Source organism: Acidovorax sp. (assembly GCF_022763525.1).
In the GTDB taxonomy this organism is placed as follows: Bacteria; Pseudomonadota; Gammaproteobacteria; order Burkholderiales; family Burkholderiaceae_C; genus Acidovorax.
The window spans coordinates 1-41,746 of sequence record NZ_JALEGG010000075.1 but is presented as its reverse complement, the minus strand read 5'-3'; the positions used below and the strand labels follow the sequence as shown (position 1 = coordinate 41,746).

At 64.0% G+C, this 41,746-nt stretch carries 36 protein-coding genes; 8 read left to right on the top strand and 28 right to left on the bottom strand.

The annotated features are described in order from the left end of the window. Together MRY84_RS05670 and MRY84_RS05665 are read right to left on the bottom strand one after the other, a co-directional pair. Positions 1-416, bottom strand: a 416-nt coding sequence (locus tag MRY84_RS05670) for a metallophosphoesterase (protein WP_291504772.1), incomplete at its 3' end; no start/stop codon positions are given. Beyond that, the gene (locus MRY84_RS05665) at positions 416-1,153 is read right to left on the bottom strand and encodes a GNAT family N-acyltransferase (RefSeq protein ID WP_291504775.1); all 738 of its coding nucleotides are present in this window, start codon (positions 1,151-1,153) and stop codon (positions 416-418) included. The genes MRY84_RS05670 and MRY84_RS05665, both read right to left, overlap by 1 nt. A gap of 315 nt (positions 1,154-1,468) precedes the next feature. On the opposite strand from MRY84_RS05665, the gene MRY84_RS05660 reads away from it, so the two are divergent. Both MRY84_RS05660 and MRY84_RS05655 read left to right on the top strand, forming a co-directional pair. Further along, positions 1,469-4,393, top strand: coding sequence for an EAL domain-containing protein (locus MRY84_RS05660; RefSeq protein WP_291504771.1), 2,925 nt, complete (start codon positions 1,469-1,471; stop codon positions 4,391-4,393). Between the two features lie 129 nt (positions 4,394-4,522). Beyond that, the gene (locus tag MRY84_RS05655; RefSeq protein WP_291504770.1) at positions 4,523-6,748 is read left to right on the top strand and encodes a bifunctional diguanylate cyclase/phosphodiesterase; all 2,226 of its coding nucleotides are present in this window, start codon (positions 4,523-4,525) and stop codon (positions 6,746-6,748) included. 93 nt (positions 6,749-6,841) lie between these two features. Here the strand turns inward: MRY84_RS05655 and MRY84_RS05650 are convergent, their stop codons facing one another. The 5 genes from MRY84_RS05650 to MRY84_RS05630 all read right to left on the bottom strand — a co-directional run bounded on the left by MRY84_RS05650 (position 6,842) and on the right by MRY84_RS05630 (position 13,192). Then, a complete protein-coding gene (locus MRY84_RS05650; RefSeq protein ID WP_291504774.1) occupies positions 6,842-7,861 on the bottom strand; it encodes an amino acid ABC transporter substrate-binding protein in 1,020 nt (339 codons plus the stop codon). A gap of 152 nt (positions 7,862-8,013) precedes the next feature. Further along, entirely contained in the window at positions 8,014-9,348 is a 1,335-nt protein-coding gene (gene glmM / locus MRY84_RS05645) for a phosphoglucosamine mutase (protein ID WP_291504769.1), read from the bottom strand. A 113-nt stretch (positions 9,349-9,461) separates the two neighbouring features. Then, a complete protein-coding gene (gene folP, locus MRY84_RS05640) occupies positions 9,462-10,301 on the bottom strand; it encodes a dihydropteroate synthase (protein ID WP_291504768.1) in 840 nt (279 codons plus the stop codon). Positions 10,302-10,437: 136 nt separating this feature from the next. Further along, positions 10,438-12,357 carry an ATP-dependent zinc metalloprotease FtsH gene (gene ftsH / locus MRY84_RS05635; RefSeq protein ID WP_291504767.1) on the bottom strand — a complete coding sequence of 640 codons (1,920 nt, stop codon included), beginning with the start codon at positions 12,355-12,357 and terminating at the stop codon, positions 10,438-10,440. Between the two features lie 172 nt (positions 12,358-12,529). After that, positions 12,530-13,192, bottom strand: coding sequence for an RlmE family RNA methyltransferase (locus MRY84_RS05630; RefSeq protein WP_291504766.1), 663 nt, complete (start codon positions 13,190-13,192; stop codon positions 12,530-12,532). Positions 13,193-13,294: 102 nt separating this feature from the next. On the opposite strand from MRY84_RS05630, the gene MRY84_RS05625 reads away from it, so the two are divergent. Next, complete coding sequence (locus tag MRY84_RS05625) at positions 13,295-13,768, top strand: YhbY family RNA-binding protein (protein ID WP_291504765.1); 474 nt, start codon at positions 13,295-13,297, stop codon at positions 13,766-13,768. Further along, on the top strand, positions 13,768-14,544 hold the full coding sequence (locus MRY84_RS05620) for a glycosyltransferase (protein WP_291504764.1): 777 nt from the start codon (positions 13,768-13,770) through the stop codon (positions 14,542-14,544). The genes MRY84_RS05625 and MRY84_RS05620 overlap by 1 nt, the downstream gene beginning before the upstream one ends. Positions 14,545-14,568: 24 nt before the next feature. Here MRY84_RS05620 and MRY84_RS05615 read toward each other — a convergent pair whose 3' ends face one another. From MRY84_RS05615 to carA, 5 genes are all read right to left on the bottom strand, one after another. Then, the gene (locus MRY84_RS05615) at positions 14,569-15,018 is read right to left on the bottom strand and encodes a DUF4149 domain-containing protein (protein WP_291504763.1); all 450 of its coding nucleotides are present in this window, start codon (positions 15,016-15,018) and stop codon (positions 14,569-14,571) included. A gap of 14 nt (positions 15,019-15,032) precedes the next feature. Continuing rightward, positions 15,033-15,509, bottom strand: a complete 477-nt coding sequence (gene greA / locus MRY84_RS05610) for a transcription elongation factor GreA (RefSeq protein ID WP_291504762.1) — start codon at positions 15,507-15,509, stop codon at positions 15,033-15,035. Positions 15,510-15,688: 179 nt separating this feature from the next. Beyond that, the gene (gene carB, locus MRY84_RS05605; protein ID WP_291504761.1) at positions 15,689-18,934 is read right to left on the bottom strand and encodes a carbamoyl-phosphate synthase large subunit; all 3,246 of its coding nucleotides are present in this window, start codon (positions 18,932-18,934) and stop codon (positions 15,689-15,691) included. Positions 18,935-18,944: 10 nt separating this feature from the next. Continuing rightward, a complete protein-coding gene (locus MRY84_RS05600) occupies positions 18,945-19,370 on the bottom strand; it encodes a hypothetical protein (RefSeq protein ID WP_291504760.1) in 426 nt (141 codons plus the stop codon). 21 nt (positions 19,371-19,391) lie between these two features. After that, positions 19,392-20,564 (bottom strand): glutamine-hydrolyzing carbamoyl-phosphate synthase small subunit, encoded by a 1,173-nt coding sequence (carA, locus tag MRY84_RS05595; protein ID WP_291504759.1) that lies wholly within the window; start codon positions 20,562-20,564, stop codon positions 19,392-19,394. 304 nt (positions 20,565-20,868) lie between these two features. Between carA and MRY84_RS05590 the strand changes: the two genes are divergently transcribed. Beyond that, positions 20,869-21,684, top strand: a complete 816-nt coding sequence (locus tag MRY84_RS05590; RefSeq protein ID WP_291504758.1) for a hypothetical protein — start codon at positions 20,869-20,871, stop codon at positions 21,682-21,684. Positions 21,685-21,733: 49 nt separating this feature from the next. Here MRY84_RS05590 and MRY84_RS05585 read toward each other — a convergent pair whose 3' ends face one another. From MRY84_RS05585 to rpsB, 16 genes are all read right to left on the bottom strand, one after another. Then, positions 21,734-22,507 (bottom strand): RNA methyltransferase, encoded by a 774-nt coding sequence (locus tag MRY84_RS05585; RefSeq protein ID WP_291504757.1) that lies wholly within the window; start codon positions 22,505-22,507, stop codon positions 21,734-21,736. A 6-nt stretch (positions 22,508-22,513) separates the two neighbouring features. Then, a complete protein-coding gene (gene rnhB / locus MRY84_RS05580; protein WP_291504756.1) occupies positions 22,514-23,146 on the bottom strand; it encodes a ribonuclease HII in 633 nt (210 codons plus the stop codon). After that, a complete protein-coding gene (gene lpxB, locus MRY84_RS05575) occupies positions 23,112-24,251 on the bottom strand; it encodes a lipid-A-disaccharide synthase (RefSeq protein WP_291504773.1) in 1,140 nt (379 codons plus the stop codon). Before lpxB ends, rnhB begins: the two co-directional genes overlap by 35 nt. 34 nt (positions 24,252-24,285) lie before the next feature. Next, on the bottom strand, positions 24,286-25,074 hold the full coding sequence (lpxA, locus tag MRY84_RS05570; RefSeq protein WP_291504755.1) for an acyl-ACP--UDP-N-acetylglucosamine O-acyltransferase: 789 nt from the start codon (positions 25,072-25,074) through the stop codon (positions 24,286-24,288). A 17-nt stretch (positions 25,075-25,091) separates the two neighbouring features. Then, positions 25,092-25,532, bottom strand: coding sequence for a 3-hydroxyacyl-ACP dehydratase FabZ (fabZ, locus tag MRY84_RS05565; protein ID WP_291504754.1), 441 nt, complete (start codon positions 25,530-25,532; stop codon positions 25,092-25,094). Between the two features lie 16 nt (positions 25,533-25,548). Continuing rightward, complete coding sequence (gene lpxD / locus MRY84_RS05560; protein WP_291504753.1) at positions 25,549-26,532, bottom strand: UDP-3-O-(3-hydroxymyristoyl)glucosamine N-acyltransferase; 984 nt, start codon at positions 26,530-26,532, stop codon at positions 25,549-25,551. Between the two features lie 24 nt (positions 26,533-26,556). Next, on the bottom strand, positions 26,557-27,075 hold the full coding sequence (locus tag MRY84_RS05555) for an OmpH family outer membrane protein (protein WP_142146992.1): 519 nt from the start codon (positions 27,073-27,075) through the stop codon (positions 26,557-26,559). Further along, a complete protein-coding gene (gene bamA / locus MRY84_RS05550; protein WP_291504752.1) occupies positions 27,075-29,372 on the bottom strand; it encodes an outer membrane protein assembly factor BamA in 2,298 nt (765 codons plus the stop codon). Before bamA ends, MRY84_RS05555 begins: the two co-directional genes overlap by 1 nt. 45 nt (positions 29,373-29,417) lie before the next feature. Further along, positions 29,418-30,782 (bottom strand): RIP metalloprotease RseP, encoded by a 1,365-nt coding sequence (gene rseP / locus MRY84_RS05545; protein WP_291504751.1) that lies wholly within the window; start codon positions 30,780-30,782, stop codon positions 29,418-29,420. Positions 30,783-30,966: 184 nt separating this feature from the next. Beyond that, complete coding sequence (ispC, locus tag MRY84_RS05540; protein ID WP_291504750.1) at positions 30,967-32,148, bottom strand: 1-deoxy-D-xylulose-5-phosphate reductoisomerase; 1,182 nt, start codon at positions 32,146-32,148, stop codon at positions 30,967-30,969. Beyond that, positions 32,148-33,002: a phosphatidate cytidylyltransferase gene (locus tag MRY84_RS05535; RefSeq protein ID WP_291504749.1), complete on the bottom strand. Its 855-nt coding sequence runs from the start codon at positions 33,000-33,002 to the stop codon at positions 32,148-32,150. Before MRY84_RS05535 ends, ispC begins: the two co-directional genes overlap by 1 nt. 29 nt (positions 33,003-33,031) lie before the next feature. Further along, a complete protein-coding gene (gene uppS, locus MRY84_RS05530) occupies positions 33,032-33,763 on the bottom strand; it encodes a polyprenyl diphosphate synthase (protein WP_291504748.1) in 732 nt (243 codons plus the stop codon). A 28-nt stretch (positions 33,764-33,791) separates the two neighbouring features. Further along, complete coding sequence (gene frr / locus MRY84_RS05525) at positions 33,792-34,352, bottom strand: ribosome recycling factor (protein ID WP_291504747.1); 561 nt, start codon at positions 34,350-34,352, stop codon at positions 33,792-33,794. Between the two features lie 49 nt (positions 34,353-34,401). Next, complete coding sequence (gene pyrH, locus MRY84_RS05520) at positions 34,402-35,124, bottom strand: UMP kinase (RefSeq protein WP_291504746.1); 723 nt, start codon at positions 35,122-35,124, stop codon at positions 34,402-34,404. 49 nt (positions 35,125-35,173) lie between these two features. Then, positions 35,174-36,100: a translation elongation factor Ts gene (gene tsf / locus MRY84_RS05515; protein ID WP_291504745.1), complete on the bottom strand. Its 927-nt coding sequence runs from the start codon at positions 36,098-36,100 to the stop codon at positions 35,174-35,176. A gap of 106 nt (positions 36,101-36,206) precedes the next feature. Then, positions 36,207-36,959 carry a 30S ribosomal protein S2 gene (rpsB, locus tag MRY84_RS05510; protein WP_291504744.1) on the bottom strand — a complete coding sequence of 251 codons (753 nt, stop codon included), beginning with the start codon at positions 36,957-36,959 and terminating at the stop codon, positions 36,207-36,209. A 185-nt stretch (positions 36,960-37,144) separates the two neighbouring features. Between rpsB and MRY84_RS05505 the strand changes: the two genes are divergently transcribed. The 3 genes from MRY84_RS05505 (at position 37,145) to MRY84_RS05495 (ending at position 41,437) form a co-directional block, all read left to right on the top strand. Beyond that, the gene (locus MRY84_RS05505) at positions 37,145-38,503 is read left to right on the top strand and encodes an amidase (protein WP_291504743.1); all 1,359 of its coding nucleotides are present in this window, start codon (positions 37,145-37,147) and stop codon (positions 38,501-38,503) included. A gap of 50 nt (positions 38,504-38,553) precedes the next feature. Next, complete coding sequence (locus tag MRY84_RS05500) at positions 38,554-39,804, top strand: FAD-dependent oxidoreductase (RefSeq protein WP_291504742.1); 1,251 nt, start codon at positions 38,554-38,556, stop codon at positions 39,802-39,804. A gap of 103 nt (positions 39,805-39,907) precedes the next feature. Further along, on the top strand, positions 39,908-41,437 hold the full coding sequence (locus MRY84_RS05495) for an NAD(P)H-hydrate dehydratase (protein ID WP_291504741.1): 1,530 nt from the start codon (positions 39,908-39,910) through the stop codon (positions 41,435-41,437). The last annotated feature ends 309 nt before the right edge of the window (positions 41,438-41,746 follow it).

Genomic DNA, 41,746 nt, shown 5'->3' with positions numbered 1-41,746 from the left:
GTGTGCACCGCGTCGGCTCGAACCTCGATGCCGCCAAAGGAATGCCCGACAAACGCCCGCGCAAACTCATCGTGGTTGCCGGGCACGAACACCACCCGGCATCCCTTGCGTGCCCGGCGCAGGAGTTTTTGCACCACATCGTTGTGGGCCTGGGGCCAAAACCACCTGCGCCGCAGTTGCCAGCCATCGACGATGTCGCCCACCAGATACAGGTGCTCGCTCGGGTGGTGCTTGAGAAAATCCAGCAACGCATGCGCTTGGCAACCGGGCGTTCCCAAGTGCACATCGGAAATGAAGACTGCGCGAAAACGCTGAGGCTCCCAGGGCGCTTGCGTATCCTGGGGATATTCCGCCGCGCTGCCCGGCTGCTGGGAAGTGCCCGCCCAGGGCCCCAGAGCGTCGAACGCGGCGCGCATCAGACCCCCAGGAAATGCTTGCGGTAGCGCGGGTGCAAGTCCGCCAGCCGCATGAGCATCGGCAGGTCGGCGGTATTGAAATCAGGGTCCCACGCGGGGGCTCCCAGCACGCGGGCCCCCAATCGCAAGTACCCTTTGATGAGTGCGGGGGGATCCACGTGGATGGAACTGTCCAGTTGCTCCACGGGCAAGGGCAGACGGGGCAGCACGCGATATTCGATCGGCGCCAAATGCGTTTCACGGACCTGGCGCCAGATGCTGGCAGCCGCATCGCCGCTGACCACGCCATTGCACAGCATGGGAATGCTCGCGCAGCCAATCATGGTGTCCAGCTCGTTGCGCACCATGAAGTCCGCCAGCGCACTCCACAGCACCATGATGACGCCGCCGTGGCGATGGTCGGGGTGAACGCAACTGCGCCCCAGCTCCACCATGCGCGGGCGCAGGGATCGAAGGCGCGTCAGGTCGAACTCGGTATCGCTGTACGTGCTGCCGACCCGCCGTGCCTGGGCTGGCGTGAGCACACGGTAAGTCCCAATGACTTGCCGCGTCTGCGCGTCGCGCACCAGCAAATGTTCGCAATAGTCGTCAAACAGGTCGATATCGTGGCCAGGAATGGGGGTCGTCAATCGAGCGCCCATTTCCGCCGCAAACACTTCAAACCGCAGACGCTGAGCCTCCCGCACTTCGTCCTCGTGCCGCGCCCACGCCACTTCGATCGCGCCACCGGCCGCCATCGGCAGCCTGGCGGACGGCAGACCCGAGCCTCCCATCGCCCGGGGCGTGGCGGCGTTCGAGGACAGCGGTGGAGGCGAGGTAGTCAGCTCATTCATGGTGCAACATCTCCGTTTGTCTGGCGCGGCCGGGAGGGCTGGCGTGCAGGCAGTGTGAAAGCGCCGCGTGACGCAGGCGTGTCGCGGCGATGTCAATTCCGTGACGCCGCGCAGCACTCAACTCGCGCCTGTTGAGATACCTCACGCGGCCTGCATAATGGAACGAGGAACTGCAACGTGCTCCCCGCCTCGCCCACCCCACGTGCTCAAGGCCCTGCCATGGGAGCCTTGCTTGTCTTCGTGCTGGCGGCAATCTGCGCGGGGACCGTGGTCTGGGTACTGGAGCGCCAGGAGCTTTCTCAGCAACGCACCCAGGTGGCCGACATGGCCGGCGACCACGTGCAGGCGCTGCAGCGCGCCATCGAACTGGCCCTTTCGGCCAACAATGCGCTCGTCGCGCTGGTACGGCAAGGCCATGGCAAAGTGACGCAGTTCGAAGAGATCGGCAATGAGATGCTGCCGTTCTACCCAGGCATCGCTGCCATGGGCTTGTCACCCAATGGCGTGGTGCGGCACGTCGTGCCACGGCAGGGAAACGAAAACTCCATCGGTTTCGACCAGCTCAACGACCCTCGCCAAGGGGCGGAGTCCGTCAGGGCGCGCGAAACGGGCCGACTGACGCTGGCCGGCCCCGTGGAGCTGGTCCAAGGCGGCCTGGGCGTGGTGGGCCGCCAACCCGTCTATCTGGAAAACAACCACGGGCACCGCGTATTCTGGGGATTCACCTATGTCACCATCCGCTTGCCCCAGGTGCTGGAAGCAGCCCGGCTCCCGCAGCTGACCACCCGGGGATACCACTACCGACTCTGGCGCATCCACCCGGAAACGGGGCAGGAACAAACGATCTCAGCCTCGGAGCCTCCCCCGAGTGCAGACGCCGTTAGCAGGTCAATGAACCTGCCCAACGGACAGTGGACACTGAGCCTGGAGCCGGCCAAAGGCTGGGGCGATCCAGGCACGCTGGGCCTGCGCATTGCCATTGCCCTGTTGTTTTCCGTGATGATGGGCTACCTGGCGCGCCTGGTCTTTGAATTGAAAGCGCACGACCAGGCACTGGCGTTCCAGGTGGCGCAGCGCACGTCCGAAATCCAGGCCACGCAGCAACAACTGCGCGCCACCATCGACGCGATTCCAGACCCCCTCTTTGAGCTGGACCAGGATGGCGTCTATTGCAATGTGCACAGCCCGCGGGCCGAACTGCTGGTCGGGCCCGCCGAGGAGTTGCTGGGCCGCAAGGTCTCGGAGGTACTGCCCGCGACTGCCGCCAGTGCGGTGATGGGCGTCCTGCAGGAAGCACTGGTGCAGGGCTGGTCCACGGGCCGCCAGATCATGGTGGAACTCCCGCACCTGGGCACCACGTGGTTTGAGCTGTCCGCAGCCCTCAAGGCCACGTCGCGCCCGGAGGCGCCCCGCTTCATCGTGCTTTCGCGGGATGTCACCGAGCGAAAGCGCGCCGAGGAGCAACTGCAACTGACGGCCCAGGTGTTCGACCAGAGCAGTGAAGCCATCGTGATTGCGGACGCAGCGCACACCATCGTGCGGGTGAACCGCGCATTCACACGGATCACGGGCTATACCCAGCCAGAGGCCGTGGGGCATCCCTTGAATCTCATTGCCGTCACCAAACCCAACCCTGGCTTTGAGCCGAACGGCATTTACGCACAGCTGGCCAGTGGCGGAAGCTGGGAAGGCGAAGCCTGGGGGGGCCGCAAGGACGGTTCGCAGTACCCGCAGTGGCTGTCTATCAGCGGAGTGCGGGACATCGACGGCACTGTGACCCATTCCATCACGCTGTTCCGCGATATCACCACCCAGCGGGAGGCACAGGACCGCATTCAGAGGCTGGCGCATTTCGACCCCTTGACCGGCCTGCCCAATCGCACACTGCTTGCGGAACGGGCTCGCATCCACATTGCACAGCAGCACGCGCTGGGCGCAAGCCTGGCAATGCTCTTCCTGGATCTCGATCACTTCAAGAACGTCAACGATTCGCTGGGCCACCGGACTGGAGATACCCTGCTCGTTGCAGTGGCGAAAAGGCTGGAATCGCTGATCACAGAGCAGGACACCATCGCGCGCCTGGGCGGGGACGAATTTCTGCTGCTGCTGCCCTCGGCTTCGGCATCGGCCGCCGCCGACATGGCCGCCCGGTTGCTGGCAGCAGTGGCCGAGCCCTTCCAGATTGACGCCTACGAACTCACCACCACGCTGTCCATCGGCATTGCGATGTATCCGGCCGACGGGGCTTCCTTTGACACGCTGTACCAGCGAGCAGACGCAGCCATGTACCGCGCCAAGCAAAGCGGGCGGAACCGCTACGGCTTCTACACGGCCGACCTGCAAGAGCGCACGGCCCGCGCCTTGCTGGTCGAAAACGCCATGCGGCGTGCGCTGGAGCGCGACCAGTTCGAATTGCACTACCAGCCGCAGGTTTCGCTCGCCACGGGCCGCACGGTAGGCGCGGAAGCACTTTTGCGCTGGCGCCACCCGGACCTCGGATGGATATCGCCCGCGGAGTTCATTCCAGTGGCAGAAACCAGCGGCATGATCGTCGCCATTGGAGAATGGGTCATCCGGACTGCGGTACACGATGCCAAGCGCTGGCTCGATATGCAGCTCCCCTTGCTGGCCGTTTCGGTCAATGTGTCGGCCGTTCAATTCAGACACGCCCAATTGCCCGAAATGGTTACCCGCTGCCTGGAGGAAGCTGGTTTGCCCGCGCGCCGGCTTGAGCTGGAGTTGACCGAAGGAGCGGCCGTGGACGACCCGGCAGCCGCTTTGGCCATGATGGACGAACTCCATGACCGAGGCGTGCGGCTTTCGATGGACGACTTCGGCACGGGCTACTCGTCACTGAGCTACCTCAAGCGTTTTCAGATCTACAAACTCAAGATCGACCAATCCTTTGTACGCGACCTGGAGGACGACGCGAACGATCGGGCCATCGTCAGCGCCATCATCCGCATGGCGCAAGCGCTGGGCATGCTCACGACGGCGGAGGGGGTGGAGACAGAGGGGCAACTGGAGTTCCTGCGGGAGCATGGGTGCCAAGAGGGCCAGGGCTACTACTTCAGCCGTCCACTACCAGCAAGCGCGTTCGAAGCGTATCTCCGCGAACATCAGATCCCGCCACCGCCGAATTGACGCCTAACGCCCTCCTGTAAGCCGCCCAAAATGCACGGCTATTGGTTAAAAATTGAGCAATCAGGTCAGCACTGATACACTTTGGTACAAATGAGCTTGGCCGTTGGGGCCACTGCCCGACCGGTCTTCATGCTAGCGCCACACAGCCTCCTGGAATCTCAGCTTCCCGGACCTCCCTTTCATGCATCCTTGCAGCGCGCCCTGCGCGAGCAGCAGACGCTGCTCGACAGCGCGGGGGTGGGCATTGTTTTTCTGCGCCAGCGTTGTGTGGTGCGCTGCAACCAGCGGTACGCCGAGATCTTTGGGTACGACCACCCGGAAGAGCTCAACGAACTCACCACGGAAACGTTTTACCCCTCACGCGAGGCGTTTCGTGATCTCGGACGTGCCGCCTATCCCGTACTGGCGCAGGGTGAAACCTACCGCGTGGAACGCCCATTGCGGCGACGCGACGGCACTCTGTTCTGGGGCAGCCTGACCGGCCGGCTGATCAACCCCCAGGACACCTCCGAAGGCTCGATCTGGATCGTTGACGATATCGACGCACAACGCCGCGCCCAGGCTGCGCTGGACGCGGCCGTGCGGGAAAAGCAACTGCTCTTTGACAGCGCGATGGTGGGGATCGTCTTCATCCGCGACAGGCGCCTGACCCGCTGCAATCACCACTTTGAGCAAATGCTGGGATACCAGCCGGGAGAGCTGGCAGGCTGCTCGTCCCGCCAGTGGTATGCCAGCGATGCCGCTTGGCATGAGGCCGGAGCGCGTTGCTACCCACAACTCGCTGCCGGGCACTCCTACGAGGGCGAACTGGAACTGTGCCGCAAGGACGGCACGCCCGTGATCTGCGAGGTCCGCAGCAAGGCGATCGACCCCGCCAATCCTTCGCAAGGTTCCATCTGGATCACCATGGATATCACGGAGCGCAAAGCGGCGCAGGCCGTGCTGGCCAGGACGCACGAGGAACTGGAACGTCAGGTGCAGGACCGGACCCGGGAATTGCGCGAGACCGTAGACAACCTGCACCGCGAAATCAACGAACGCAAGGCCGACCAGGACCGCATCTACTGGCTGGCCCACTACGACGCCTTGACGGGACTGCCCAACCGCACTCTCCTGGCCGAGCGGGCACAGCAGGCCATCCGTGTCGCCCAGGAATCCGGCACGCCTCTGGCTGTGATTTTCCTGGACCTGGATCACTTCAAGCATGTGAACGATTCGCTGGGCCATCGCGTGGGTGACGCGCTGCTGGTGGAGATTGCCAAACGGCTGCGTGCAGTGGTGCGCGACAAGGACACGGTGTCGCGCCTGGGCGGTGACGAATTCATCTTGTTGCTGCCCGGCGCAAATGCGCACGGTGCGGCGCGCGTGGCTGGCAAGCTGCAGGACGCATCGCGCCAGCACTACCAGATCGCCCACCACGAACTCACCATGGCACCCTCCATGGGGATTGCCCTGTTTCCGCAAGACGGCGCCGACTTCGACACGCTGACCCAGTCTGCTGACGTGGCCATGTACCGCGCCAAGCTCGATGGGCGCAACACCTTCAAGTTCTTTACGCCCGAGATGCAGGCCCAGTCCGTGCGCGCGCTGCAGCTGGAGAACGCCCTGCGCCGAGCGCTGGAACGCGGTCAGCTGCACCTGCACTACCAGCCGCAGATGAGCCTGGCCACGGGCGCAGTGCACAGTGTGGAGGCCTTGCTGCGCTGGCAGCACCCTCAGCTGGGCGATGTGTCCCCGGCGGAGTTCATCCCCATTGCAGAGGACAGCGGACAAATCTTGCAGATCGGAGAATGGGTGCTGCGCACCGCACTGTCTCAACTCAAGATCTGGCGTGCAACGGCGTTTCCCGGTCTCACGATGGCGGTCAATCTGTCGGCCATCCAGTTCCGCCAGCCCCAGCTACCTGAACTGGTCAGCCGCATGCTGAGCGAGTTCCAGCTTCCGCCGGATTGCCTGGAACTGGAGCTGACGGAAGGTGTCGCCGTGGACGACCCCCACGCCGCAGTGTCGACCATGGACCAGTTGCATGCCCGCGGCGTGCGCATGTCGATGGACGATTTTGGAACGGGCTATTCATCGCTAAGCCAGCTCAAGCGGTTCCAGATCTTCAAGCTCAAGATCGACCAGTCCTTTGTCCGCGATCTGGGCAATGACACCAACGATCGCGCCATTGTCAGCGCCATCATCCGCATGGCACAGGCCCTGGGCATGCGCACCACGGCCGAAGGCGTGGAAACGGCTGGCCAGCTGAGCTTTCTGCGCGAGCAAGGATGTGATGAAGCGCAGGGCTACCATTTCAGCAAGCCGCTATCGGCGCCGGAGCTCGAAGCCTTCATGCGCCGGCAGCTCACTTGAACCGCTTGGGGCCTGTCGACCCGGCAGAACTGAACGAGAAAGCGGGAAACGGACGTCTTCGCTGCCGCGGCGGGTGGTGGCGACGCGGTGCGGTCACCGGACCGGAAACGCATACATCAGCCCACCCTTGTTCCACTGATTGTTCAGCCCACGCGGGATGCCCAGTGCGGACTTCGAGCCCACGTTCCGCTCATAGATCTCGCCATAGTTGCCCGTCGCCCGGACAGCACGTGCCAACCATTCGCGGTCCAGGCCCAGCAACCTGCCGGTGTCTTCCGACATTCCCAGAATCCGCTGCACCGCAGGATCGGTGCTGGATTTGAGCTGATCCAGGTTGTTCTGTCCCACTCCGTATTCTTCGGCCTCGATGAGGCCATGGATGACCCAACGTACGATGGCGAACCATTCGTCGTCGCCGCGGCGCACCATCGGGCCCAGGGGTTCCTTGGAAATCAGTTCCGGCAGAATGACGTGGGCCGACGCCACTTTGCCAGGCTCCGCGCGGCGCGCAGAGGCGAGGCCCGACGCGTCGGTGCTGTAAGCGGCGCAACGCCCCGCGAAATACGCCCGCGTTGCGGCGTCCACCCGCTCGAACACCACCGGCTTGAGATCCAACTGATGGGTGCGCGAGTACTCCACAAGGTTCTTCTCCGTCGTGGTCCCGGACTGGATGCACACGGTCTGGCCCTTGAGCTGCTTGACGCTTCTTACTTTGCTCTTGACTGGGACCAGAAAGCCCTGCCCATCGTAGTAAGTAACAGCTGTCTGATGCAAACCCATTGACGCATCGCGTGTGAGCGAGAAGGTGGTGTTGCGTGAAAGGACATCGATCTCCCCCGACTGAAGCGCGGTGAATCGCTGGTGCGGCCCGAGGGGGACATAGGCGACTTTCCGCCCGTCGCCCAGCACGGCGGCGGCCACAGCGCGGCAGATGTCCACATCGAGCCCGGCCCACTGACCGTTTTCATCCGCCGCCGAGAAACCGGGCAAACCGGTGTTCACGCCACAAACCACCGTCCCACGGGACCGCACGGCGTCGAGTGTCTTGCCCGCATGGGCTGGCATCGCCCAGCCCAAGGTAGCGAGCAAAACGCAGGCCGCGGCTCCAGCCATTTGGGGACGAATAGCTTTCACATTGGCTTTCCAGAAGGATGCAAGATCCACAACAAAGTCTCCTGCGCTGTCACTGCACAAGGCTTGCGCCCCGCATTTTCAGAACCTGCCGCTTGCAATGATGAGGGCCAGGCGCCGGTTGCAAGGAAAAATCAACCGGCCCGGGCCGCGTCTGCCAGCCTTTGTGCACAGGAGCTTGCCAGCTGGGCACTGCGCGCTTCCACCATGACGCGCAGCAAGGGTTCGGTGCCGCTCGCCCGGATGAGCACGCGCCCAGAGCTACCGAGCTCCTGCTCTACCGCCCGCGTGGTATCCGCCAGGACCTGGTTGGCTTTCCAGTCCTGGCCTGGCTGCAGGCGCACATTGAGCAGCACCTGGGGATACAGCGAAACGCCCGCCAGAAGTTGCGCCAACGTCTGCCCGCTGCGCACGCAAGCCTGCAGGATTTGCAGCGCACTCACGAGCCCGTCACCGGTGGTGTGCCGGTCCAGGGCCAGCAGGTGACCCGAGCCTTCTCCGCCCAAAACCCAATGGTGCCGCGCCAGTTCTTCAAGCACATAGCGGTCGCCCACTTTGGCGCGCACGAATTTCACGCCCCGCTCCCGCAGTGCCACCTCGACCGCCATGTTGGTCATCAAGGTGCCGACGACGCCGGGCACGTGCTCATCCCGGCCCATCCGGTCTGACGCCATCAGGTAGAGGAGCTCGTCGCCGTTGTACAGGCGGCCCGAAGCATCCACCATTTGCAAGCGATCCGCGTCGCCATCCAGCGCAATGCCATAGTGGGCGCGGTTCGCACGCACAGCGCGCACCAGGGCGTCCGGGTGCGTGGCACCTACCTCGTGGTTGATGTTGAGTCCATCGGGAGCGCAGCCAATCGACAGGACCTCCGCACCCAGTTCGTGGAACACTTTGGGCGCCACCTGGTAGGCCGCCCCATGGGCACCGTCGACCACGATCTTGAGCCCCTTGAGCGTCAGATCCTGCGGGAAGGTGCTCTTGCAGAACTCGATGTACCGGCCCGCCGCGTCATCGAGGCGCCGCGTCTTCCCAAGGCTTGCGGAGTCAGCCCATACAGGCGGCTCGTTCAGCGCAGCCTCCACGGCAAGTTCCCATTCATCCGACAGTTTGGTGCCCTGGGCGCTGAAAAACTTGATGCCGTTGTCAGGGTACGGATTGTGGCTGGCGCTGATGACCACCCCCAGACTGGCACGCTGCGCACGCGTCAGGTAGGCCACCCCTGGCGTGGGCAGAGGGCCGAGCAACATCACATCAACACCTGCCGAGTTGAAACCGGACTCCAGCGCACTCTCCAGCATGTAGCCGGAGATGCGCGTGTCCTTGCCGATCAGCACCATGGGACGCTCTTCCGTGCGGCGCAATACACGCCCCACCGCATGGGCCAGGCGCAAGACAAAGTCCGGGGTGATCGGGGGCTGCCCGACCGTGCCGCGAATACCGTCGGTTCCAAAATACTGGCGCGTCATGTCCTAACGTCTCCTCGTGCAGGTTGTCTGCTGTTTGTGTTGTGTTTGATGCGTTGGGTGCTTTGTGCTGGCGGCACGTGATGACGGAACGTGCTTGTTGGGCGCTCGGCCCATCAGCCCTCGCCACCAGCTTGCCGCATCGCATTCCAGACCGCCAGCGCGGCCACCGTCTCCCGGACATCGTGCACCCGCAGGATCGAGGCACCCCGTTCGGCCGCCAGCACCGCTGCAGCAACGCTGGGCACCATGCGGTCATGGACATCCAGCCCCGTCACAGCACCCAGGGACGACTTGCGCGACCAGCCGGCCAACAGCGGATAGCCCACAGCGCGCAGTACCGGCTGGTGGGCCAGCAGGGAAAAGTTCTGCTCCACCGTTTTACCGAAACCGATGCCCGGATCCACCACAATGCGAGCCTTTTCGACCCCGAGCGCTTGTAGATCAAGCGCACACCGCTCCAAAAAAGATAGCACCGATGGCAGCACATCGCCCATCATTGGCGACGCCTGCATGGTCTGCGGGTCGCGGTGCATGTGCATCAGGCACACACCGCACCCCGGGTGCGCGGCAACCGCTGCAGCGGCGCCCGGCTGCCGCAGCGCCCAGATGTCGTTGATGATGTCCACCCCGACGTCCAGCACGGCCCGCATGACCTCGGCCTTGTAGGTGTCCACCGAAATCGGTACACCCAGCGACACCGCCTCCCTCGCCAACGGCAGCACACGCGCCAGTTCCTCTTCCAGAGGTACCGCCGGGCTACCCGGGCGCGTCGATTCGCCGCCGATGTCCAGAATATGCGCACCATCCTTGAGCAATTGCTCGCAGTGGCGAAGCGCTTCCATGGTGGAGGCATGATGCCCCCCGTCAGAGAACGAATCCGGCGTCACGTTGACGATGCCCATCACGCGCGGCTGGCGGAGGTCTATGGAAAAGCGGGAGGTCTGCCAGATCATGGAGCCATCGAAAAAACCACAAGTGCGCGGGCCAGCGTGAAAACGGAATTAGCCACCGATCGCAGACGGAAACTGCCGTCGCAAAAAAACGGGGCGCAAGGCCCCGCTGAGTCGGATCGTGGTGCGGCGAGCCCTCTCAGGCCGCCGATGGTGCGGTATCAGCCGCCACCGCAGGCGTTCCACCGCTGGAATTGTCGCCGCCGGAGGGGGGCGTGCGTGGTGTCCAGTCCTTGGGAGGACGAGGTTCCTTGCCAGCCATGATGTCGTCCAGTTGCTCGGTATCGATGGTCTCCCATTCGAGCAGGGCCTTGGCCATGGCGTGCATCTTGTCGCTGTTCTCTTCGATCAGACGGCGAGCCAGGTTGTACTGCTCGTCGATGATGCGGCGGACTTCGCTGTCCACCTTCTGCATGGTCTGCTCGCTCATGTTGGTGGTCTTGGTCACCGAACGGCCGAGGAACACTTCGCCCTCGTTCTCGGAATACACCATCGGCCCCAGGGCTTCGGTCATGCCGTAGCGCATCACCATGTCGCGGGCAATGTGCGTGGCACGCTCGAAGTCGTTGCTGGCGCCCGTGGTCATCTGGTTCATGAACACTTCTTCGGCAATCCGGCCGCCAAACAGCATGCTGATCTGGTTGAGCATGTACTCGCGGTCGTAGCTGTAGCGGTCTTGCGCTGGCAGGCTCATGGTCACGCCCAGGGCACGGCCACGGGGAATGATGGTGACCTTGTGGACCGGATCGCACTTGGGCAACAACTTGCCGATGAGCGCATGACCAGCCTCGTGGTACGCCGTGTTGCGACGCTCTTCCTCCGGCATGACCATGCTCTTGCGCTCGGGGCCCATCAGGATCTTGTCCTTGGCCTTTTCGAAGTCCTGCATCTCGACGGTGCGCGCGTTTCGGCGTGCGGCCATCAGTGCGGCTTCGTTGCACAGGTTGGCCAGATCGGCACCGCTCATGCCGGGCGTGCCGCGGGCGATGATGCCGGGGTTCACGTCCTGGCCGATCGGGATCTTGCGCATGTGCACGTTCAGGATCTGCTCACGGCCCCGGATGTCGGGCAGCGTCACGTACACCTGGCGGTCGAAGCGGCCGGGGCGCAGCAGAGCCGCATCCAGGATATCCGGGCGGTTGGTGGCAGCCACCACGATGACGCCCAGGTTGGTTTCGAAGCCGTCCATCTCGACGAGCATCTGGTTCAGGGTCTGCTCGCGCTCATCGTTGCCACCACCCAAGCCCGCACCACGCTGGCGGCCCACGGCGTCGATTTCATCGATGAAGATGATGCAGGGGGCGTTCTTCTTGGCGTTGTCGAACATGTCGCGCACGCGGGCAGCGCCCACGCCGACGAACATTTCCACAAAGTCGGAGCCCGAGATGCTGAAAAACGGCACCTTGGCTTCACCCGCGATGGACTTGGCCAGCAGCGTCTTGCCGGTACCGGGAGGCCCCACCAGCAGCAGGCCGCGCGGAATGCGGCCGCCGAGCTTCTGGAACTTCTGCGGGTCCTTCAGGAAGTCCACGACTTCCTTGACTTCTTCCTTGGCTTCGTCGCATCCGGCCACATCCGCGAACGTGACCTGGTTGTTGTTCTCGTCGAGCATGCGCGCCTTGCTCTTGCCGAAGCTGAAGGCGCCGCCCTTGCCGCCGCCCTGCATCTGGCGCATGAAATACACCCACACGCCGATCAGCAGCAGCATCGGCCCCCAACTGACCAGCAGGGTCATGAGAAGGGAGCCTTCTTCGCGGGGCTTGACGTCGAACTTGACGTTGTTGTTGATCAGGTCGCCCACGAGGCCGCGGTCAAGGTAGGTGGCCGTCGTGCGGATCTTGCGGTCATCGTTGGTGACCGCCACGATCTCAGTGCCGCCCTGCCCTTCCTGGATGGTCGCGCTCTTGATGCGGTTGCTGCGGACTTCCTCCAGGAATTCCGAGTAGCCGATGTGGCCTGCGCTGGCGCCAGCACGGGTGTCAAACTGTTTGAACACCGTGAACAGCACCATGGCGATCACCAGCCACACGGCAATTTTTGAAAACCACTGATTATTCAAGCGGGGCTCCAGTTGCAGGGAACAGAAAACGGACATACGCCCGTCATGGGACGCATGTGCGGCCCATTTTAGGTCTTTCAAGCAGGCAAGCCATGGTTATTCCCCCTAGCGGCCATGGAAACAGCGCGGACTTAGGAGCGTTTATCAGCTGGCTAACCCTGCAGGAGGCCGCTCAGCCCGACTTTTTGAGCCCCAGGCCGACCAGGAACGTCTCGGAAGATTTATCCCGGGAGGCTTTCGGCTTGAAGGGCTTGACGACCTTGAAAGTTTGTTTGAAAAGTGTCACCAAATCACTGTAGCCACTGCCATGGAAGAGTTTGACGACCAGGGCACCGTCAGGCTTGAGATGGTGTGTCGCAAAATCCACCGCCAGCTCCACCAGATGAGCAATCCGTGCGGCGTCCGCCGACTCGATGCCCGAAAGATTGGGCGCCATGTCGGAAACCACCACATCCACTTGGCGCCCGTCCAGGGTTTTCTCCAGGGTCTCCAAGACAGATGCCTCCCGGAAATCCCCGTTGATATAGACAACCCCTTCAATCGGCTCCATGGGCAGGATGTCTAGCGCAACAATGGTGCCATTGAGCTGACCTACCGCCGCGCCGGTGGGGGAAAGCCGGCGGCGCACGTACTGGCTCCAAGCGCCTGGGGTCGACCCCAGGTCCACCACGGTGTACCCCGGCTTGATGAGGCCCAACTGTTCATCGATCTCCTTGAGCTTGTACGCCGCGCGCGCCCGATAGCCCTCTTTCTGGGCGAGTTTCACGTAGGGGTCATTGACGTGGTCGTTCAGCCACGCCTTGTTGACCTTCTTGCTCTGGGTTTTGACTTTCATACGCCTCCATTGTCGCTTGAGGACAGCCATGGCCCCGGGCATGTCCGCGATTTCGCCCCCGCGATGAGGGCGCGATGCGATGGGCCGCGGATAATACGGCCCATGCCCCAAATTCAACTGACTCCCGCCGAGCGCCGGGAACACCGCGCCAACGCCCACCACCTGGACCCGGTTGTCCTGATTGGTGGCGATGGCCTCACGCCCGCCGTCAAGAAGGAAATTGACGCCGCGCTCAACGCCCATGGCTTGATCAAGGTGCGTGTATTCAACGACGACCGCTCAGCCCGGGAACTGATGTACCAGCAGATCGCCGCCGATCTCAATGCCGCCCCCATCCAGCACATTGGCAAACTGCTCGTGCTATGGAGGCCCCAGCCGGCCAAGCAACGCGCCGTGGACGAGGACCGCATGCCCGGCCCACGCGACGTCAAGGTGCTCAAGTTCAGCAAGCGGGGCGGCCAACGGCCAGAGATCAAACAACTGCGCGTGCTGGGTAACCAGCGCCTTACCTCGGGCGGCCAGATCAAGCGCGCCAAGCCCAAGCAAAAATCCATCAAGAAGCGCCAGGCCGACTGATGCGCCCGGAGTCGGATTCCGCAGCGCCTGCAGCGTCCGCCCAAGCGGCCCCTGCCCGCCACATCCTTTGCATGAAGTGGGGTACCAAGTATGGTCCCGAGTATGTCAATCGGCTATACGCGATGGTGCGCAGGCACCTGAGCGGCGACTTTTCGTTCATCTGCCTGACGGACGACAGCACGGGCATCCGCAGCGAAGTGCGGTGCCTGCCGATTCCGCCGCTGGATCTGCCGCCCGGCATCCCTGAACGCGGCTGGACCAAACTCGCCACGTTCACCCAGGATCTGCATGGCCTGAAGGGCACTGCCCTGTTCCTGGACGTGGATGTGGTCATCACGGGCAGCCTGGACGATTTCTTCACTCGCCCCGGCGAATTCCTGATCATCCACGACTACAAGCGGCCCTGGCGCATCACAGGCAATTCGTCGGTGTACCGCTTCGAACTCGGCGCGCACCCGGATGTCCTTGCGTATTTCCGCTCCCACTTCGCTGAAATCCGTGCCCGGTTTCGCAACGAACAGGCCTATCTTTCAGACTTTCTGCACCGGCAGGGCAAGCTGCAGTATTGGCCGACCGAGTGGTGCCCGAGCTTCAAATACCACGGAATCCCTCCCTGGCCCACGAACTACTGGCGGGCACCGTTCGTGCCGCCTGGCGCCCGCATCGTGATCTTTCATGGGGAATGCAACCCGCCCGACGCACTGGCGGGGCGGCGCAACCGCAGGTTCCGCTATATCCGACCTGCCACCTGGGTGGCAGAACACTGGCACGAGTAAGCGCCCCCTCCGTGCAGCCCAGCCTCAACCGGCTGTGGGTTGGCTCTCGGATGGCTCTGGATCCGAATCGTGGCGCAGCGTGTGCCAAAACACCGCCAGCGCACAACACCACTGCAGCGCATACATCAGCGTTCCCACGCTGTGCCACAGGCGCAGATCCTGGCGCGCCACGATCCGCGGCGCCACTCCGAACTGGGTTGCCAAAGCCAGAAGCATGCCTCCCAGTATGAAAACCATAGCTGCTTGCGCCCATGGATACTGCGCTACAGCCTGTTTTGGCCTTGAAACAAGCAACAAGGCCAGGCAACATGCCACGGACACCCATGTCTGCGCGGCAAACAGCTTCGCTGCCATGTTGCCGGCCACCATGGGGGACGGAAGATGGGCAAACAACAGCGGCACAACCAGAAACCCGATGGTGGTCAGGCTCCCCCACCAGAGGGCTGCCACCAGAACGGGAAATCGATCGCGCATGTCCTGCCCCACGCTCACTGATAGCTGACTGCCACGATTTCGTAGCGGCGAATCCCGCCGGGCGCCTGCACCTCGGCCGTGTCGCCCTCTTCCTTGCCGATCAGCGCACGCGCAATCGGACTTGAGATATTGATGAGGCCTTGCTTGAGGTCTGCTTCGTCCTCACCCACGATCTGGTACTTCACAGCATCGCCCGACTCCTCGTCTTCGAGCTCTACAGTCGCGCCAAACACCACCTTGCCACCGCCATCGACCGCGCTCGGGTCAATCACCTGGGCCACCGAGAGCTTGCCCTCGATTTCCTGGATGCGGCCCTCGATGAACCCTTGCCGATCCTTCGCGGCGTCGTAGTCGGCGTTTTCGCTCAGGTCGCCTTGGGCCCGAGCTTCGGCAATGGCGGCGATCACCGCGGGGCGTTCCACGGTCTTGAGGCGATGCAGCTCATCCTTGAGCATTTCAGCGCCGCGCTTGGTAATGGGAATGGTGGCCATCTTGTTGCGTCTCCATAAGTCAAAACGGTGAAAGCGCCGAAAAGCACTTCCACCGATCAGTCACCCTGTTGCGCCCATGCGGGCACGGCGCAAAACAGTGAGTCTACAAAACGAAACCGCCGCACGTTGCCGCGCGGCGGTGTCTGGTCAAGGGCAGATTATGCCGCCTTTGACACGGTTCATGCCACCAGCTGGGCGTGCAGTTCCTGCACCGAATACACGTCGAGCTTGTCCAGGTACTTCATGCCCTCCACGGCCGCCTCGGCACCGAAGATGGTGGTGAAGGTGGTGACGCGGGCCAGCAGCGACGAAGTACGGATTGCGCGCGAATCCGCAATGGCATTGCGGCGCTCTTCCACCGTGTTGATGACCATGACAATCTCGTTGTTCTTGATCATGTCCACGATGTGAGGGCGGCCTTCGGTCACTTTGTTGACCACCGCCACGGGCACGCCCGCCTCGGCGATGGCGGCTGCCGTGCCCTTGGTGGCCACCAATTCAAAGCCCAGCGCCACCAGCTGGCGTGCGATGTCCACCGCACGCGGCTTGTCGCTGTTCTTCACCGTGAGGAACACCTTGCCCGAGGTCGGCAGCTTGGTGCCGGCGCCCAGCTGGCTCTTCACGAAGGCCTCGCCAAAGGTCTTGCCCACGCCCATCACTTCACCGGTGGACTTCATCTCGGGGCCGAGGATGGTGTCCACGCCAGGGAACTTGACGAACGGGAACACGGCTTCCTTCACGCTGAAGTACGGCGGTGTGACTTCCTTGGTGATGCCTTGCGAGGCCAGCGTCTGGCCCGCCATGCAGCGTGCCGCGACCTTGGCCAGTTGGATGCCGGTGGCCTTGGAAACAAACGGCACCGTGCGCGAGGCGCGGGGATTCACTTCCAGCACGTAGATCACGTCCTTGCCGTCCACTTCCTGAATGGCGAACTGCACGTTCATCAAGCCCACCACGTTCAGGCCTTCGGCCATGGCGGCGGACTGGCGCTTGAGCTCATCCACCGTGGCCTGCTTGAGGTAGTACGGAGGCAGCGAGCAGGCGGAGTCGCCCGAGTGCACGCCGGCTTGCTCGATGTGCTCCATCACGCCGCCGATGAAGGTCTTGCCTTCGGGGTCGCGCAGGCAGTCCACATCGCACTCGATGGCGTCGTTCAGGAAGCGGTCGAGCAGCACGGGCGAGTCGTTGCTCACCTTGACGGCTTCGCGCATGTAGCGCTCCAGATCACGCTGCTCGTGCACGATCTCCATCGCGCGGCCACCCAGCACATAGCTGGGACGCACCACGAGGGGGTAGCCCAGGGCAGCCGCCTTTTCCAGCGCCTCGACTTCGGTGCGGGCCGTGGCGTTTGGCGGCTGCTTCAGACCCAGGTCATGCAGCAGCTTCTGGAAGCGCTCGCGGTCTTCGGCGGCGTCGATCATGTCGGGGCTGGTGCCAATGATTGGCACGCCTTCGGCCTCCAGGCCGAGGGCGAGCTTGAGCGGCGTCTGGCCGCCGTACTGCACGATCACGCCGGCCGGCTTTTCCTTGTCGACGATCTCGAGCACGTCTTCGAGCGTCAGCGGCTCGAAGTACAGGCGGTCGGAGGTGTCGTAGTCGGTGGACACCGTTTCAGGATTGCAGTTGACCATGATGGTCTCGTAGCCGTCCTCGCGCATGGCGAGGGCGGCGTGCACGCAGCAGTAGTCGAACTCGATACCCTGGCCGATGCGGTTCGGGCCACCGCCCAGCACCATGATCTTCTTGTTGTTCGTGGGCTCGGCCTCGCACTCTTCCTCGTAGGTGGAGTACAGATAAGCCGTGTTGGTGGCGAACTCGGCCGCACAGGTGTCCACACGCTTGTAGACGGGGCGCACCTTGAGGGCACGGCGCGCTTCGCGCACGGCCTTCTCGGTGGTCTTGAGCAGCTTGGCCAGGCGGCGGTCGGAGAAGCCCTTTTTCTTGAGCGTGCGCAGCGTGTCCGCATCGAGCGCGGCCAGAGCGGCGCCGCCCTTGTCTGCGGCAAGCTGGTCAAGTTCGAGCTCGATCTTCACGATCTCTTCGATCTGCACCAGGAACCACTTGTCGATCTTGGTGAGGTCATGGACCTCGTCCACCGACAAACCCATGGCGAAAGCGTCGCCCACATACCAGATGCGCTCGGGGCCGGGCTCGCCCAGTTCCTTTTCGAGCACCTCGCGGTCCTGGGTCTTCTCGTTCATGCCATCCACGCCCACTTCCAGGCCGCGCAGGGCCTTTTGGAAGGATTCCTGGAAGGTGCGGCCCATGGCCATGACCTCGCCCACCGACTTCATCTGCGTGGTCAGGCGGCTGTCGGCGGTGGGGAATTTCTCGAACGCGAAGCGCGGGATCTTGGTGACCACGTAGTCGATCGAGGGCTCGAACGACGCAGGCGTGGCGCCGCCCGTGATCTCGTTCTTGAGCTCGTCGAGCGTGTAGCCCACGGCCAGCTTGGCCGCGACCTTGGCAATGGGGAAGCCCGTGGCCTTGGAGGCGAGCGCCGACGACCGCGACACGCGCGGGTTCATCTCGATCACGATCATGCGGCCGTCCTTCGGGTTGACCGAGAACTGCACGTTGGAGCCGCCCGTGTCCACGCCGATCTCGCGCAGCACCGCGAGCGACGCGTTGCGCATGATCTGGTATTCCTTGTCGGTCAGCGTCTGCGCCGGGGCCACGGTGATGGAGTCACCGGTGTGCACGCCCATGGGGTCCAGGTTCTCGATGGAGCAGATGATGATGCAGTTGTCCGCCTTGTCGCGGACCACTTCCATCTCGTACTCCTTCCAGCCGAGCAGCGATTCTTCGATCAGCAGCTCGTTGGTGGGCGAGGCTTCCAGGCCGCGCTTGCAGATGGTCTCGAACTCTTCGGGGTTGTAGGCAATGCCGCCGCCCGTGCCGCCCAACGTGAAGCTGGGACGGATCACGGTGGGGAAGCCCACATGCTTTTGCACCGCCCAGGCTTCTTCCATGCTGTGGGCAATGCCCGAGCGCGCGGAACCCAGACCGATCTTGGTCATGGCGTCCTTGAACTTGAGGCGGTCTTCGGCCTTGTCGATGGCCTCGGGCGTGGCGCCGATCAGCTCGACCTTGTACTTGTCGAGCACGCCGTTGCGCCACAGGTCGAGTGCGCAGTTCAGTGCGGTCTGCCCCCCCATGGTGGGCAGGATGGCGTCTGGGCGCTCCTTGGCAATGATCTTTTCGACCGTCTGCCAGGTAATGGGCTCGATGTAGGTGACGTCGGCCGTGTCCGGGTCGGTCATGATCGTCGCGGGGTTGCTGTTGATCAGGATGACTTTGTAGCCCTCTTCGCGCAGGGCCTTGCAGGCCTGCACGCCGGAGTAATCGAACTCACAGGCCTGGCCGATGATGATCGGGCCAGCGCCGATGATGAGAATGCTTTGGATGTCTGTACGTTTTGGCATGGTGCGTCGATCAGTCGATCGTGGGTTCGGCTGCCGGTGATGGGAGGGGCGGTACGGAGGCGGCTGCGTCCGCAGCGGTGGAGCGCCGCGTTGCCAGCTTGGCGAGCAGCGCCTCAGCCCGTTCGGCGGGAAGGTTTTTCTGCATCAGCTGCAGCAGGCCATCGCCCTGGATCAGCGGGCGCAGGACCTCTTCTTCCGCGTCATAAAACGTCACTTCCCACTCTTGCAGCAGCTCTGCAAACGCAGCGTCGTCCATGGTCTTGCCCTTGGCAACCAGCGTGACCAAGGGCATGGCCTTGTTCTCCACAAATGCCTTTTTGTAGGGCTTTTGGGCCCAACGCTCCGCAAACCACTCCTTGTGGGGCGAAGGCAGGGTCAGGACACGCTTGTGAATCGCCTTTTCGAGCGATGCAAGGGGAAAGCTGAACAGTTTCATGGTGCTTTTCCTTGCAGGGGCTCAGCCGGCTTTCGCCGCGCGCATGGCATCGGTGAAGCGGTCAAAGAGATAGGCGATGTCGTGCGGCCCAGGAGACGCCTCAGGGTGCCCCTGGAAGCAGAACGCAGGCTTGTCCTTGTGAACCAGCCCTTGCAGCGTGCCGTCGAACAAACTGACGTGCGTGGCGCGCAGGTTGGCAGGCAGCGACTCCATATCCACCGCAAAGCCGTGGTTCTGGCTGGTGATGCTCACACGGCCAGTGTCCAGGTCCTTCACAGGGTGGTTGGCACCGTGGTGGCTGTGGGTCATCTTGAAGGTCTTGGCGCCTGCGGCCAGGGCCATGATCTGGTGGCCCAGGCAGATGCCGAAGGTCGGCACGCCACTGTCCACAATCGTGCGGGTGGCCGCAATGGCGTAGTCGCAGGGCTCTGGATCACCAGGGCCGTTGGAGAGGAACACGCCATCAGGGTTCAGGGCGAGCACGTCGGCGGCGGGCGTCTTGGCGGGCACCACAGTGACCTTGCAGCCGCGCTCGGCCAGCATACGCAAGATGTTCTTCTTCACGCCGAAGTCGTAAGCGACCACATGGAACTGCGGCTTCGCGAGTTCACCGTAGCCGGAGCCCAGCTTCCACTCGGTCTGGGTCCACTCGTACCGCACTGCCGTGGTCACCACCTGGGCCAGGTCCAGCCCGGCCATCTTGGGGGCGGCTTTGGCTTTGGCGATGGCTTCGTCAATGAGCGCCTGCGTGACAGCCTGCCCTGCGGCAAGGCCGATGATCGCGCCGTTTTGTGCGCCCTTGCTGCGCAGCAGGCGGGTCAGCTTGCGCGTATCGATGTTGGCAATCGCCACCGTGTTCTCGCGCACAAGGTACTGCGAGAGCGTCTCCGTGGAGCGGAAGTTGCTGGCCAAGAGGGGCAGGTCTTTGACGATGAGGCCTGCGGCATGGACCTTCTCGGCTTCGATATCTTCGCCATTGACGCCGTAGTTGCCGATGTGCGGATACGTCAACGTGACGATCTGCTGGCAGTAGCTGGGGTCGGTGAGGATTTCCTGGTAGCCGGTGATGGCGGTGTTGAACACCACTTCGCCGACGGTGGTGCCGGTGGCACCGATCGAATTGCCGATAAAGACCGTGCCGTCTGCGAGCGCCAGGATGGCGGGCGGGAAGGTTCCCTGTAGAGACAAAAGCACTGGGTTCTCCGGATGGTTACGGTCGCCCGGCGCCTGCAGTCCACTCGTACGCGTGACGTACACAAGTGGGGGTGGCTGCTCTCAGATGGGTTGTTGCTTTGGGTGCGGTCGGGCGACGCTGTTGCGAGAAAAGCTCCCGATTATACCCTTCGCCAGTCTTACTGCACCAAATGCAGAGCTTGCATAACCTTGTTACGTAAGCAAGTGTTCCAACCGTCTCCAGGCATCACCGCGCACCTAGACTGCCCGGCAATTTACCTTCACCACCCGGTTCATTTCAACCATATTCAAGAGACTGCTTCCAATGCGCGCAATCATTCGCCCCTTCGCCCTGGCCGTGGCTGGCTTGGCTGCCACCCTCGCTGCCCACGCCCTGGAACTCGCCAAGTACCCTCAGGTCTTTGTGGCACCCCAAGGCATGGAGGTGGTTGTGGCCCCCAGTGCGGATGGCAAGCAGGCTCTGGTGCGCGTGAGTGGCATCAACGACCCCATCGACCAGGTCGTCTTCCTGGCCAACCTGGAAACGTCGGGGTCAGCGCGCGAGGTCTACTCCACCCGCATTGATGGCCGCAGCTACGGGCTGCTGCACAAGCAGAGAAGCCCGTACCGATCGGATGAACAGTATGTCGTCTACCTGCCGGGCAAGCGTGACGGCGTGGCACTGGCCTTTCACGAAGACAAAAGCAAGGCGTTCAAGGTGGCAGATCTGCAGGCAAGCTACGAACGCCAGCAGAAGCAGGGTGTCCAGGAAAAGCTGGCCCGCTTTGACCGCAACAAGCGCCTGGCCGGCATCCAGGCAGACCTGGCCAAAGCCGACCAGGACGCCACCACAGCCTGCGGCACTCCCGTGAAAACCACGGTGGACTGGGCCACGATTGACGACGAAAAGCTCCAGACCTTGAGCATTGGCAGCTTTTGCGGCGTGGTCGCCTCGCAACTGGAATCCATGTGCCGCAACACACCCGCTTTCAAGCCCACTGCGGCTGGTTTGGGCCAGGTGCAATGCAAGTTCGCGCCGCAGTTGAAGATCCGCGTGGAAGGCCAGCAAGTGGTCTTCGCCACGGAAAAGGATGCGCCCAATCAGGACGATTTCGTGCGCCAGTTCTTGCGCAACCAGTAACAAGCGCCTCATCCAGGCGGACCGCACTCATCGCAGTCCGCCGTCAAAGCTAGCGCGCCGCACCGCTGGCATGCAGGCAGATGGCCGCGGCCGCAGCGACGTTCAGGGACTCCTCCCCGCCCGGCTGCGCGATGCGGATGCGCAGGGCAGCGCGCGCTTCCAGCGCGGGTGACACCCCCTGCCCCTCATGCCCCAGTACCCAGGCGCAGGGCCAGGGCAAGGTGGCACGATGCAGCCAGTCGCCGGCGTGCGAGCTGGTCACCAGCAACGGGACCGCCAGCGACCCCACCGCCGCATGTTCGACGCCCTCGATCAGATCCAGTGCAAAGTGCGCGCCCATGCCCGCCCGCAGCACCTTGGATGACCACAGGGCCGCGCTTCCCTTGACCGCCACCACCTGCCGGAAGCCGAACGCCGACGCGCTGCGCAGGATGGAGCCGACATTGCCGGCGTCCTGCACACGATCGAGCACCACGGTGGCTGCACTGGGTTGCAAAGCGCTGGATGCGGGCAGATCGAGGATGAAGCCCATGCGGGCCGGGGATTCCAGCCCGCTGATGTCGGCAAACAAGGCATCGGCGAGCACTATGGTTTTAGTAGCTGCTTGCGCCCATTCTGTCTGCGCTTGAGGCCAAAAAGACTCTGCAAACACCGCCACGGCAGGACGTTGGCCGCGCTCCAGTGCCGCGCGGCAGAGGTGGTCGCCCTCCAGCCAGACGCGCCCCTGCTTGCGGTACGCCGTGGTGTCCTGCGCCAGGCGGCGCAGGTCCTTCACGAACGGGTTGTCCCGGGAGTGGATGGCGATGAGGGAAGGAGAGGTCATGGAGGATCAGGCCGCGGCTTGGAGGCTTTCGGCCACCGGCGCAAACGAGCGCCGGTGGTACACGCAGGCACCGTGCTCGCGCAAGGCAGCCATGTGCACCGCAGTGCCGTAGCCTTTGTGGCCGGCAAATCCGTACTGCGGAAATTCTTCGTGCACCTGTGCGCACCAGCGGTCGCGGTGCACCTTGGCCAGAATGGACGCCGCAGAAATGGACGGCACCAGCGCATCGCCCTTGACGATGGCCTCGGACTGAATGCCGAGCGTGGGCAGCCGATTTCCATCGACCAGCACCATGACCGGTTTGAGCCGCAGCCCCAGGACGGCGCGCCGCATGGCCAACAAGGTGGCCTGCAGGATGTTCAGCTCGTCGATCTCCTGCACGCTGGCTTCGGCAATGCTGCAGCACAGCGCCTTGGCACGGATCTCGTCATAGAGCTTTTCGCGGCGAGCTGGCGTGAGCTTCTTGGAATCTGCCAGCCCGGCAATCGGGTGCAGGTCGTCCAGGATGACGGCGGCGGCCACTACGGGGCCCGCCAGGGGGCCACGGCCCGCTTCATCCACGCCCGCCACCAGGCCCGGCGGATGCCAGGGCAGGCAAGCTTGCTCAGGCACTCGGTTGGAGGATTTTCTGGATCGCATCGGCAGCCAGTTGAGGAGTGTTGCGCAGCAGGCTTTCATGCAACGCCGTAAAGCGCTGCTCCAGGGCGGTGATTTTGGCAGGCTCGTTCTGGCGCGCATCCAGCCACTGCAGCGTGGCGGCGCACAATGCCTGCGGGGTGGCCGCATCCTGGATGAGCTCGGGCACCACGAAATCGCCGCACAGGATGTTGGGCAAGCCCACCCAGGGCTGCAGTTGCTTGCGGCGCATCAGCCACCAGCTCAAGGGGTGCATGTGGTAGCCGATGACCATCGGACGCTTGAACAAGGCGGCCTCCAGCGTTGCAGTGCCGCTGGCGATCAGCGTCGCATCGCACGCAGCGAGCACCGCATGGGACTGCCCCGCCACGATCTGCACCACTCCGCCCAAGCCCGCAGCCACGGCCGCCTGCTCGATGCGCTCACGCAGTGCGGGCACGGCAGGTACTATCAATTTGATAGCCGGCCGCGCTTGTCGGATAAGCGCTGCAGCCTCAAAAAACGGTGGGGCGATGTACTGGATCTCCGAAGATCGGCTGCCCGGCAGGATGGCGAGCACTTCGTCGCTGTCTGCAAGCCCCAGCCCCGCACGCGCCGCGGTGCGGTCCGCCACCATGGGAATCACGCCTGCCAGCGGGTGCCCTACATAAGTGGCTGCAATGCCATGGCGCGCCAGCAACTCGGGTTCGAACGGAAAAATGCACAGCACGTGGTCTGCGCTGCGGCGGATTTTTTCCACGCGATCTGCGCGCCACGCCCAGATCGACGGGCAAACGAAGTGCACGGTCTTGATGCCCGCCGCACGCAGGTCGGCCTCCAGCCCCAGATTGAAATCGGGCGCGTCCACGCCGATGAAGACGTCTGGCCGGTCCCGGAGCAGCCGTTCGCGCAGTTGCTTGCGGATACGCAGCAGCTCCCGCAGCCGGCGCAGCACTTCCATGCTGTAGCCGTGCACGGCGAGCTTGTCGCTGGGCCACCAGGCGGCAAACCCGCGGCGTTGCATCTGGGGGCCGCCGATTCCACTGGACTGCAGGCCCGGCCAATGGGCCTGCATGCCGTCCAGCAGCAGGCCCGCCAGCAGGTCGCCCGAGGTTTCACCCGCCACCATGGCGATGCGGGGAGAGGGGTTCACGGTTTGCGCCTCAACGCACGATGCCACGGGTGGCATCGGCCAGGAACTGCTCCATCAGGGCCACGTCAGCGCCCGCCTCTGGCGCGGACTGCGCGAGTTCCCCGATGGCAGCACGCGCGGCCGCCAGCGTGAGTCCCTGGCGATAGATCAGCTTGTGCATCTGCTTGACGGCATCGATGCGCTCGGGCGAGAACCCGCGCCGGCGCAGCCCCACCACGTTGTAGCCCCGCACAGCCAGCGGATTGCCATCCACCAGCATGAACGGGGGCACGTCCTGGGACACTGCGCTCGCAAAGCCCACCATGGCATGCGCGCCGACCTTGACGAATTGGTGGATGCCCGTCAGCCCGCCCACGGTCACCCAATCGCCCAGAATGACATGGCCGGCCAGCGTCGTGTTGTTGGCCAGCGTGGTGTGGTTCCCGACATGGCAATCATGGGCGATGTGGGTGTACGCCATGATCCAGTTGTCGTTCCCCACCGTCGTGATGCCGCCCGCCTGCGGCACGCCCAGATTGAGCGTGCAGAACTCGCGGATGGTGTTGCGGTCGCCGATGACCAACTCGGTGGGCTCGCCCGCGTACTTCTTGTCCTGCGGAACGGCGCCAATCGAATTGAACTGAAAGATGCGGTTGTCGCGGCCCAGCGTGGTACGCCCATCGATCACGCAGTGCGCACCCACCGTGGTGCCCGCGCCGATGACGACGTGGGCGCCGATGACGCTGTAGGGCCCGATGCTGGCCGTCGCGTCGATTTGTGCGCGCGGATCAACGATGGCTGTGGGGTGGATGTTGCTCACGGCTTGCCAGGGTGTGATCAACCCACGCTGCGCATGGTGCACATCAGCTCGGCCTCGCAGGCCACCTCGTCGCCCACGCTGGCCACGCCCTTGAACTTCCAGATGCCACCGCGCACGCGGTCGATCGTGATGGACAGAATCAACTGGTCACCCGGCTCCACGGGACGCTTGAAGCGCGCGCCATCGATGCCCACGAAATAGTAGATGTTGTTCTCATCCGGCACCTTGCCCATGGCATCGAAAGCCAGCAATCCGGCCGCCTGGGCCAGCGCCTCGAGGATCAACACGCCAGGCATCACCGGCCGGCCGGGAAAGTGCCCCATGAAGTAGGGCTCGTTGAACGTCACGTTCTTGATGGCCTTGATGCGTGCGTTGCTCTCAAGCTCGATCACCTTGTCCACCAGCAGGAACGGGTAGCGGTGCGGCAGTTGCTTGAGAATTGCGTGGATATCCATCATCGAGTTGTTCTTCCGTTCATGCTGCCTTGAGGGCCTGCTCCAGCGCCTTGATGCGCTCGCGCAAGCTATGCAGTTGTTTGAGTGTTGCAGCGTTTTTTTCCCAGCGCGCATTGTCGTCGATGGGAAACATGCCGGTGTACTGCCCAGGCTGGGTGAGCGAGCGCGTGACCACGGTCGCCGCCGAGATGTGCACGTTGTCTGCCAGCTCAAGATGCCCCAGCACAATGGCACCGCCACCCACCGTGCAGTGGGCGCCGATGGTGGCACTGCCGGCAATGCCCACGCACCCCGCCATGGCAGAGTGCTTGCCAATGCGCACGTTGTGCCCGACCTGGATCAGGTTGTCGAGTTTCACGCCGTCTTCGATGACGGTGTCCAGCAGAGCACCACGGTCCACGCAGGTGTTTGCGCCGATTTCGACGTCATCGCCAATGTGCACAGCACCCAATTGTTCGATCTTCACCCATTGACCACGGTCGGGCGCAAAGCCAAAGCCATCGGCGCCAATCACCACGCCTGAATGCAGGATGCAGCGAGCACCGATGCGGCAGCCCTCACCCACCGTCACGCGAGACTTGAGCACGGTGCCCGCGCCGATGTGCGCACCGCGCTCCACCACGCACAGCGGACCGACGGTGGCAGTGGCGTCCACATGGGCCGAAGGATCCACCACCGCGCTGGGGTGAACCCCCCCCTGCACGGCGGGCGCATTGTGCTGCCGCCAAAGCTGGGTGGCCCGCGCAAAATAGACGTAGGGGTTGTCCGCGACGATGCAGGCGCCCCGCGCCAAGGCGGCTTCGCGCATGGCAGGCGCCACAATGACACAGGCCGCCCGGGAGGCGGCCAGTTGCTGCTGATAGCGCGGGTTGCTCAGGAAACTGAGGTCGCCCGGCCCGGCTACCTCCAGGGGCGCGATGCGGGAGATGACGGCATCCCGTGCCGCACCTCCTTCCAGCGAGCCACCGAGTGCATCGACGATGTGCCCAAGAAGCAAGCTCACGCGCCACCCATCCCACGCAGCGGCTTACTTGCCGGTAGAGGCATTCAGCGCCTTGATCACCTTGTCGGTGATGTCATGCTTGGGGTTGATGTAGACGGCTTCCTGGAGGATCACGTCGTACTTTTCAGCCTCTGCAACTTGCTTCACCACCTTGTTGGCACGCTCGAGCACCTGGGACAGTTCTTCGTTCTTGCGGGCGCTCAGGTCTTCCTGGAATTCACGGCGCTTGCGCTGGAACTCCCGGTCCTGGTCCACCAGCTGCCGCTGGCGGGTCGTGCGCTGGCTTTCAGCCATCGTCGGGGCTTCCCGCTCGAATTTTTCCGTGGCGGTCTTCAGGGTGTTGCCCATGTCCACCAGTTCTTTCTCGCGGCGGGAGAACTCCTGCTCCAGCTTGGCCTGCGCGGCCTTGGCCGTGCTGGCTTCCCGGAAGATGCGGTCTGTGTTGACAAACCCAGCCTTGAACTCTTGTGCTTGCGCAGGGGCCGCCAGGGCCATCGAGCCCAGCAGCAGGGCCAAAGAAATATGGCGAGAAATAGGTTTCATTAGAAAGACGTTCCAATCTGGAATTGCAGTTTCTGGATTCTATCGCCGGCAAACTTGCGCACTGGTTGCGCAAAGGCCAGGCGCAGCGGACCCAGCGGAGAAATCCAGCTCAGCCCCACGCCAGCGGATGCACGCATGTCGCTGAAGGTGACCTTCTCGTTTTCTCCGTACACATTGCCCACGTCGAAGAACGTGAACACGCGCAAGGTCCGGTCGTTCCCGGCGCCAGGGAACGGAGCGATCAACTCCGCGTTCAGCGTGACCTTCTTCGGTCCGCCCAGTGACGCACCGGTCACGTCGCGCGGCCCCAGAGTGCCCTGGTCGAAACCACGCACGGAGCCCAGGCCACCCGAGTAGAAATTCTTGAACACCGGGAAGGGCCGGCCATTCATCCCCTTGCCAATGCCCAGTTCCCCATTGAAGGCGATGGTGAAGCGCTTGTTGAGCGGCACGTATTGCTGGTATTGGTAGTTGGCGCGAACGTAGCGCGCATCGCCAGCCACCGACCACTCCGAGTTGAGGCGCTGATACCGCCCCGAATTGGGTGCCAGCGCACTGTCCCGGTCGTCACGCGACCAGCCGATGGTGAGGGGAATCGACGTGCTGCTGTACCCGAACTGGTCGGCGTAGGCAAGGTACGTGGCGGGAATGTTCGTGCCTGGCTTGATCTTGGTCTGCTCCAGCCCACCACCAAAGAACACTGTGTCGTTCTCGCTGAAAGGCACGCCAAACCGCACAGACGTGCCCGTGGTGACGAGCTGGTAGTTACCGCCTTGGTCCTCGTAGGGCTTGTCCGTGCGGTAGTAAACGTCCAGCGTGCGCGAAATGCCTTCGGGCGTGAAATAGGGGTTGGTGGTGCTGAACACCAGCGTGCGGCGGTACTTGCTGGTGTTGACGTCGATGCCCAGGTAGTTGCCGGAACCGAAAATGTTTTCCTGCTTGATTCCGAACGACAGCGACATCTTCTCGGCACTGGAGAACCCTACGCCCATCTGCAGCGAACCCGTGGGCTTTTCAGCCACGTTGATCACCAGATCCACCTGATCGGGAGAACCAGGCACTTCCTGGGTTTCCACGCTCACTTCCGTGAAGAATCCCAGGCGGTCTACACGGTCGCGAGACAGGCGGATCTTTTCGCCGTCGTACCACGACGCTTCGTACTGCCGGAACTCCCGCCGGATCACTTCATCCCGCGTGCGGTTGTTGCCGCTCACGTTGATCCGTCGCACATACGCACGGCGCGATGGCTCAGCCTGCAGCACGAAGGTCACTCGGTTGTTTTCGCGGTCAATCTCGGGCACGGCCTCAATGCGGGCAAACGCAAAGCCGAATCGCGCGAAGTATTCCGAAAACGCCTTGGTCGTTTCGGTGACCTGGTCGGCGTTGTAGGGCTCGCCCACACGGATGGTCACAAGGGACTTGAACTCATCTTCGCGATCGAGGTAGTTGCCTTCGAGCTTGACGCCAGACACCACATAGCGCTCGCCCTCGGTGACATTCACGGTGATGGAAATGTCCTGCTTGTCGGGGGAGATGGCCACCTGCGTAGAGTCCACCCGGAACTCCAGGTACCCGCGTTGCAGATAGTAAGAGCGCAGGGTTTCCAGGTCGGCATTGAGCTTGGCGCGCGAGTAGCGATCGGATTTGGTGTACCAGCTGAGCCATCCGCCGGTGTCCTGGTCGAAGAGTCCCTTCAGGGTCGACTCGCTGAAGGCCTTGTTGCCGACAATGCGGACTTCCTTAATGCGGGCGGGCTCGCCCTCCGTCACGGTAAAGGTCAGGTTGACCCGGTTGCGCTCAATCGGCGTGACGGTGGTAACGACCTCGGCGCCGTACAGGCTCTTGTTGATGTACTGGCGCTTGAGTTCCTGCTCAGCCCGGTCGGTGAGCGCCTTGTCATAGGGACGGCCTTCCGTCAGCCCGACTTCGCGCATGGCTTTCTTGAGCACATCCTTGTCGAACTCGCGGGTACCGGCAAAGTCCACATCCGCCACGGTGGGGCGCTCCTCCACCACCACGACGAGCACGTTGCCCGCGGCTTCCAGGCGGACATCCTTGAAAAGCCCCAGACCAAAAAGCGCGCGGATCGCTGCCGCGCCCTTTTCGTCGTTGTAGTCGTCGCCCACCCGCAGGGGCATCGAAGCGAACACCGTACCGGGTTCCACGCGCTGCAGACCCTCGACGCGGATGTCCTGCACCTTGAATGGCTCCAGAGCCCATGCCGCGTTGGCGGCAAAAACCATGGCTGCAACGGCCGATGCGGTGCGCACGCCCAGTCGATTGATGTGTTTTTTCATGAATGAAGCTAGCGCCGCAGTTGCAGTGCAAGCGCGGCAGAAGTGTTAGCCAAAGAGCCGGGTGATATCGTTGAACAGGGCAATGGACATCATGAGCAGCAGGACCGCAACGCCCCCACGCTGAAAGCGCTCCATCCATGCGTCAGACACTGCCTTGCCCGTCACACCCTCCCAAAGATAATACATCAGGTGCCCTCCGTCCAAGACGGGCAGCGGAAGCAAGTTCAGCACCCCCAGGCTCACGCTGATGAGGGCCAGGAACACGAGGTACTGCGTCAAACCAAGGCTGGCGGAACGCCCCGCGTAGTCGGCAATCGTCAAGGGTCCGCTCAGGTTCTTGAGGGATGCCTCCCCGATCACCATGCGGCCCATCATCTTCAGCGTCAGCAGCGAGACGTCCCATGTCTTGACCACGCCCGCCCAGGCCCCTTCCACGACGCCGTACTCGACGGTCACAAACTCGGGGGCTGCCCCCACATAGGCGCCGATGCGGCCCACCGTCATGCCAGGCTCGGCCCTGGCCTCGGGCACCACGTCGAGTGTGAGCAATTGGCCAGCGCGGTCAATGCGCCAGGGTTGGGCCAGCGGCTCGCGGCCTCGCACCGATTGGCGGATCAACTCGCGCAGCTGTTGTCCGTCCACAACCTCCGTCGCGCCCACTTGGAGCACCACGTCGCCCTCGCGCAATCCGGCACGCGCCGCAGCGCCATCGGGCATCACTTCGCCCAGCACCGGCCTCGTCCACGGCCCCAGAATTCCGATTTTTCGAAACAGTTGCGCGTCCGCTTCCCGGCTGTCGATGCTCGACATGTCGAGCAGGATCTCGCGATGCGCCGTGCGCGACGCAGGTTGCACGTCCAGGCGGACGTTCACCCCTTCCAGCGCCCCCCGCGTCAGCAGCCAGCGCAGGTCCTCAAACGAACGCACAGGCTCCATGTCGTCAGAGCCCAGCGCCGCGTTCATCACCAACTCCCCGCCACGCAAGCCCGCGTTCTGCGCAACAGAGCCCGACACCGGGCTGGCGAGGATCGCCTTGGGCTCCTGCACGCCGTTCCAGTTCACGATGGCGTACAGCAACACTGCCAACAGAAGGTTTGCCAACGGCCCGGCAGCCACGATGGCCGCCCGCGAACGCAGCGGCTGGGTGTTGAAGGCCAGGTGCCGCTCATGCGGCGCAACGGGAGCCTCGCGCTCATCCAGCATGCGAACATACCCTCCCAGAGGGAATGCGCCCAGCACAAACTCAGTGGGCGACCCCTTGGGTTGCCAGCGCAGCAGCGGCTGGCCAAACCCCACGGAAAACCGCAGCACCTTCACACCACAGGCCACGGCCACGCGGTAGTGGCCGTATTCGTGCACCGCAATCAGGAGGCCGAGGGCCACGACGAAGGCAACGGCAGTCAGGAGCATGTTCGGATCCGTGGTGGAAAACTCAGGGGCTGAGAGTTTCTTGGCCAAGCCCGAAAGGCGCGCGAAAACGCTTCGGTTCTAGGCGCAAAGCACAGCCACAAGTCGAGCTATGGCGAGCATTTGCAACGACGAGGCGGCGTGTTTTGGCGTGCATGGCGGGTTGGGACAAAAGGTTCTCAGCCTCTCATGCCGCCAGACGCCCGGCGGCATGCTCGGCGGCGTGGCGGGCCTGGGCGTCCAGATCCAGTAGCGCTGCGAGCGAATCAGGCTTGGAGGGCAGAACCTTCTCCAAAGTTGCAAGGTTCACGGCGTGGATGTGGTCAAACCGCAGCCGGCCCGACAAAAACGCACCCACGGCCACCTCGTTGGCGGCGTTGAGCACGGCTGTCGTCCCTTCGGCGGATTTGAGCGCTTGCCACGACAGGTGCAACCCCGGAAAACGCCGCGCGTCGGCGTCCTCGAATGCCAGCGCGGACAGCGCCGAAAAATCAAGCCTGCTTGCGCCACTCTCGATGCGCTCGGGCCACGCCAGTCCACAGGCAATGGGCACGCGCATGTCAGGCGTCCCCAGTTGGGCGAGGATGGATGCGTCCTTGAATTGCACCATCGAATGGATGATTTGCTGCGGATGGATCACCACCTTGATCTGGTCCGGATGCAGATCAAACAGCCAGCGCGCCTCGATCACCTCGAGGGCCTTGTTCATCATCGTGGCCGAGTCCACCGAGATCTTGCGACCCATCGAAAAATTGGGATGCGCGCAGGCCTGCGCGGGCGTGATCTGCGACAGCGTGGAGGGGTCCCGTTGCCGAAATGGGCCACCGGACGCCGTGAGCAGAATGCTATCCACCCGGTCTGCCCAGGTTGCCGGGTCTTCGGGCAGGCACTGGAAAATCGCGGAGTGTTCGCTGTCGATGGGCAGCAAGGTCGCGCCGCCCTCGCGCACCGTGTGCATGAACAGCCCGCCACCGACCACCAGGGCTTCCTTGTTGGCCAGCAGAAGCCGCTTGCCCGCCCGCGCCGCAGCCAGGCAGGGCGCCAAGCCGGCAGCTCCGACGATGGCCGCCATCACGGCATCCACATCCGGGTGAGATGCTATTGTTTCGATAGCTTCTTGCGCTTGAAGTACTTGCGTTGGAAGCCCATTTGCCTTGATTTTTTCCGCCAATGCGTGGCCGTGGTCGGCGCTGGCCATCACGGCATAGCGGGGCTTGAACTGAGCGCACTGTGCCAGCATCAGGTCCACCTGCGTGGCCGCGCTCAGGGCAAACACCTCAAACCGATCCGGGTGCCGAGAGACGACATCCAGCGTGCTGGTGCCGATGGACCCGGTGGAGCCCAGAACTGTGATTCGTTGTTTCTTCATCATTGCATCGTGAGGCTGGTCAGCATCATCGCCAGGGGCAGCGTGGGCAGCAGGGCATCCACGCGGTCAAGAACACCGCCATGGCCCGGCAGCAGCCCGCTGCTGTCCTTGACGCCCGCGCTGCGCTTGATCAGCGACTCCACCAGATCGCCCGAAACGCTCATGGCAACCATGAACAGCGCCGCAATGATCAGCAGCCACCAGCCCGGCTGTGCCATGCGGCTGTAAAAGCTGGGCACGGCGGCCTGCCAGTGGGCATCCGCGGCCACCCAGGCAAACGCCATCACCACCACCCCCGCCAAGCCCCCCCAGACACCTTCCCAGCTCTTGCCGGGGCTGATGGAGGGCGCCAGCTTGCCCTTGGTGAAACGCAGTCCGAAAGCGCGACCCGCAAAGTAGGCAAAGATGTCGGCCACCCACACCAGCAGCAACACGGACAACAGGAAATTGATACCGACCTTGCGCGCCTGTACCACCGCCAGCCACGCCAGCCACAAAGCCAGCACACCGGCCACCAGCCTGACCGCGGAAGGAATGCGCGGCCAGCCCGGCACGCCGGCCCTGAGCAGCCATGCCGCAGCCAGCACCCACAGCCCGCCCCCAGCCACCCAGAGCCCCGTCAACGGACGGTCGAGCCACCCCAATGCCCACGAGCCAGCGCACAGGGCCACGCACACGGCTCCCACCGCCACAGACCCGGCTTGGCCAAACCCGCTCAGCCGCCCCCATTCCCACGCCCCGGCGGCCATGAGCACCAGCACCACGACCGTGAAAGGCTCGGTGGAGGAGTAGAAGAGTGCCGGCAGCAGAATGGCCAGCAGGACAAGAGCTGTGATGATGCGCTGTTTGAGCATGGGGCCTTTCAGAACCTTCGCAGGTTCTCTCAGCCCGGCACCACCGGAGGATGCGCGGACAGGATCTGTTCGGAGGTTTTGCCAAAGCGGCGTTCTCGGCCGCTGTAGGCCGCGAGCGCCTCGTCCAGTGCCGATTCGTCGAAATCCGGCCAGAGACGGTCGCTAAAAAAGAACTCGGAGTATGCAGCCTGCCAAAGAAGGAAATTGCTGATGCGCATTTCTCCGCCCGTTCGGATCACCAAGTCCGGGTCAGGGACGTGCGCCAGCCCCATTGCAGTGTGCAGGCTCGCCTCGGTGATTGGCTCGCCTCGGCTCGCAAGCGTGGCCGCCGCCTGAGCGATATCCCAGCGGCCACCGTAGTTGAAGCAGACATTCAGCACCAGTCGCGTGTTCTGCGCCGTGGCGGCCTCGGCCTCGGCCAGTCCGTCGCGCACCTTGGGCGAGAGGTTCGCCCGTTCGCCGACAAAGTAAAGGCGGACCCCGTCCTTCTTGAGCTGGGGTACTTCCCGTGCCAGCGCCATGGCCAGCAATTCCATGAGCCCGGAGACCTCGTCGGCTGGGCGGTTCCAGTTTTCGGAAGAAAACGCAAAAACGGTCAAGACGCCGACGCCCCGCTCCACGCAGGCGCGAGCGCAGCGGCGCAGCGAATCAACCCCTTGCTTGTGGCCCGCCAGGCGCGGCAGAAAGCGGCGCGTGGCCCAGCGGCCGTTGCCATCCATGACGATAGCAATGTGGTGTGGCACCACCTGAGGTAATGGCATGCAAAACGATCAGAATACCTGCGCGGGCTCAGACCGCCATGATTTCCTGTTCCTTCGCGGCCACCAGCGCATCTATCTCGGCAATGTGTTTGTCCGTGAACTTCTGCACGTCGGTCTCTGCGCGCTTCTGGTCGTCTTCGGACGCCAGCTTGTCCTTCACCAGTTTCTTGACGGATTCATTGGCATCGCGGCGGAGGTTGCGCACGGCAATCTTGGCATTCTCGCCTTCATTGCGGGCCAGCTTGGTCATTTCCTTGCGGCGCTCTTCGCTCATGGGCGGCATGGGCACGCGGATCAGATCCCCCATCGATGCGGGGTTCAGGCCCAGATCGCTCTCGCGGATGGCCTTTTCAATCTTGGCACCCATCCCCTTTTCCCAGGGCTGGACACTGATGGTGCGCGAATCGATCAGTGCCACGTTGGCCACCTGGCTCAGGGGAACCATGGAGCCGTAGTACTCGACCTGCACCGTGTCAAGCAGCGCTGGATTGGCACGGCCGGTGCGAATCTTCTGCAGGTTGTTCTTGAACGCCGTGATGGACTGGTCCATCTTGGTTTCGGCAGTTTTCTTGATGTCGGCAATCGTCATGTTTTCTCCTGGAGCCGACCCGCATCCGGTGCAGGCCCATCCATCGTGATCAAGCGTAAACCAGCGTACCTTCGTCCTCGCCCATCACCACGCGCTTCAGGGCGCCATGCTTGATGATCGAGAACACCTTCACCGGCAGCTTCTGGTCGCGGCACAGTGCGAAGGCGGTCGCATCCATGATGCCCAAATTGCGGGACATGGCCTCGTCAAAGCTCAGCTTGCTGTAGCGCGTGGCCGAGGGGTCCTTCTGGGGGTCGGCAGTATATACGCCGTCCACCTTGGTAGCCTTGAGCACCAACTCGGCGCCGATCTCGGCCCCCCGCAGGGCAGCAGCGGTGTCGGTCGTGAAGAAGGGATTGCCGGTGCCGGCGGCAAACACCACCACCTTGCCTTCTTCGAGGTATTGCAACGCCTTGGGCCGCACGTAGGGCTCAACGACCTGCTCGATGGCAATGGCGGACATCACCCGTGCCACCAGGCCTTGCTTGTCCATGGCATCCGCCAGGGCCAGTGCATTCATGACGGTGGCCAGCATGCCCATGTAGTCGGCCGTGGCGCGGTCCATGCCCACCGAGCCGCCCGCCACGCCGCGGAAAATATTGCCCCCGCCGATCACCACCGCCACCTGGACGCCCAGGCGCGTGACTTCCGCGATCTCTTCCACCATGCGAACGATGGTGGCGCGGTTGATGCCAAAGGAGTCGTCGCCCATCAGCGCCTCACCAGACAGCTTGAGCAAAATGCGCTTGTGAGCTGGTGCGGCAGTGGTCATGGGCAAGGTCTCCAAAGTGTGACGGGGGCTGGTGGGTTGCAGGACGTGATCAGGCAGCGGCCTTGGCGGCGGCCACTTGCGCGGCCACTTCAGCAGCGAAGTCGTCCACCTTCTTCTCAATGCCTTCGCCCACCACGTACAGGGTGAAGCCCTTCACGTTGGTGTTGGCAGCCTTGAGCATCTGAGCCACGGTCTGCTTGCCGTCGGCGGCCTTCACGAAGACCTGGTCGGCCAGCGAGACTTCCTTCAGGTACTTCTGCACAGCGCCGTCGATGCGCTTGGCGGTGATTTCAGCGCTTTGTGCGGGCTTGCCAGCGGCCACGAGTTCCTTGTTGGCTTCGTCGGCCTTGCCTTCGGCCACCGAACGCTCCTTGGCGATCAGGTCGGCAGGCACATCAGCGCTGGTCAGGGCCACGGGCTTCATGGCGGCCACGTGCATGGCGACGTCCTTGGCGGCGGTGGCGTCGCCGTCGAACTCGACGACCACACCGATGCGCGAACCGTGCAGGTAAGCAGCCAGGTTGGAGCCGCTGAAGCGCTTGAAGCGGCGGAACGACATGTTTTCGCCAATCTTGCCGATCAGACCCTTGCGCACATCTTCCAGCGTGGGGCCGAAGCCGTCCTGCTCGTAGGCCAGAGCACCCAGAGCTTCGATGTCGGCGGGATTGTTCAGGGCCACGAGCTTGGCAGCCGCGTTGGCCATGGCGATGAAGCTGTCGTTCTTGGAAACGAAGTCGGTTTCGCTATTGACTTCCACCAGGGCGCCCGTGGTGCCATCGATGTAGCTGGCAACCACGCCTTCGGCCGTGACGCGCGAGGCAGCCTTGCCGGCCTTGGTGCCGAGCTTGACGCGCAGCAGCTCTTCTGCCTTGGCCATGTCGCCATCGGCTTCCGTCAGGGCCTTCTTGCATTCCATCATCGGGGCGTCGGTCTTGCCACGCAGTTCAGCCACCATGCTTGCGGTAATTGCAGCCATCTTTATTCCTTCAGTGTTCAGTTCAATGGGTTCAGATTCGGGCTAAAAAAAAGGGGGCTCACCAGGGGCCCCGCTTTTGTTCGCGACGGATCGCGCAGCCGGGCACTCAGGCGGCGGCTTCTTGCACTTCCACGAATTCGTCGGTGCTTTCAGCAGAAGCGGCCTTGGCCACTTCGTTCACGGCATTGGCGCGGCCTTCGATGATGGCGTCGGCGATGCCACGGGCATACAGAGTCACAGCCTTGGCCGAGTCGTCGTTGCCGGGGATCACGTAGTCGATGCCTTCAGGCGAGTGGTTGGTATCCACCACACCGATCAGCGGAATGCCCAGCTTCTTGGCTTCGGCCACAGCGATCTTGTGGAAGCCCACGTCGATGATGAAGATGGCGTCGGGCAGCGCAGCCATGTCCTGGATGCCGCCGATGTCCTTTTCGAGCTTTTCGATTTCGCGGGAGAACGTCAGTTGCTCCTTCTTGCTCAGGTTCTCGAGGCCGGCTTCCTGCTGAGCCTTCATGTCCTTCAGGCGCTTGATCGAGGTCTTCACGGTCTTGAAGTTCGTCAGCATGCCGCCCAGCCAGCGCTGATCGACAAAGGGCACGCCAGCGCGCTGCGCTTCGGCGGCCAGGATTTCACGGGCTTGGCGCTTGGTGCCCACCATCAGGATGGTGCCGCGGTTGGCGGTCAGTTGCTTGGCAAACTTTTGGGCTTCCTGGAACAGCGGGAGCGACTTTTCCAGGTTGATGATGTGGATCTTGTTGCGATGGCCGAAGATGTAGGGGGCCATCTTGGGGTTCCAGAAGCGGGTTTGGTGACCGAAGTGGACACCGGCTTCCAGCATTTCGCGCATGGTAACGGACATAAAAATACTCCAAAGGTTAGGTCTAAAATCAGCCCCAATATTTGCAGCACCGTGATTTCACGAACACTGCAACACCTTGACAGGGCTGCTTTGCGATTGGTTTTGCGAGAGCCGCCACGCGCAACGTGCAATCAATGCACCTGGCGCAACTGCACCCAGCAAAACCCAAAGATTCTAGCACACCCATGCTTGACGACCTGATCGCCACCCGCACCCAGCTGCGGGACGGCGCCACCACCGCGCCCGCCGAACTCGAGCGCTGCATCGAAGCAGCCCTGGCACCGTCCAACAACCATAGTTTTGTGCGCACGCTCTTTGATTCCGCGCGCACCACGGTGGTGCAACCTGATGTGCAACAACTTCCGCTGGCGGGCCTGGCGGTGTCGGTCAAGGACCTTTTCGACGTGCAAGGCCAGCCCACCCCCGCCGGTTCTACCGTGCTGGCGAAGGCCCCTTGCGCCCAGCAGGACAGCCCCGCGGTAGCCCGTCTTCGTGCCGCGGGCGCGACGCTGATAGGCCGGACCAACATGGTGGAGTTCGCGTTTTCAGGCGTGGGAGTCAATCCGCACTACGGCACCCCGGCCGCCTGGGACGCGCGCTCTGGCGCGCTGCCCGGGCCGGTGCGCGTTCCCGGTGGATCTTCTTCGGGGGCCGCGGTGTCCGTGGCCACGGGGGCTGCGTTCATCGGGCTGGGCTCGGACACGGGCGGCTCCATCCGGATTCCGGCGGCGCTCAATGGCATCGTTGGGTTCAAGAGCACCGCCCGGCTGGTTCCCACTGCGGGCGCCATCCCCCTGTCGACGACGCTGGACACCGCCTGCGCGCTGACACGCACGGTTCGCGACGCCATCGTGGCCCATGAAATCCTGGCAGCCCGGCGGGTCACGCGGAGTCTGGCGCCGCTATCGCAGTACCGGCTGGCCGTGCCTTCTACCCTGTTTCTGGATGGCGCCGACGCCACCGTGGCGCACGCCTTCGAGCGCAGCGTGGAAGCACTGCGCCGCGCTGGAGCGCACATCGACACCATCGCCCTTCCCGCCGTGCTGGACCAGCCGGCTTACGGCTTCTCGGCGCCCGAGAGCTACGCGTGGCACCGTGAGCTGCTGCAGCGCGCTGGCGAGCAGTACGACCCCCGTGTCCGGGCACGCATCGAGAAGGGCGCCACGATGATGGCCTGGGAGTACATCGACCTGCTCCAGGCCCGCCAGCAGTGGATTGCACGCATGGCGGCCGACACGGAAGGCTACGACGCCCTGCTCTCCCCCACGGTGCCCATCGTCGCCCCTCCCCTGGCTGACGTAGCGCCAGCCGATGGCGCCGACCCTGCGCAAGATGCCGCGCGGGACACAGAGTTTTTCCGCGTCAACAGCCTGTTGCTGCGCAACACCAGCGTGGTCAACCTGCTCGACGGCTGCGCGCTGTCGCTGCCCTGCCATGCGCCGGGGGAACTCCCGGTCGGCCTGATGGTCTGGCACGGGGCCCTGCGGGATGACACCGTGCTCAACGTGGCCCTGCAGATCGAGCAAACACTACAAAAACAATAGCTGCTTGCGCTTGATGGACAAGCGCCTGAGGCCCAAAACACTCCAGATCCATGAAGATTGCCATCGTGGGCGCCGGAATCGTCGGCGTGACCACTGCGTACGAGTTGGCCAGCGACGGCCATGAAGTCACGGTCTTTGAACAACGCAGCGCGGTAGCGGAAGAAGCCAGCTTTGCCACCGCCGGCCTGCTCGCACCGCACCTGCCCAGCCCCTGGGCGCTACCCGGCTTCGGCCCCCGCCTGCGACTGATGGGTGCCCACGCCACGATGCGGCTCGCGGGCGGCATCAGCCGTGCCAATGTGGGCTGGCTGTTGCGCTGGCGCCGCGCGGCCCGCGCTGGCTCCGCACCGGCCGCAACCGTGGAACGGCTGGCCCAGTACAGCCAGGCGCGCCTGAAAGCCATCGCCAGCCAGCACGAACTTGATTTCGAGGCGACCGACGGCCGCCTGGTGCTGCTGCGAACGGAGGAAGACCGCGCACGCCTGGAGCCCACTTTGCAGGTGCTGCGTGACTGCGGTGTGGGGCTGCGCGAGATCAGCGCCGAGGTCGCTCGGCAGATCGAGCCGGGGCTTTCCCCCGAAGCGCCGTTGGCCGGCGTCATCCATCTGCCCGATGCGGGCGCGGGCAATTCCCGGCTCTTTGCGCAGCTTCTGCGCCACGGCATCCAGGCCGCCCCGGGGCAACAGGACTCCGGGGTGCAGTTCGCTTTCAACACGCGCGTGGAACGCATCCTTGCCACCCCCACGGGCGTGGCGCTGCAGGGAGAGCCGGACGTGCGCCGCTTTGATGCCGTGGTCCTGTGCGCGGGAACGGCGTCGGCCGCGCTCCTGGCCGGGCTGGGCCTGCGGCTGCCGATGGTGGCGGTGCACGGCTACTCGGTCAGCGCGCCGCTGCGCGAAGCCACCCACGCGCCGCGCGCCAGCGTCGTCGATGCCGCGCAACAAGTCGCCATCACCCGCCTGGGCCAGCGCGTACGGATTGCCGGTGGGGCCGAACTGGGCGGGGCCGTGGCCGAGCACCACGCGCCCACGCTGCAACGCCTATACCGCACGCTCAACGACTGGTTTCCCGGTGGCGCGCAGCTCTCGTCGGGCCTGCAGATCTGGCGTGGCGCCCGCCCCCTGTTGCCCGACGGCGCGCCGGTGGTGGGCGACAGCGGCATCCCCGGCCTGTGGCTCAACATCGGGCACGGCGCGGGCGGATGGGCGCTGGCCTGCGGCTGCGCCCGTGCGGTGGCCGACCAGATCGCAGGGCGCGAGCCCGAAGTGTCGCTGGATGGCCTGGGCTGGAGCCGGTTCTGACCCCTAGGCCGCACCCAGGCGGCGGGCCGCGCACAAGAGCGCACAAGAGCCCACCAGCGCGCACAATGGCGAGCGAGCCGCTCCACCACGTCCGCGCCGCCCCATGATCCGCATCGCCGCCGACCAGCCCCGCCCTCTGTTCAACACCGCCGCCACGCGTCGCATTGAGCACGCGGCAGCAGCAACTCTGCCCCCGCACACCTTGATGCAGCGCGCCGGCCTGGCCGTGGCACAACTGGCGCAGGCCCTGGCGCCCCACACCCGGCGGGTGTGGATTGCCTGCGGCCCGGGCAACAACGGCGGCGATGGCCTGGAAGCCGCAATGCATCTGCAAAACAGCGGCCGCACGGTCGTGGTGACCTGGCTGGGCCACCCGGACACCGCCCCCGCGGATGCCAGGGCTTCATGGCAGCGCGCGCAGGGCGCAGGAGTGGTCTGGGCCGACGCTGCACCCGATGATCTCGGCGCCAACGACCTCTGCATCGATGCCCTGCTGGGCATCGGCGTGTCTTCGCGGCCCGCCACCCCGGTGCGCCCGGCCGATGCACGGCTGCAAGCGTGCGTTCAAACACTCCAGCACAGCCCGGCACCCGTACTGGCGGTCGACCTGCCCAGCGGGCTGGACGCGGACACGGGCCAATTCGCTCCAGGCTTTTCGCCCGCCCCCGCGCAGCACCTTCACACGCCCTACCCGCAGGCCCCGCGCCATACGCTGAGCCTTCTCACTCTCAAACCAGGCCTGTTCACCGCCGCAGGGCGAGATGCCGCCGGCCAGGTGTGGCTGGACGATCTGGGGATCCCCCCTGGGCACGAACCACCGACCGCCTGGCTCTCGGGCCCCGCGCGGAGCGAGCCCCGCCAACACGCCAGCCATAAGGGCAGCTATGGCGACGTGGCCGTCGTGGGCGGCGAAGGGCTGAACGAACGTGGCATGGGCATGTCTGGCGCAGCCCTGCTCGCCGCATCGGCCGCACTGCATGGTGGCGCGGGACGGGTCCTGGTGGCCTTGCTCGACAGCAATCGCCTGGAGCTGGATCTGCACCAACCCGAGTTGATGTTCCGCCGCTTCGATGCCCTGGCGCTGGAGCAACTGACCGTGGTCTGCGGCTGCGGCGGCGGACAGGCCATCGCGCGCGTGCTGCCTCAGGTCATCACCAGCGCGGCACGCCTGGTCCTGGATGCCGATGCGCTCAACACCATCGCGAACCAGGCCGCGCTGCACGCCCTGGTAGTGGCACGCGGCCAGCACGGTCAGCCCACTGTGCTGACCCCCCACCCGCTGGAAGCGGCCCGTCTACTGGGCCTGACCACGGCCGAGATCCAGGCGGACAGACTTGGCGCAGCACGGCAGCTGGCGGAACAGTTCAACTGCGTGGCCGTTCTCAAGGGCTCGGGCACAGTGGTGGCCGCACCCGACCGCGTTCCCGCCATCAACCCCACCGGCAACGCACGACTGGCCACAGCCGGCACGGGCGACGTGCTGGCGGGCATGGTGGGCGCACGCATGGCCGCCGGCGCCAGCGCTTATCGCGCTGCGAGCGAAGCGGTGTACGTCCACGGCCAAGTGGCAGACGAGTGGCACGCAGGCCGCGCACTGACGGCCAGTGCGTTGGCGCGGCGAATGAGCCGCTGAGGAATGATTCGCTGAGAAATCGCTTCCAGCGCTTATTGCACGAGCGCCAGCAGCTATCAATAAAATAGCAACCTCAGAGCACACCAAGGCGCCGACGGTGCGCCCAAGCCGACTGGGGGCAGGCCCCGTCCGTCCACTCGCCCACCCGTCGGTCCGGAAAGTCAGCCCCGGCGCGGCTTTCGGGCCTTGCCCTTGCTGGACTTGCTGGCAGCCGCCTTCTTCACCGAGGCCTTGAGAGACTGGATGGGCGACCGCGCGGCCCGCTCGCGCGTGAGGCCCGCTTGCTCGGTCGGCGACGGGACCGCGGCT

What these genes read in the sequence shown, in the direction of transcription:
- MRY84_RS05665 (WP_291504775.1), bottom strand. Translation starts at nt 1,153, where the DNA reads ATGGCGGCCGGTGGCGCGATCGAAGTGGCGTGGGCGCGGCACGAGGAC.
- MRY84_RS05660 (WP_291504771.1), top strand. Translation starts at nt 1,469, where the DNA reads ATGGGAGCCTTGCTTGTCTTCGTGCTGGCGGCAATCTGCGCGGGGACC.
- MRY84_RS05655 (WP_291504770.1), top strand. Translation starts at nt 4,523, where the DNA reads ATGCTAGCGCCACACAGCCTCCTGGAATCTCAGCTTCCCGGACCTCCC.
- MRY84_RS05650 (WP_291504774.1), bottom strand. Translation starts at nt 7,861, where the DNA reads ATGGCTGGAGCCGCGGCCTGCGTTTTGCTCGCTACCTTGGGCTGGGCG.
- glmM (WP_291504769.1), bottom strand. Translation starts at nt 9,348, where the DNA reads ATGACGCGCCAGTATTTTGGAACCGACGGTATTCGCGGCACGGTCGGG.
- folP (WP_291504768.1), bottom strand. Translation starts at nt 10,301, where the DNA reads ATGATCTGGCAGACCTCCCGCTTTTCCATAGACCTCCGCCAGCCGCGC.
- MRY84_RS05630 (WP_291504766.1), bottom strand. Translation starts at nt 13,192, where the DNA reads ATGAAAGTCAAAACCCAGAGCAAGAAGGTCAACAAGGCGTGGCTGAAC.
- MRY84_RS05625 (WP_291504765.1), top strand. Translation starts at nt 13,295, where the DNA reads ATGCCCCAAATTCAACTGACTCCCGCCGAGCGCCGGGAACACCGCGCC.
- MRY84_RS05620 (WP_291504764.1), top strand. Translation starts at nt 13,768, where the DNA reads ATGCGCCCGGAGTCGGATTCCGCAGCGCCTGCAGCGTCCGCCCAAGCG.
- MRY84_RS05615 (WP_291504763.1), bottom strand. Translation starts at nt 15,018, where the DNA reads ATGCGCGATCGATTTCCCGTTCTGGTGGCAGCCCTCTGGTGGGGGAGC.
- greA (WP_291504762.1), bottom strand. Translation starts at nt 15,509, where the DNA reads ATGGCCACCATTCCCATTACCAAGCGCGGCGCTGAAATGCTCAAGGAT.
- carB (WP_291504761.1), bottom strand. Translation starts at nt 18,934, where the DNA reads ATGCCAAAACGTACAGACATCCAAAGCATTCTCATCATCGGCGCTGGC.
- MRY84_RS05600 (WP_291504760.1), bottom strand. Translation starts at nt 19,370, where the DNA reads ATGAAACTGTTCAGCTTTCCCCTTGCATCGCTCGAAAAGGCGATTCAC.
- MRY84_RS05590 (WP_291504758.1), top strand. Translation starts at nt 20,869, where the DNA reads ATGCGCGCAATCATTCGCCCCTTCGCCCTGGCCGTGGCTGGCTTGGCT.
- MRY84_RS05585 (WP_291504757.1), bottom strand. Translation starts at nt 22,507, where the DNA reads ATGACCTCTCCTTCCCTCATCGCCATCCACTCCCGGGACAACCCGTTC.
- rnhB (WP_291504756.1), bottom strand. Translation starts at nt 23,146, where the DNA reads ATGCGATCCAGAAAATCCTCCAACCGAGTGCCTGAGCAAGCTTGCCTG.
- lpxB (WP_291504773.1), bottom strand. Translation starts at nt 24,251, where the DNA reads ATGGTGGCGGGTGAAACCTCGGGCGACCTGCTGGCGGGCCTGCTGCTG.
- fabZ (WP_291504754.1), bottom strand. Translation starts at nt 25,532, where the DNA reads ATGATGGATATCCACGCAATTCTCAAGCAACTGCCGCACCGCTACCCG.
- MRY84_RS05555 (WP_142146992.1), bottom strand. Translation starts at nt 27,075, where the DNA reads ATGAAACCTATTTCTCGCCATATTTCTTTGGCCCTGCTGCTGGGCTCG.
- bamA (WP_291504752.1), bottom strand. Translation starts at nt 29,372, where the DNA reads ATGAAAAAACACATCAATCGACTGGGCGTGCGCACCGCATCGGCCGTT.
- rseP (WP_291504751.1), bottom strand. Translation starts at nt 30,782, where the DNA reads ATGCTCCTGACTGCCGTTGCCTTCGTCGTGGCCCTCGGCCTCCTGATT.
- ispC (WP_291504750.1), bottom strand. Translation starts at nt 32,148, where the DNA reads ATGAAGAAACAACGAATCACAGTTCTGGGCTCCACCGGGTCCATCGGC.
- MRY84_RS05535 (WP_291504749.1), bottom strand. Translation starts at nt 33,002, where the DNA reads ATGCTCAAACAGCGCATCATCACAGCTCTTGTCCTGCTGGCCATTCTG.
- uppS (WP_291504748.1), bottom strand. Translation starts at nt 33,763, where the DNA reads ATGCCATTACCTCAGGTGGTGCCACACCACATTGCTATCGTCATGGAT.
- frr (WP_291504747.1), bottom strand. Translation starts at nt 34,352, where the DNA reads ATGACGATTGCCGACATCAAGAAAACTGCCGAAACCAAGATGGACCAG.
- pyrH (WP_291504746.1), bottom strand. Translation starts at nt 35,124, where the DNA reads ATGACCACTGCCGCACCAGCTCACAAGCGCATTTTGCTCAAGCTGTCT.
- tsf (WP_291504745.1), bottom strand. Translation starts at nt 36,100, where the DNA reads ATGGCTGCAATTACCGCAAGCATGGTGGCTGAACTGCGTGGCAAGACC.
- rpsB (WP_291504744.1), bottom strand. Translation starts at nt 36,959, where the DNA reads ATGTCCGTTACCATGCGCGAAATGCTGGAAGCCGGTGTCCACTTCGGT.
- MRY84_RS05505 (WP_291504743.1), top strand. Translation starts at nt 37,145, where the DNA reads ATGCTTGACGACCTGATCGCCACCCGCACCCAGCTGCGGGACGGCGCC.
- MRY84_RS05500 (WP_291504742.1), top strand. Translation starts at nt 38,554, where the DNA reads ATGAAGATTGCCATCGTGGGCGCCGGAATCGTCGGCGTGACCACTGCG.
- MRY84_RS05495 (WP_291504741.1), top strand. Translation starts at nt 39,908, where the DNA reads ATGATCCGCATCGCCGCCGACCAGCCCCGCCCTCTGTTCAACACCGCC.